The organism is Moorena sp. SIO4A1, assembly GCF_010672065.1.
In the GTDB taxonomy this organism is placed as follows: domain Bacteria; phylum Cyanobacteriota; class Cyanobacteriia; order Cyanobacteriales; family Coleofasciculaceae; genus Moorena.
Genome location: NZ_JAAHHX010000029.1, coordinates 1 through 57,671, shown reverse-complemented (window position 1 = coordinate 57,671; position 57,671 = coordinate 1). Strand labels below are relative to the sequence as shown.

52 protein-coding genes and 1 tRNA gene (1 of these 53 running past the window's edge) are annotated in these 57,671 nt (G+C 43.2%); 22 read left to right on the top strand and 31 right to left on the bottom strand.

The features are described 5' to 3' along the window. A protein-coding gene (locus F6K53_RS19890; RefSeq protein ID WP_293068110.1) for an NAD(P)-dependent oxidoreductase crosses the window boundary here: on the top strand, positions 1-429 show its 3' portion. 567 nt of this gene lie to the left of the window's left edge; the window shows 429 of its 996 coding nt (coding positions 568-996); its start codon lies beyond the left edge, outside the window; its stop codon occupies positions 427-429. A 659-nt stretch (positions 430-1,088) separates the two neighbouring features. Here F6K53_RS19890 and F6K53_RS19885 read toward each other — a convergent pair. Beyond that, entirely contained in the window at positions 1,089-1,352 is a 264-nt protein-coding gene (locus tag F6K53_RS19885; protein ID WP_293068113.1) for a hypothetical protein, read from the bottom strand. A 1,077-nt stretch (positions 1,353-2,429) separates the two neighbouring features. On the opposite strand from F6K53_RS19885, the gene F6K53_RS19880 reads away from it, so the two are divergent. Beyond that, positions 2,430-3,269, top strand: coding sequence for a hypothetical protein (locus F6K53_RS19880; protein ID WP_293046652.1), 840 nt, complete (start codon positions 2,430-2,432; stop codon positions 3,267-3,269). Positions 3,270-3,483: 214 nt separating this feature from the next. Here F6K53_RS19880 and F6K53_RS19875 read toward each other — a convergent pair whose 3' ends face one another. From F6K53_RS19875 to F6K53_RS19865, 3 genes are all read right to left on the bottom strand, one after another. Further along, positions 3,484-3,702, bottom strand: a complete 219-nt coding sequence (locus tag F6K53_RS19875) for a hypothetical protein (RefSeq protein WP_293068116.1) — start codon at positions 3,700-3,702, stop codon at positions 3,484-3,486. A 128-nt stretch (positions 3,703-3,830) separates the two neighbouring features. Next, positions 3,831-4,598, bottom strand: a complete 768-nt coding sequence (locus F6K53_RS19870) for a peptidylprolyl isomerase (protein ID WP_293068119.1) — start codon at positions 4,596-4,598, stop codon at positions 3,831-3,833. A gap of 1,099 nt (positions 4,599-5,697) precedes the next feature. Continuing rightward, positions 5,698-6,003 (bottom strand): hypothetical protein, encoded by a 306-nt coding sequence (locus F6K53_RS19865; protein WP_293068121.1) that lies wholly within the window; start codon positions 6,001-6,003, stop codon positions 5,698-5,700. A 203-nt stretch (positions 6,004-6,206) separates the two neighbouring features. Here F6K53_RS19865 and F6K53_RS19860 point away from each other — a divergent pair, with 203 nt between their 5' ends. Further along, positions 6,207-6,344 carry a hypothetical protein gene (locus tag F6K53_RS19860; RefSeq protein WP_293068124.1) on the top strand — a complete coding sequence of 46 codons (138 nt, stop codon included), beginning with the start codon at positions 6,207-6,209 and terminating at the stop codon, positions 6,342-6,344. Positions 6,345-6,617: 273 nt separating this feature from the next. On the opposite strand, the gene F6K53_RS19855 is transcribed toward F6K53_RS19860, so the two are convergent. The 16 genes from F6K53_RS19855 to F6K53_RS19780 all read right to left on the bottom strand — a co-directional run bounded on the left by F6K53_RS19855 (position 6,618) and on the right by F6K53_RS19780 (position 23,962). Continuing rightward, the gene (locus tag F6K53_RS19855) at positions 6,618-6,914 is read right to left on the bottom strand and encodes a hypothetical protein (RefSeq protein WP_293068127.1); all 297 of its coding nucleotides are present in this window, start codon (positions 6,912-6,914) and stop codon (positions 6,618-6,620) included. Positions 6,915-7,587: 673 nt separating this feature from the next. Further along, on the bottom strand, positions 7,588-7,968 hold the full coding sequence (locus F6K53_RS19850; RefSeq protein ID WP_293035794.1) for a HetP family heterocyst commitment protein: 381 nt from the start codon (positions 7,966-7,968) through the stop codon (positions 7,588-7,590). A gap of 974 nt (positions 7,969-8,942) precedes the next feature. After that, positions 8,943-10,577: an HlyD family efflux transporter periplasmic adaptor subunit gene (locus F6K53_RS19845; protein ID WP_293068133.1), complete on the bottom strand. Its 1,635-nt coding sequence runs from the start codon at positions 10,575-10,577 to the stop codon at positions 8,943-8,945. Between the two features lie 325 nt (positions 10,578-10,902). Continuing rightward, a complete protein-coding gene (locus F6K53_RS19840; protein ID WP_293068136.1) occupies positions 10,903-14,115 on the bottom strand; it encodes a peptidase domain-containing ABC transporter in 3,213 nt (1,070 codons plus the stop codon). A gap of 1,289 nt (positions 14,116-15,404) precedes the next feature. Continuing rightward, positions 15,405-15,749 carry a hypothetical protein gene (locus tag F6K53_RS19835; protein ID WP_293068139.1) on the bottom strand — a complete coding sequence of 115 codons (345 nt, stop codon included), beginning with the start codon at positions 15,747-15,749 and terminating at the stop codon, positions 15,405-15,407. Next, the gene (locus tag F6K53_RS19830; protein WP_293024706.1) at positions 15,750-15,950 is read right to left on the bottom strand and encodes a hypothetical protein; all 201 of its coding nucleotides are present in this window, start codon (positions 15,948-15,950) and stop codon (positions 15,750-15,752) included. After that, positions 15,931-16,122, bottom strand: coding sequence for a hypothetical protein (locus F6K53_RS19825; protein WP_293024708.1), 192 nt, complete (start codon positions 16,120-16,122; stop codon positions 15,931-15,933). The genes F6K53_RS19830 and F6K53_RS19825 overlap by 20 nt, the downstream gene beginning before the upstream one ends. A gap of 161 nt (positions 16,123-16,283) precedes the next feature. Next, the gene (locus F6K53_RS19820) at positions 16,284-17,042 is read right to left on the bottom strand and encodes a peptidylprolyl isomerase (RefSeq protein WP_293068142.1); all 759 of its coding nucleotides are present in this window, start codon (positions 17,040-17,042) and stop codon (positions 16,284-16,286) included. Positions 17,043-17,293: 251 nt separating this feature from the next. Then, positions 17,294-17,590, bottom strand: coding sequence for a hypothetical protein (locus F6K53_RS19815; RefSeq protein WP_293047323.1), 297 nt, complete (start codon positions 17,588-17,590; stop codon positions 17,294-17,296). A 245-nt stretch (positions 17,591-17,835) separates the two neighbouring features. Next, the gene (locus F6K53_RS19810; protein ID WP_293047321.1) at positions 17,836-18,123 is read right to left on the bottom strand and encodes a hypothetical protein; all 288 of its coding nucleotides are present in this window, start codon (positions 18,121-18,123) and stop codon (positions 17,836-17,838) included. A gap of 305 nt (positions 18,124-18,428) precedes the next feature. After that, on the bottom strand, positions 18,429-18,716 hold the full coding sequence (locus tag F6K53_RS19805) for a hypothetical protein (RefSeq protein ID WP_293068146.1): 288 nt from the start codon (positions 18,714-18,716) through the stop codon (positions 18,429-18,431). 284 nt (positions 18,717-19,000) lie between these two features. Then, positions 19,001-19,333: a hypothetical protein gene (locus tag F6K53_RS19800; protein WP_287249001.1), complete on the bottom strand. Its 333-nt coding sequence runs from the start codon at positions 19,331-19,333 to the stop codon at positions 19,001-19,003. Between the two features lie 562 nt (positions 19,334-19,895). Continuing rightward, positions 19,896-20,231 carry a hypothetical protein gene (locus F6K53_RS19795; RefSeq protein ID WP_293038915.1) on the bottom strand — a complete coding sequence of 112 codons (336 nt, stop codon included), beginning with the start codon at positions 20,229-20,231 and terminating at the stop codon, positions 19,896-19,898. 78 nt (positions 20,232-20,309) lie between these two features. Then, entirely contained in the window at positions 20,310-20,642 is a 333-nt protein-coding gene (locus tag F6K53_RS19790) for a hypothetical protein (protein ID WP_293038913.1), read from the bottom strand. 1,111 nt (positions 20,643-21,753) lie between these two features. After that, positions 21,754-22,188 (bottom strand): HetP family heterocyst commitment protein, encoded by a 435-nt coding sequence (locus F6K53_RS19785; RefSeq protein WP_293038909.1) that lies wholly within the window; start codon positions 22,186-22,188, stop codon positions 21,754-21,756. Between the two features lie 169 nt (positions 22,189-22,357). Beyond that, positions 22,358-23,962, bottom strand: a complete 1,605-nt coding sequence (locus F6K53_RS19780) for an HlyD family efflux transporter periplasmic adaptor subunit (RefSeq protein ID WP_293068154.1) — start codon at positions 23,960-23,962, stop codon at positions 22,358-22,360. Positions 23,963-23,997: 35 nt separating this feature from the next. Between F6K53_RS19780 and F6K53_RS19775 the strand changes: the two genes are divergently transcribed. Beyond that, positions 23,998-24,204: a hypothetical protein gene (locus F6K53_RS19775; protein ID WP_293068157.1), complete on the top strand. Its 207-nt coding sequence runs from the start codon at positions 23,998-24,000 to the stop codon at positions 24,202-24,204. Positions 24,205-24,759: 555 nt separating this feature from the next. Here the strand turns inward: F6K53_RS19775 and F6K53_RS19770 are convergent. The 3 genes from F6K53_RS19770 to F6K53_RS19760 all read right to left on the bottom strand — a co-directional run bounded on the left by F6K53_RS19770 (position 24,760) and on the right by F6K53_RS19760 (position 29,488). Continuing rightward, positions 24,760-27,987: a peptide cleavage/export ABC transporter gene (locus tag F6K53_RS19770; protein ID WP_293081781.1), complete on the bottom strand. Its 3,228-nt coding sequence runs from the start codon at positions 27,985-27,987 to the stop codon at positions 24,760-24,762. 446 nt (positions 27,988-28,433) lie between these two features. Then, the gene (locus F6K53_RS19765) at positions 28,434-28,739 is read right to left on the bottom strand and encodes a HetP family heterocyst commitment protein (protein ID WP_293024719.1); all 306 of its coding nucleotides are present in this window, start codon (positions 28,737-28,739) and stop codon (positions 28,434-28,436) included. 293 nt (positions 28,740-29,032) lie between these two features. Next, the gene (locus F6K53_RS19760) at positions 29,033-29,488 is read right to left on the bottom strand and encodes a hypothetical protein (protein ID WP_293068164.1); all 456 of its coding nucleotides are present in this window, start codon (positions 29,486-29,488) and stop codon (positions 29,033-29,035) included. Between the two features lie 1,214 nt (positions 29,489-30,702). On the opposite strand from F6K53_RS19760, the gene F6K53_RS19755 reads away from it, so the two are divergent. Both F6K53_RS19755 and F6K53_RS19750 read left to right on the top strand, forming a co-directional pair. Then, positions 30,703-31,170, top strand: a complete 468-nt coding sequence (locus tag F6K53_RS19755; protein ID WP_293038901.1) for a phosphate-starvation-inducible PsiE family protein — start codon at positions 30,703-30,705, stop codon at positions 31,168-31,170. A gap of 20 nt (positions 31,171-31,190) precedes the next feature. Then, positions 31,191-31,655, top strand: coding sequence for a nitrate reductase associated protein (locus tag F6K53_RS19750; protein WP_293024725.1), 465 nt, complete (start codon positions 31,191-31,193; stop codon positions 31,653-31,655). Between the two features lie 83 nt (positions 31,656-31,738). Here the strand turns inward: F6K53_RS19750 and F6K53_RS19745 are convergent, their stop codons facing one another. Next, positions 31,739-33,121, bottom strand: a complete 1,383-nt coding sequence (locus F6K53_RS19745; RefSeq protein ID WP_293068173.1) for a CBS domain-containing protein — start codon at positions 33,119-33,121, stop codon at positions 31,739-31,741. Positions 33,122-33,703: 582 nt separating this feature from the next. After that, complete coding sequence (locus tag F6K53_RS19740; RefSeq protein ID WP_075895665.1) at positions 33,704-34,069, bottom strand: recombinase family protein; 366 nt, start codon at positions 34,067-34,069, stop codon at positions 33,704-33,706. Between the two features lie 210 nt (positions 34,070-34,279). Between F6K53_RS19740 and trxA the strand changes: the two genes are divergently transcribed. Both trxA and F6K53_RS45935 read left to right on the top strand, forming a co-directional pair. Beyond that, positions 34,280-34,540: a thioredoxin gene (gene trxA, locus F6K53_RS19735; RefSeq protein WP_293068177.1), complete on the top strand. Its 261-nt coding sequence runs from the start codon at positions 34,280-34,282 to the stop codon at positions 34,538-34,540. A 160-nt stretch (positions 34,541-34,700) separates the two neighbouring features. Beyond that, a complete protein-coding gene (locus F6K53_RS45935; RefSeq protein WP_364302668.1) occupies positions 34,701-35,027 on the top strand; it encodes a hypothetical protein in 327 nt (108 codons plus the stop codon). 121 nt (positions 35,028-35,148) lie between these two features. On the opposite strand, the gene F6K53_RS19725 is transcribed toward F6K53_RS45935, so the two are convergent. After that, complete coding sequence (locus tag F6K53_RS19725) at positions 35,149-37,032, bottom strand: protein kinase (RefSeq protein ID WP_293068180.1); 1,884 nt, start codon at positions 37,030-37,032, stop codon at positions 35,149-35,151. A gap of 482 nt (positions 37,033-37,514) precedes the next feature. Between F6K53_RS19725 and F6K53_RS19720 the strand changes: the two genes are divergently transcribed. Continuing rightward, on the top strand, positions 37,515-38,432 hold the full coding sequence (locus F6K53_RS19720; RefSeq protein WP_293068183.1) for a TIGR04168 family protein: 918 nt from the start codon (positions 37,515-37,517) through the stop codon (positions 38,430-38,432). 68 nt (positions 38,433-38,500) lie between these two features. Beyond that, positions 38,501-38,585, top strand: a tRNA-Ser gene (locus F6K53_RS19715). Between the two features lie 216 nt (positions 38,586-38,801). On the opposite strand, the gene F6K53_RS19710 is transcribed toward F6K53_RS19715, so the two are convergent. Continuing rightward, a complete protein-coding gene (locus F6K53_RS19710; protein ID WP_293026416.1) occupies positions 38,802-39,356 on the bottom strand; it encodes a Dps family protein in 555 nt (184 codons plus the stop codon). A 314-nt stretch (positions 39,357-39,670) separates the two neighbouring features. Between F6K53_RS19710 and F6K53_RS19705 the strand changes: the two genes are divergently transcribed. Beyond that, a complete protein-coding gene (locus F6K53_RS19705; protein WP_293068185.1) occupies positions 39,671-40,228 on the top strand; it encodes a (2Fe-2S) ferredoxin domain-containing protein in 558 nt (185 codons plus the stop codon). A gap of 540 nt (positions 40,229-40,768) precedes the next feature. Beyond that, positions 40,769-41,095, top strand: coding sequence for a hypothetical protein (locus tag F6K53_RS19700; protein ID WP_293068188.1), 327 nt, complete (start codon positions 40,769-40,771; stop codon positions 41,093-41,095). A 201-nt stretch (positions 41,096-41,296) separates the two neighbouring features. Here F6K53_RS19700 and F6K53_RS19695 read toward each other — a convergent pair whose 3' ends face one another. Further along, complete coding sequence (locus tag F6K53_RS19695) at positions 41,297-41,686, bottom strand: nuclear transport factor 2 family protein (RefSeq protein ID WP_293068191.1); 390 nt, start codon at positions 41,684-41,686, stop codon at positions 41,297-41,299. Between the two features lie 390 nt (positions 41,687-42,076). On the opposite strand from F6K53_RS19695, the gene F6K53_RS19690 reads away from it, so the two are divergent. The 6 genes from F6K53_RS19690 (at position 42,077) to F6K53_RS19665 (ending at position 49,276) form a co-directional block, all read left to right on the top strand. Further along, a complete protein-coding gene (locus F6K53_RS19690; RefSeq protein WP_293068194.1) occupies positions 42,077-42,940 on the top strand; it encodes a Tab2/Atab2 family RNA-binding protein in 864 nt (287 codons plus the stop codon). Positions 42,941-43,022: 82 nt separating this feature from the next. Continuing rightward, the gene (locus F6K53_RS19685) at positions 43,023-43,151 is read left to right on the top strand and encodes a hypothetical protein (RefSeq protein WP_293026424.1); all 129 of its coding nucleotides are present in this window, start codon (positions 43,023-43,025) and stop codon (positions 43,149-43,151) included. Continuing rightward, positions 43,148-44,482, top strand: a complete 1,335-nt coding sequence (locus F6K53_RS19680) for a TldD/PmbA family protein (RefSeq protein ID WP_293068197.1) — start codon at positions 43,148-43,150, stop codon at positions 44,480-44,482. The genes F6K53_RS19685 and F6K53_RS19680 overlap by 4 nt, the downstream gene beginning before the upstream one ends. Before the next feature lie 87 nt (positions 44,483-44,569). After that, on the top strand, positions 44,570-47,197 hold the full coding sequence (locus F6K53_RS19675; RefSeq protein WP_293068200.1) for a chloride channel protein: 2,628 nt from the start codon (positions 44,570-44,572) through the stop codon (positions 47,195-47,197). A 481-nt stretch (positions 47,198-47,678) separates the two neighbouring features. Further along, positions 47,679-48,086, top strand: coding sequence for a hypothetical protein (locus F6K53_RS19670; protein ID WP_293081776.1), 408 nt, complete (start codon positions 47,679-47,681; stop codon positions 48,084-48,086). A 335-nt stretch (positions 48,087-48,421) separates the two neighbouring features. Beyond that, positions 48,422-49,276: an Rpn family recombination-promoting nuclease/putative transposase gene (locus F6K53_RS19665; RefSeq protein ID WP_293068206.1), complete on the top strand. Its 855-nt coding sequence runs from the start codon at positions 48,422-48,424 to the stop codon at positions 49,274-49,276. A gap of 30 nt (positions 49,277-49,306) precedes the next feature. Here the strand turns inward: F6K53_RS19665 and F6K53_RS19660 are convergent, their stop codons facing one another. Together F6K53_RS19660 and F6K53_RS19655 are read right to left on the bottom strand one after the other, a co-directional pair. Beyond that, entirely contained in the window at positions 49,307-54,049 is a 4,743-nt protein-coding gene (locus tag F6K53_RS19660) for a HEAT repeat domain-containing protein (RefSeq protein WP_293081773.1), read from the bottom strand. Positions 54,050-54,082: 33 nt separating this feature from the next. Further along, the gene (locus F6K53_RS19655; RefSeq protein WP_293074276.1) at positions 54,083-54,238 is read right to left on the bottom strand and encodes a hypothetical protein; all 156 of its coding nucleotides are present in this window, start codon (positions 54,236-54,238) and stop codon (positions 54,083-54,085) included. 159 nt (positions 54,239-54,397) lie between these two features. Between F6K53_RS19655 and F6K53_RS19650 the strand changes: the two genes are divergently transcribed. Continuing rightward, positions 54,398-55,213 carry a Uma2 family endonuclease gene (locus F6K53_RS19650; RefSeq protein WP_293026436.1) on the top strand — a complete coding sequence of 272 codons (816 nt, stop codon included), beginning with the start codon at positions 54,398-54,400 and terminating at the stop codon, positions 55,211-55,213. Continuing rightward, a complete protein-coding gene (locus F6K53_RS19645) occupies positions 55,203-55,334 on the top strand; it encodes a hypothetical protein (RefSeq protein ID WP_293046070.1) in 132 nt (43 codons plus the stop codon). The genes F6K53_RS19650 and F6K53_RS19645 overlap by 11 nt, the downstream gene beginning before the upstream one ends. 25 nt (positions 55,335-55,359) lie before the next feature. Here F6K53_RS19645 and F6K53_RS19640 read toward each other — a convergent pair whose 3' ends face one another. Next, positions 55,360-56,157, bottom strand: a complete 798-nt coding sequence (locus F6K53_RS19640) for a DUF2993 domain-containing protein (RefSeq protein WP_364306075.1) — start codon at positions 56,155-56,157, stop codon at positions 55,360-55,362. Between the two features lie 238 nt (positions 56,158-56,395). Between F6K53_RS19640 and F6K53_RS19635 the strand changes: the two genes are divergently transcribed. Together F6K53_RS19635 and F6K53_RS19630 are read left to right on the top strand one after the other, a co-directional pair. Further along, on the top strand, positions 56,396-56,584 hold the full coding sequence (locus F6K53_RS19635; RefSeq protein WP_293026438.1) for a hypothetical protein: 189 nt from the start codon (positions 56,396-56,398) through the stop codon (positions 56,582-56,584). A gap of 403 nt (positions 56,585-56,987) precedes the next feature. Beyond that, positions 56,988-57,383 carry a hypothetical protein gene (locus F6K53_RS19630; protein ID WP_293026440.1) on the top strand — a complete coding sequence of 132 codons (396 nt, stop codon included), beginning with the start codon at positions 56,988-56,990 and terminating at the stop codon, positions 57,381-57,383. Positions 57,384-57,671 lie beyond the last annotated feature (288 nt).

Genomic DNA, 57,671 nt, shown 5'->3' with positions numbered 1-57,671 from the left:
AAATGGATTAACTTGATTCGTTGGTTTAGAGCTGATGGCAGTTTCCACTTCATCCACGCCCAAGATATTGCTCAGGTCGTGCAATACCTGATTGATCATCCTCCCTCTCAAGGATTGAGTGCAGAAGCAGAGTGGATTTCTAGTGGTAGATTGGTTTTGGGTTGTCAGCCGTTGAGTGTCAACCAAGCCGTAGAAGAAGTTTGTAGGTATCTTGGTAAACAAATTTATTTTCGCCTACCATTGTTTATCTGGCTTGCCAATATCTTTATTGTGCTGTTCCGGATTCAGATGGATCCTTGGAGTCGGTTTTCCTTGAATTACAGACATTTTATTTATCAAAACCCCGTGAATCCAACCACCTTTGGTTTACAGACTTACTGTCCTACACTTACTGACCTTCTCAAAGTTAGTGGCATTAGCAGAGATTAGATTTTTCAAATCGTGACACTTTAAACTAGAAACAGGACTCCTAGTTAAGTTGTCTTTAAGTTTTCCATTGCTGAAATATAAATTATGCTTAATTTTAACATAACACCATCAAATGATCCATAACTCGGCTCAAGTACCCTAGCTTAATTCTTTGATAGTCTTAGGATAAACGACGCGATTAACCGAGGTTGCTCTAACTCACAGGGAGCAGGTCTTGCGTTGCAGAACATTTGTACTATGTACCATTAGAGCAAGCTTAAACCCATGAGGGGGCTATAGATAATGTACAAATATTCTAGACATCTCCAAAAATTAACCTCAAACCCTTGTAATGCCTGGGTCAAAACCGATTTTATGGAGATGTCTTCTGCATAAGGACATGCTCCCCCTATTACCTATTACCCATTACCTATTACCCATTACCTATTACCCATTACCTATTACCCATTACCTATTACCCATTACCCAGATTTAGTACAAATGTTCTGCATAAGTGACATGCTCCCTAACTCACAAATTTATCTGAATAAAATAATACTATCATCTCCGGTTGACTAATTATTAGAATCAGTAATTAGTCTCGGGGGGATACAAGCGCACCAAAATACTTACCAGAGCTAAATTTAGCAGCTCTAACTTTACCAGCTTTAGGTTTAATATCATGTCAGGATAATTACCCTTAATAAAAACCTCCCCCATCTCCCCATCCTCATAAGGGTAGGTTTTTTAGAAAGGGGCGAGTAGGTACTTTGATTACGTATAAATTCCTCAAAATATGTATCAAAATACACAATATTTTCCGGGATAATTCTCCCCATTTCCCGCTTTTCCCGATTCCCGACTCCCGATTCCCGACTCCCGATTCCCGACTCCCGACCCAAATGTAAAAAACCTACCCCTGTGAGATCTCCCCATCTCCCCATCTCCCCATCTCCCCACACTTACCACCCTCCCCACACTTCCCACACTTACTCTAATTATGGGTATTCAACCTGACTTGATATAAGGTCACTATGCTCCACAACTATACCTAGACAATCATGAGCATAGTTTTAATTACTGAGAACTAAATTACTGAGAACTAAATCCCAGATTATTCCCTCCAAGTTGGATAAAAATCAGGTTAATAAATTGCGTAAATGAATTGGCTAAATCCAGAATATATCAGGATTATAGACGACCATTTACCCTTTTATTTAATTGGTAATTATTAATTGGCACTTTGTAGTTAATTTACGATTACCGATTATATTATGTCGGGATAATTACCCTTAATAAAAATCTACCCATCTCCCCATATTTACCTCCTGGGAGGGGTTAGGGGTGGGTCCCACCCTCCCTCTAATTATGGGTATTAAACCTGAATTGATATTAATTATTACCTATTAAACACAAGCTATTAAAAGCTTTTTAATCATCCAATAAAAGCTTTTAAAAAATCCTTTCCCTGCCGTAAATTAATTTTACAAAATCTTTAACTAATCGGTAGGTAGAATTACACTGACTTTATAATCAATAGCGAATTTTTCGCTTATTATTAATCTATAAATGGAAGTATTCAGCCGACAGCTAACGCCATAGGCGCATCTACCATTGCCAGCTATCAGCCATTGCCTGAGCTGAATGCTTACCTATAAATAGGGATTTTTTTCCGGTTAAGTATATTATATGAAGCAAAAAAAACATTCATTATAATGATATTCCGGATTTTTTTAGGCACCAATCAATATCTGTGCTCACTGTTGAATACAACAATTACAACGTAAGCTAATGCGCTACGCGCAGGCTACGCCAACAGCTATCAGCTATCAGCGTGTCGCGTATCAGCTATCAGCGACCACTGACCACTGACTACTGACTACTGACGGCTGAATGCTTACATTACAACACTAGTATCAGAACAATTATTGTGCCTTGAATTTCCCAAATTGAACCGCAAATTTAGGCAGTTCAAAAAAAACTTCGCTGGCTGAAATTTATTCCACAACACCCAGACAATTATGAAAATGAACAAAACCATTGCTAAAAAATTATTACTGTTCGCTACAGTAACCGGTTCCGTTCTCGCTGCTGCACCAAGTTTGGCTGCTACTTTCGCTTTGTCTAAAGGATCCTTTGACTTCAAAAACTTTAGTACTGATCCTCTGGAAGTCGTTACCCTGACTGAAGCCGACACTTTTGTGATTTCAAGTGGGGGTGATGTGATTGCTGAGGCGAACGCGGTGTCAACTTTTAACCCTGATTCACCCGATCCACTAAAACGAGCTGGTAATAAATCTTTGAGTACCGCTGAGGGTGAAGGAAGCAACTACCGTGGTGTGGCGGAAAGTTTTGCTGGACTTATCGGTTACAACTTCTTTGTCGATGCAGGGGAAACCTTTTCTTTCGATTTCAATGGTTTTCTCGATCTAATCACCATGATCGACAATCCACCTGCAGAAAGTGCAAGTGCCGAGGGCACCGTAGTTTTCGAGTTATACGATAGCAATGACTTGAGTACTCCCATCGACTTCTTCGCTCTCTCTGGTAACTTAGAGACTCTAGGATATGATGATTTCCTTGTGTCTGCTCACAGTGACAATGTGTTTGCTTATAACGACTTTACTAAGTTGTTTGGAGGAACAGAGGAATTTGCTCTGGCTGATGTTCAGGGTTATTATGAGCGCACTTTCGAAACAGCAACTTATTTGACCTTAGTCGAAGCTAAAACGAATAAGGCAACCGTTAAAGCTCCTGAATCGTCAAACTTGCTAGGCTTACTTTTCTTCGGTTTACTGAGCATTGGATACCGAGTCAAAACTAAAAGTTTTACCGATAAGTCAAAGTTATTAAGGGATTAATCATAATAATAATTAAGTCCGGTTAATCACTTATTAACTCCTGGATTTTTGGTCATAAGCAATCGGTAATGGGGAATCGTAAACTACCAATTCCTAATCCCCCAATTACCAATTACTAATTCCCCGATCAGGAATATGATAATTATTCAACCGGATTTGATATAATTAGTTATTAGTTGGAAAAAAAAACCGCTAGTGGGAGCATTTTGCTCCCTTATTTTTTTCCTGATGTTGCTCTCTTATCTTTGACCGTAGAAGAAGCAAAGCTAGAGCTGGAACTTCTGCTATAACTCCTGCCTGACTCTCTGGTCACAGTAACCTCTTGACTGGTGTTTGCTTGATCACCAGATGCAAATGCCCTACTTTCGGATTGGACTACTACCTTTCCATCTGGTGAAACTATCCATTTTATGATTATCCGGGAGTGAATCATAATTTAATGCCTCCATGGCTTTTTTGATTGATGTTTACCAACTTTAAAGGGTAAGCATTCAGCATTCAGCTGAATGCTGACTTACCCATTACCCATTACCCTCAATCATGCCACTACTGACCCAACGTCTAGGCAGTTTGACTATCAACATTATCAAGCATAGTGTCACTATGAAGCATATAGTTTAGTTCACGATTGAGCCAATCCTGAAACAGTCTATCCAATATCTCGTCGTACCGTTCCGGTGTTAATTCAGCAGGGATAAACCTTTCTACCATCAAGATATGATAACCCTGAGGAGTTTTGACGGGATTGACCACTTCTCCAATAGGTACACCAAAGACAATCGCTGCTATATCTGGACGTAAATTCCAACGGTAAAGCTTTCCTTCAAAACCGCACTTCTGTCGGCGTTCCTCATCAATGTCGTAGATATGAGCTGCTTGATAAAAGCTAATTTCTTTTTCTTCAATTTGATAGAAGAGTTCTTGGGCAAGTTTATCGTTAGCTACAATAATTTGATAGAGCAAAATTTGGTCAAAATCTAGTCGGTTTTGACCAAAAAACTTTTCCACATCTTTATCAAATAGAGACTTGGCTAACTTTTTAGCTAGCAATTGCTGGCGAATTCCGGCTTCCCAGTCATCGGAAGTAATCATATTATCCGCTAGCCAAGCTAGAGTGTCTGAAGCTTTCTCCAAGCGATTTTCGTGACGGAATTTATCGGCTTCTTCCTGAATTTCTTCGGCGGTGACGGTTAAGTTTCTTTCCGCAGCAGCTAGATTAATGACTTTTTGATACAAAATTTTCTCAGAGACATCTTTGAGCTGGATTTCTCGTTTCAGAAACTCAGTAATTTCCTGTGGTTCAAGGGATGCTCTAGAAAGAATAGTCATGGTTAGCTTTTCCTTGTTCAGATTTTAGCTGATCGGGTAATGGGGCAACATATGGGGCAACGGATGAGTTAACAGATCTAAGGGATGGGGTGATTCCGACTACTTATCAATTTTCTGCTAAAATTGTATCAGATCCTGTGATGAAATCAGCATTAGTTAGGGTGCTTGCACCCTGTCCATCGACGGTTGCTTTGACTACAGCTAGAATATCGTTATTGAATTTCACCAAAGTGGCATCAGCAATGCCATTACCAGTGCTATCAAATACCTCTAGTTAAGCGATCGCTACTGCTTGAACTCCAGCCATTAGTCCATGAACTGCTATTTGTGCTATTTGTTTGTGAGTCGTTAGTTCCTATCCTACTACGATCGTTACCATTGATAGTGAGGCTATTGTTTCTGATGATACTGGAAAAATTGTTGGAAAAATTGTTTGTAGTCGCAGTTGAACTAGCAATTAAACTATGGTTCTGTTCGATGCTGTCTGTGATGGGCTTTGTCAACCTCTGTGTGAGACTCTTTCCGAGACTCTTTCTAATCAGACTCACACGAGGAAGAATTGTCAATGTTCTGCTGAAATCAAACATGGCTATTAATCGGCTATCAGCCTTGTGTTACCGTTGAGCTGCACCTGCTGAATCTGCATTTTGTAGTGTTAACTGTTGAGTGTTGACCGTTAACTGTTCTACTGCTGCACAGACAGGTCTTCCCTCTACCAAGCCTCAACTGTTAACTATCAACAAAAATCGCTCATTTCAAAAACTATGCCAATTAAATGGTGATTAGCCTAAGCCTTTAACCTGTCTCTATAATGCTGCTCCACTCATAGGATAATTGATTGGTAATTGATTGGTAATTGATTGGTAATTGGTAATTAAATATCCATGATTTTAGGGAGTTTAGGCTCAACCTAAAAAAGGAATGAACATCTTTTTACCTTCATTCCTAATTCGATTCCCTCCTGATTATCAAGTTAGGGGCTGGGTGGTAAACTATAGAAACTTTAGTTTCCATCGCCCATCCCCTAGTCTCCCTTACCTATTACCGAAAATTACCGAAACCCCTTATTGATTTATCGCCGGATTTACCAAAATCGGTATTATCTCTTTATACCTAAAAACAAAGACAAACTGTCAGACTGAGCCCGGAAAAGTCCTTGCTTAGTCCTAGCCTCAGCATCAGCACTCGCCTTGGCGATGCTCTTCTTAGAAAACTTGCTATTTATTACTCTTGAATCAGTATCAGTCCCTGCTGAGGTTTGATCGCCAACAGCCAATGCATCAGCCTCAGCTAATGCCACGTCAGCTCTAGCAAGTGTTCTGGTATTTGCCTGAGCAATTCCACCGCCTATAATCCAGTTTTCTTGAACATGTTCCCGAGCAAAATCTAGGTTATTAATAATCATTAATCAACCTCTACCTGTATAGCTGTGCCTCTTAGATTGATGATAAGCATGGATAAGCATCACATTCCTTTTTTAACAAAAAGGGTGTTCTTATCCCAAAATACCTAATTTGAAACTACATTTAAAACTACCTGGGCATCACTAGTTTTTGTTAACTGATAATTTTCAGTCAACTAACGTTACGCAAACCCTTCCTTCTCTTGATGCAGTCGCTCATGGGGGAAACCACGGCAGTTGCTCATGGGGGAGACCCCCAAGACCGCACTGCCTCCCCAAGACCGCGCTGCATCGCTTCTGTTCCAGGTTTTCCGTTCCTTTTTTCCTTGTCTCCACCCAGTTAATTTGAAGTGTTTCCAACGACTTCCTGCTAAGCCATGAGCCTAGACAATCTTCCTTATTTCGTCCTATTTGCCTTAATTAAAGGGGAAGCATTGGTCTCTAAATCTAGAGATGAATTTATCCTAGATAGAAAGGCTTCCCAATTTCATCTTTCTATTTGCCTTAATTAAGGGGGAAGCATTGGTCTCTAAATCTAGAGATGAATTTATCCTAGATAGAAAGGCTTCCCCCCCAGCAATCTAATCAGGTACTACAATTAGTCCCTACTAAGATTATTAGCCGACCGCAGCCACAGACAAAGAAATTGAATCAGAGCTGTATTCAGTAGCTTTAGCGTCACTAAAGGTTTCACTAAGACTATCGTAACCATCGGCACTAGCAGTAGCTTCAGCAGTAGCCAGGTTGCCGCGAAGGTTCACATAAGAGTCAACATACTTGTCAATATCGACATATTCAGTGATATTAATGGTCTTACGATCATAGAAGTTTATACGACGGTATAGGCTTTCACCACCAACGATATTGGTTTCTTCTTTAACAACTTCGATGTGATTTAGGTCAGAAATATTCATGGTTGGTCTGCTCTTTTGTAAGTTTGGTGTTAGTGAACAACTTGGTTGTTGTTAGTTTTATTATACCGCTAATTATTCAATTTGTATCACTTGTCAAGCCAATTTGGCGGAAACTTGAATTAAATTAGTTAGGTAGCTAAAAACAACTTTATTGTTATTTTTATCCTACCTCTCTTAAGTCAATTTGTCTCGCTTGTCACGCCAATTTGGCGGAAACTTTAGCTCGAACCTTGATTAAGTTAGGTAGGTAGCTAACAACAACTTTGATTTTGTTGTTGTTAGTTTTATCCTACCTCTCTTAATTGAATTTGTCTCACTTGTCACGCCAATTTGGCGGAAACTTTAGCTCGACCCTTGATTAAGTTAGGTAGGTAACTAACAACCCCTTGGTTGTTGTTACTTTTATAGTACCGCTCTTAGTTGAATTGGTTTTACTTGTCACGCCAATTTGGCGGGAAAGTTTTAGGGATAGTTTAACGTAACAAATTGTTATGAAAAATGCCCAAGTTATGGAAAACTAACTTGGGAGTATTAATGGAATTTATGCAGTCTCAAAAAATTAAGAAAAACAAAATCAATTCAGTGATTGGGGGACTGTCAGCATTGAGTTATCAGCCCCTCACCTTAATGGTGAGATTACCAGTCCCTAGAAAAACCGTACATTCCTAGTAGTTTAGTAGAATTTTTGCAATTTGTGGTTAAACCACTGTTCTTGAGAGCCCCCTTGCACTAGTTGGCTTCTCCTGTCAAGGGGCTTTGCATAGTCGAGATCTTTAATATTCCTTAAGCACTTAGGAGCATCTTCCCTATCCTGCTTGAGGCTGTCGGTTGTAGCTTGATTGAGTGAGTCCATTTTCTCGTTATCCCGTCGCAATCGGCAGTAGGTTCGCGACGGTATGTATTCTAAGGGGTTAAGACCCAAATAACGCAGCATCAAAACACAAGCCCACGAATACTTGCGATCGCGAATTGCTTCTTCAATCAAACTAATCTTTTCAGGATCTAGGGTTTTGCCCACTGGGCGATTAGAACGACGAAGCATGGAGTAACTCATGATGATTTCTCTGTGATCTGAAGGTCAACGAATTGGATTTGCAGGATTTACGCTTGAACTCTACCTCTAGTTTCAATAGTCAGTGATTCTGGTTGGTCAATTAAGCGAAGAGTTAGAGTACTGATCTAACCATCTGATTTGAGTTGTGAAACCTGCGAAGATGGCGTGATCGGGTGATCGGGTGATTGGGTGATCTCGAATAATCTCACAACCTGTTCTTTTTTACCAATCAATTATGATTGATAGATCAGGATTCTCTTCTTCTAAATCTCCATCAATCATCGCAATTTTGAACAACACCAGATTCTTCCCCCCTTGCCCCTAGTTGACTGACAAACCTCTAAAACTTGAAACACTCTCAGTAAAGACTATTTTGAACAAAGCTTTATGAAAATTTTGATCAGATTTCGTGAAAATTTTGATCAGATTTTGTGAAAAGATTGTGAAATTCTTTATCCACAGGGGATTCACACAGCTTTTCCATGACCATGCTCAATGCTAGCTCTGACCATAAATTTCCATAACTGGGCAAAGCCCACGACTTGTCAGTCAATCCATTTCCCTCCTTTGTACTCCTCTTCCCTGACTGGTTGTGCCACCAGGGTTAATTGACCTGGATTTAGGACCACCCCTATTACCCTACAGGCAGTATGTCGATGGCTAAATTGCGTTAGCTTCATCCGCAGCCTCATCACGAACATGCCCAGCATGAGTGTGAGATGAATTGCGGACAGGATCTTTCATCGTTTATACTAGCTATAGTAGGGAAGACCAAATAAGAGCTAACCGCCACCTACGTGCTTAAAAAATAGAACTTATTGTATTGTTCCGGTGCGGAGGGGCATCCCGTATCGTTAATAAAGCTTACCGAGTATCCGTTCGCGCAGCGTCGGCGAAAGCCGATACCGTTGGGTGGAGTTGGTAAGAAGCCCACACTGTAATCCTCGATTCAGTGTGGGAGTATGTCACTCCTGCTATAGATTGACACCACCTTTTTGCAGCTGTCGGATTGGATCTAACAAGAAATCCACAATCCGACGGCGGCGGATAATGATATCAGCTTTGGCTGTCTGACCAGGTTTAAATCGGATCATTTGATCGTCCTCTGTAACGTAGTCACGGTTTAGGGAAACTTCCACCTCATAAACCGAACCAAGTTGTTGATCAGTTTTGGCATCGGCAGAAAGGGAGGTAACTTTCCCTTTGATGATGCCGTATTCCTGATATGGATAGGCATCAAGCTTGATTTGCACCGGCATTCCTTCTTTGATAAAGCCTGCCTCTTGATTAGGTAAACTGGCTGATAACACCAGGGGCGCATCTTGGGGCGCTACTTCGGCAATAGTTTGACCGGGTTGAAAGACTTCACCAATATTGGCAACGTTGAGGGAGGAAACTACTCCATCCACCGGTGCATAGAGAAACTTTTGTTTGAGCCTAGCTTTTGCACTAGTTAGCAGATTGCGGTTTTCAGCAATTTTGGCATTTAGTTGAGTCAGTTCGATCTCCAACTGCTGAAGTTTCTGCTTGGTCTCGAGCTGAGTCCGATGGACTTCTGCTTGCTTCTGAGTTAAACCTGCTTGAAGTCGTTGGATTTCTGCTAAGGTCTGGTTGAAATCGCTCTGAGTGAGAGTGATCGCGCTGTTGTGATCGCGTATACTCTGCTGGGCTTGATAAATTTGGTCTTGGTTACTGGCTGCTTCTTGCAGTTGGGTTTGGGTAATCACCCGCTGACTCGCTCGTAGGCTATGTTCTGCTTGAAATACTTGTTCTTTTGAGATTGCCCCTGATGCTAACAGGGGTTTGAGATTCTCTAGGCGTTCTTTCAGGGCAAATGCATCATCCTCTCGTTGCTGGAGCAGTGCTTGGGTAGTCGCCTTGAGTCGTTTTAGCCGTTCTAGTCTGTCCTGACTGGCGACTTTTGCCTCCTGATGTTGGAGCAGTTGTTCTTGTAAGGCGGCTACTTTAGTCTGTGCCTGAGCGATAGCGGCCTGTTGTGCGTCAATGTCCGCTTTGGCAATTTGCTGACGGGTTTGGGCTTCTTGGCGGATGTTTTCAATCAGCCCTTGCATCTGAATTAATTTGATTTGGTCAGCATTGATCAGTTGCTCCAAACGCTCTACTTCCGTAGCACCAAGTTTTGTATCCAGTTCCACCAAGACTTGCCCAGCGGTAACCGATTCCCCTTCTTTGACTGCAATCTTGGCCACCTTGCCGGATTCGATCGGGTGAATTTTATACACTTCTCCTTTTGGCACTAACTTGCCTGTGGCTTTACCCACTTCGTCAATTTGCCCAAAGGTTGCCCAAACTCCACAGACCATACAGAAGGCGAATCCGCCCAAAAGCAGTCTCTGGGGCAGTACCGATGGGGGCTGATCCAGTAGATTTTGTAGGGCTGTTGACCAGTTTTGAGTGTTGGTAGCTCCTAGTGATGATGTTGGTGTGACCGGATTTGGGACATGATTAGGTGATGGTCGGACTAGTGGTGCTGATACCGCTGTCCCTCCATAGATCGATCTAATCTCAGCTGAGGTTAGATTAGGGTGAGCGGTTTCTCCCTTAGGGAGTCCCTCTCTAGACGGCATAGATGCTTCTGGTTTGTTCATGGTAGTTCACCGATAATCACTGCTAGTGTTGTGTGTATTGATTTGAACTGAGAAGACTAACCTTGGCGAAAGTTAATCTTGAACACAGTGGGCGATATCAGGGAAAATACAAGAATCAATAAGGAGCCATTATTCTCAACATTATTGATAATAAAATTCAATAGTCCTAATAAGCAAGGCTGAATATGGTCATAATTTTTGCCCCGTATCACATTTTTGCTAAATTTTTCTTGGGCTTACCCTGTGGGCGATATACTGATCAACCCTAATCACCCCAAGAGCTATTTTTTAAGCAAAAAATTGATAAATTTCATAAATGCCAGGGTTAAAGATCCAGCTGCTGCTGGGCTAGGTGGTAGTACAGACCTTTCTCAGCCATGAGTTCCTCGTGGGTACCGCGCTCTGCGATCAGACCTTGGTCGAGGACGAGTATAGAGTCAGCATTGCGCACCGTAGAAAGACGGTGGGCAATGATGAAGGTAGTGCGATCGCGACTAATGCGAGCTAAATTTTGTTGAAAACGTCGCTCGGATTCTGTATCTAGGGAGCTAGTCGCTTCATCGAGAATCATAATCTTGGGGTTACCCAGCAAGGCTCGGGCGATCGCAATCCGTTGCCGTTGTCCCCCAGACAGGTTAGACCCTCTCTCCCCAACCTTGGTGTTGTATCCCAGGGGCAGGTTTTGAATAAACACATGAGCTTCAGCCAATTTGGCAACTTCTACCCCTTGTTCGAGGCTATACTCGGGTTTGTATAAGGTGATGTTCTCTAAGATCGTCCCTGAAAACAAAAAGCATTCTTGGGGTACCACACCTAATTGAGAGCGTAAAGACTGGGGAGAAACATGTCGGATGTCGTGGCTATCAATCAAAATACGGCCTGTAGTTGGCTGATAGAGTCCTTGGAGCAGCTTTACCAAGGTACTTTTGCCCGAGCCACTGCGTCCGACAATGGCTATGGTCTTTCCAGGGGCAACCTCGAAGGAAATGTTTTGAAGGGTGTATTGTTCATCATCCTCACTATAGCGAAAGCTGACATTGTCAAACTGGACATGCCCCGCGATCGCGGGCAATGGCATCAGGGGTTTTTGGGTATTCTCTTCTGGCTGGGTGGTCAAGACATCATCGAGCCGTTCCACCGATACCAAGATTTCTTGGAATTCATCCCAAAGTCCCACCAAAGACAAAATCGGGCTAATCACCCGACCAATGAGCATATTAAATGCCACAAACTGACCAATTGTGAGCTGTTCCTGAATTACCAGACTAGCCCCGAACCACAGTAAAGCCGTGCCGCTGAGGTTATTAATCAAGCCACTGACTGACCCTAAGCCGTTGGCCAAGTTCTGTCCTTTGAATACCATATTCAACTGACCCGTGAGGCGGTCTTCCCAGCGCCAGCGCACCTCTTGTTCAGAGGCTGCTGCTTTGACAGTTGCTACTCCCGACATCATTTCTACTAACAGGGAGTTTTGTGCCGCTGCTTCTTTAAAGATTTCCCTGGACACTTGGCGTAGAAATGGACTGGCAAGTATGGTCAAAATCGCAATCGGTACAATCGTTGCCAGCACCAGCAAGGTTAGGTGCCAGTTGTAGTAGAGCATCAGCCCCACATAGACAAACATCATTACCACATCCAGCCAAGTGGCAATGGCTTGCTGAGTGAGGAACGCCTGAATTTTACCAGTTTCCTGGACTCGGGTTAGGATGTCCCCCACCTGGCGGGATTCAAAAAACTTCAGGGGTAGTGTGAGGGTATGCTTAATAAAGCCACTGACAAAGGTAAGACTGAGTCGATTGGAAAAGTAATCCAGCAGGTAGCGTCTGGTGACACTCAAGCCTATGCTCCAAAGGCCAAAGATGACTAGACCAATGGCAAACACATTGAGGGTAACAACACTTTTGTTAACCACCACCTGATCCAAAATGATTTGGGTAAACAGGGGGGTAATCAGACCAAAAACCTGGAGCAGTAGGGAAGCTAGGATAATTTGCAACAGGACTGTGCGATGGGGCCATAGCAATCCCCAAAAGCGATTCAGAGAAATCTTTTGATTAGGAGTCCCTGCTAGCTGGGGAGTGGGATTCAACAGCAGCGCATATCCTGTCCAACCCTCTAGAAATTGTTGTCGAGAAAGCGATCGCTTTCCTACAGCTGGATCCGCAACAAGTACCTTCTCCCCTTTGACCCAATAGACAACTATATAATGATCACCTTGCCAGTGAGCAATCCAGGGGTTACTCCGATCCGCTAGGCGAGCTAAAGACGCTCTAACTGGAGTAGCTTGAAATCCCAAGGTTTCTGATGCTCTGGCTAACCCTTTCAGGGATGACCCAGAACGCCCCACCCCTGCCAGATTCCGTAGGGAATTCAAGCTAAATCGTTTGCCCCAGTAACGTCCAATCATTGCCAAGCAAGCAGCGCCACAATCTGAAGACGATTGCTGTTCAATGAAGGGATAGCGTTGCCACAACCCCTGAAGAAAAGGTCGCTTCGTCGGTACGGGAAATGGGATCAGTTTAGACTCAGCCTGGGTCGAGTTACTTTGTGTTTCACCATTTCCATTGCTAGGGGGGTTGGATGGAATTAGCGGTACTCTGTGACCCGGCTGATTACGGATTTGGTGAACTATGGCGCTAGTGGCGTCTGATTTCTGGTGTCCATTTTCAGAGCTTTGACCCGTCTGTGGACTCAACCTTGCCAGCACCGGTACCAGGGCTTGGGCAGTGTCCCAATGTTCCTGAGGGAGATAGGTTACCCATAAATCGCTTTGGGCAATCCAATCTTCCGGTACTGGCTGAGGATAGCCCCAACTTTCGCCAATGGCAATGGTTAGTGGGCAATTCTCTTCAACTCCACCCCTTGCAATCTGACCACTACGTAGCCAGTAACGACCGACTTGGCCAGACTCAACTAAGGACTCCCCAGCGGAAATCCGTGTGTCTACCAGGTAGGGCAACAATTGCTGTAGGGTGATGCTGTCAAGCGATCGCAATTCTGTCAAGGTCTTGAAGAAAATCAAGCGTTGCCGGTGCTGAGCTTGTTGCTGTAGGTGTTCGAGCCACTCCGGTAGCTTTTCTAACCAAGATTGCAGTTCCGCTAAGGAGATCCGAGCAATCTTTCCTGAACTCGCTGCGATCGCTTGGTAAGGATAAGATAGGTTGCACAACAGTTCCTCAGCCCCAAAGGTTGCCCCCTCTTCAAGAACCTGTACCGATACGTCCCGCTGTTTTTCCTCATCAAAGCTTAGCAGCCGCACCCGCCCGCCACAGACGACGTAAAAATACTTATTTGGTTCATTTTGAACAGAATCTTGGCTTAACTCCCGTCTAGGATAGGATATAATTTTATCACCTAGATCAAAGTTATGAATTTGGAAGGATTGACTAAATTCTGGTAATAGTGTCTTTGATAGCGTCTTATCCAACCAGTTCGCGATTAGGTGTTCAATAACCTCGGAAGATTTCTGGGTCGGGTATTGGCCAAGGTAATCTGGTGGTTGCCCTGATTTTTCTAAACCGACCGTTTTCTGATGCATTAGGTAGAACCCCTTCTTTAGTTAGTTTTACCTTGTCTTGACTAGCGCCATGGTTAGGTGGAGTCTTCGGCCCCATTTGATTGGCACGATTCTTGATTGTTCAAACAGTACTCTGGGTATTCACATAGACTCTGCTCTCCCTTTTGACCTAGTGATAGTTCCAGTAGTGTTCCCTGGGGTTGACTTAGGAGTTGACTTAGGAGTACTGTGGCATCCAACAAGTGTTTGCCGTTTTATGCCACCTAAGCCATCCCAGCTAATCCAGGTAATAAGTAATAATTTGATGGTCACCCTTGCTCGGGGAGGCTAATCGCCCTTTTTTAGGTAACTTCATAAAAAGCTTGTGAAATCAATTATGAGTTTTTTCCGCTGAAAACTCAATATCTTTACATATTTCTTAAAAATTCAAATCTTTTCTACATATTCCTTACCAGTAAACCCATGGACAATCTCCGGAATAATCCTATGTGAAGTAAATTGGTGCTGTCAAGTTGTTTTCACAATAAATTCACGGTTTTTAAGGGAACTTCAATAAAATTTTAGAAAATCTTATTGAAGTTAAGTCGCCAGATTGAAGTTAACCAGCCAGATAGAGTTGTCAAGTTTTCCTAACATTTTTACTAAACTCATATAATCAGTTTAGTAGTTATCAATAGTTTCACAAGTACTTTACCAACTCTTCATTAAATTTTACTATAAACTTTAAACAAAATTCACAAGTACAGCAATGTCTCAGCTCCTAGAGAAGCTTTGTGATTCGTGATATAGCGGTTTTTAGCCTAATGAGGTACACAGGATTTTTTACCTTTTCTTTCTTCTGACTTTACTGCTCCGAAGTCCCTGCTCCCTGCTCCCTATAAACCCAAAAACTTGTACCTTACTAGCTTAAAAACCGCTATAGTGTGATACGGTTTATCAATTACCCTAGGGGTTATACCCATCAATAATTCGCCAACTTAAATTCGCCAGCTTACAGAGCACCATACTCCCTATCTGGTCGTCATATCATCGACCCTTAATACTAAATCATTAAAACTGATCGGGAGATGGGGAGAAGTAAGGGGAGGGAAGAACGTGGATATTGTTAATCATCACTCATCCTCCGGACTTGCTATAAGTTAATCAATAGTTAAGTAGCTCCACTTAATTAAACATCAAACGTTCAACAGTATAATTTCCCTGTTGACCCCGATTTTCCATCCCCTCAATAATTGCTAAAGCGTTGGTCGTATTCATCCTCAAATACATAACTACCCAATTCTTGACGTTTGAGATGTAGCCCTTGGTCTTCAATACGGTTCATTTGAGGAGAATAAGGAGGAAGAAAAAAGATGCGTGGGTCCTTGTTTTGACCAAATTTGATGACGTTGTTGAACTACCTTGGCACGATGGATTGAAGCGTTATCGTGAATAATCACTGTGGGCTTTCCTGTCTCAAATAATCGCTTCATCGCTTTTTGTGCTTGCCATTCCATCAAACGAAGATAACTGTTGGTGTTGTAAGTTCCCACTTTCAAGGTATATTCAAATCTTTTGTCTTGTTCCCAAACTCCGATGCGGATTGACTCTTCTTCCTTTTCTACTGGTTTGAGAAATAGATTTTTGTTTACCAATGGGACTATAGCCGTAAGCATTCAGCAGTCAGCTGTCAGCCGTTGGCCACAGACCCAAAGCTGATAGCACCTCAAGTAGCGTGGCCATTCCCGTAGCGTGGCCATAGGCCAAAGCCCAAAGCTGATAGCTAAATGCTTACTCAAGACAAGGTCAAAAACGGTAATTATTTTGTATAATTGATTTAGAAATGCTATCGGTAAACTACTTACTAGAAGAAGCATAGCAAGAGGATGAACTTCTGCTATAAATTCTGGCAATAGAGTCTCTTTTGACAGTAACCTCTTGAATAATGGTTGCTTCATCCCCAGAGGCAGTTGCTGTACTTTCGGCTTGGACTACAACCGTACCATCTGGTGAAACTATCCATTTTATGATTGTCTGGGAACGTTTCATGGTTACATCACTCTAGTTAGTAATTTTAGTTATTAGGTAGATTCAATTTTATTACCCCTGCTCCGAAGCTCCGTTCGCGTTCGCGCAGCGTCTGGCTCTGCCAGTAAGCGTGGCCCACGGCCTTAGCTCCCTGCTCTCTAAAACCATTAATAGCATTGGGATTATTCCCCAGTATTGATGGTACTAAGTTCACTATGGATCATATAGTTAACTTCACTATTGAGCCACTCTTGAAACATACTCTGTAAAATTTCTTTAGACTTTTCTTCGGTTAATTCAGCTGGAATAAATTCTTCAACTAAGAAAAGATGATATCCTTGTTCGGTTTGCAGGGGATGAGTCACTTCTCCTGGCTGAACACTAAAGATAACGGCAGCTATCTCAGGCTTAAAACTCCAGCGATGCAACTTTCCTTCATAGCCACACCGTCGCTGCCTTTCTGGGTCTATATCATAGAAATGAGCAGCTTCATAAAAACTGATTTCTCCTTCTTCAATCTGATAGAAAAGCTCCAGAGCAATTTCCTCAGAATCCACCAGAATTTGATAAACCAACACTTGCTCAAAGTCCAGTCGATTTTGAGCAAAGCTTTTTTCGACATCCTTAGAAAATAAGGACTCAGCAAGCTTTTGGGCAAGCAAGCGATCGCTAATTCCCGCTTCCCAATCCTCTGCTGTCACCATCTGATCTGCCAGCCAAGCCAATGTTTCTGCTGCCTTTTCCAAACGATTGGCATAACGGATCTCATCCGCCTGAGCTTGCACGTCTTCTGGTGAGACTGTTATCCCTCTTTCTTGAGCTGCTTTATTGATAACTCGTTGATACAAAACTTTTTGACAGATGCCCTTGAGATGTATCTCCTTTTTCAAGGAGTACATAATTTCCTCTGGAGTCACCGATGCTTTGGAAAGGTCAACCATTACACCCGATTATGAACTATAATTGGAACTACTTACAGTCTTGGTCAGATTCAGCTGAGTCAACCCTCTGACTATTATCATCATACAAAAAGCAATTCCTAACCTCTGCCAAGTTGCCGAATTGAGGGGGGAGTATTTGACAGTCAAACCTAGAGTTTAGACTTATACCTCAATCAAAACACCTCGCCCCTCAATCCCCGTTTTGAAGCCAGCACACAGAAGCTAGATTAGATTTTATTAAGCTTATAGCTTCAGAAGTATCTGCTAAAGAAGTTAAATCTCATGAAAAAAGGTTCCTGAATATCAGGTGCTGAGAAGTTATCAGTACCAGCGCTAGCTTCAACAATACCCGCAGTGTTTGTGGCTTTACTAGCAGATGCTTGCACTGCACTCGTAGCCATGTTTCCATCAGGATCGATGCTCATGGCATTAGTCATAGTACTTGCTGCTTCAGAATTTACTTCCGATACAGATATAATTGTAGAACGACTAGCCTTCATCGTTGTAAATGAGCCAGGTAAAGCCCATAAATCAAAGCTATCAAACATAATCGTTAACCTCCTTTGTTACTAATGGAACGAGTTAAAAACAATTTTAATTAGTGAAAAATTAACTATATTTTTGGCATAATTCGGTAACTTCGTATCGGATAACTTAGGCTCAGCGGACAATAATTGATAAAATAATTATCATAAAAGCGATGCAGCGCTGTTGCCTGTTGCCTGTTGCCTTTTGCCTTAAAATAATAAGCAAAGTACCTCACCCAAATAAGAACTGCTATATATTTGTTGAGTTACCCAATGAAACCATAAATCGCAAAGGCATCGTAGACAGAATGACCCGAGTAAAAACGATCCCTAGCCCTAGCCTCAGCTCTTGCCCTAGCTTCAGAAAAGAACTGGTCTACATCGGTAAAGCCTTTTACCGATGTATCGGTATGCTGACCGAAAGCATCGGCCTTACCATTAGCGGTAGCAATGCCAGGACCAGCTAAGGCTTGAGCATTAGTAAAAACAAAACCACCTAAAATAGGGTGGTCTTTTACCTTTAGCTCGAAATATTCTAATTCAGAAATTTTCATGAATGATTCTCCTGGTCAAATTAGGTAATAGTTAATTGTGATTGGGAGCATTTAAAAGCAACTAAATATAAAAGCAACTAAATATGATAAATTGGGAGCACCGTTTTCTGTAAGTACCGAGCAAGATGCTCCCACTACCAATTACGTCCTTATTTTACTCACCACAAGCAAAATGCTTCCACTACCAATTCACAAAAATGGGATGCTCCCATTGTGATTAATGCTGCGGAAAGATGTTACTGATTTTTGCTTCATCTTTCCGCAGCATTGATAGCCTTAAGTCTCAACGATTACTCTAAGCCGTTTTAGTAATAATGCTTCTTATTCTTAGAAGAACTAACAGATATTGTACTTAGGGTAGATTGAGAACCATGCTCAGTAGTGGTAGTACTGCCAGTGACGTTAGTGAAGGTCTCCTCACCAAAGGCTTGTGCGCGGCCATCAATCGTAGCTACGTTCTCTTCAATGTCAATACCGACGTTGATAAATTTGTTAAATCCGAAAGGTAAGTAAGGTTGGTAGTAGCCAGAGCCACCCACAACTTTGGGGTCTTCAGCAATAGTTTCTAAATGATTTAGATCAGAAATAATCATTATTTATTTATCTCCTTTTTGTTAATCAAAATGCTTAAATTACACTTCAATTAAACTATCCTTTTTCAAAATTATTGTCTCGCTAATTTGGCAATCAACCTATTTAATTACGGTTTGATATAACTACTGATAATTTAGTATATTGAAGTCAAAAAAATGAGTTATTCCCACATAAAAATGATTGTAATAATCTTGATATATAATTGAATTTAATGCATTATATTAGGATATGAAGACACCCAGGGTTACAAATTACTTAATCACAAAAAGTTCCTGATTAAGTACTAACGGCTGATAGCAGAGAAGCCAATACCTACAGACTTGGAACCAGTTACTCCACCTTGCTCAATAGTGATGAAGACGCTTTCTTGCTTAGTAGCAACGTTATTACCTTTATCGCTAGAAGCTTCAGATGTAACACCACCTGAAGCGGTAATACCATTAATGTCTACACGAGAGATAATGCTGGTATTGAAAATTTCGGTTTCGGTGATGTTGCTGGTGGTGTTGAAAACGCTGTTGACATTGTTGTTGAATGTGATTCCAGCAATAGTAGTACCACCTTGAACTTGGCTAGCGTCAACGGATTCTAGATGGTTTAGATCAGAAATAAGCATTGATTTTCTCCTTTTTTATTGTGGCTCTCCTAGAGTGGCTATGATAAATTAGTACAAAATAATCGCCATAGTCCTTGCTTAGTAAGCTCTTGAGTAATTTAAAAATGCAATTTTAATAAAAGCGATGCAGCGCGGTCTTGGGGGTTTCCCCCGGAGACAAAACCTTAGATAGTGGAGCCTTTATAGTTAGCAGGTTATGCAGAAAAGGGTTAACTATTTTTTAATAAGGCGACCCTATCTTACGGTAAATTCAAACCATGAGCGACTGCATCAAGACAATGTATTTTTAGTTTATTGAATCCCTTGCTATTTAAGGGGTTAAGCTCATTTAAACTACTAATTTACTATAATCAGTCTAGGAGAGCCTTTATTGTTAATAATGAATCAAGGCAAACGCATCTAAATTATAGAAACGTTACTCAGAAAAGATTTCAAACTTAATAAGTTAAAATACTTATCATATGAATCTCATATCCAGTAGGCATTTCAAAATAAGATGCGTTTACCCTGAATAATGAATCGAGGTTTACAAATTACTTAATTAGTAACTTGTCCTGATTAATTAATGACGGCTGATTCCAGAGAAGCCAATACCTACGGACTTGGAACCAGTTACTCCACCTTGCTCAATAGTGATGAAGACGCTTTCTTGCTTAGTAGCAACGTTATTACCTGCATCGCTAGAACCTTCAGATGTAGTACCACCTGAAGCGGTAATACCATTAATGTCTACGCTAGAGGTAATGCTGGTATCGAAAACTTCAGTTTCGGTGATGGTGCTGCTGGTGTTGAAAACGCTGGTGACATTGTTGTTGAATGTGATTCCAGCAATAGTAGTACCACCTTGAACTTGGCTAGCGTCAACGGATTCTAGATGGTTTAAGTCAGAAATAAGCATTGATTTTCTCCTTGTTGGTTGTTGATGATGAATCGAGATTTAGAAACTAATTAATCAGAAACTTTTCGTGATTAATTACTAACGGCTGATACCAGAGAAGCCAAGACCTACAGACTTGGAACCAGTTACTCCACCTTGCTCAATAGTGATGAAGACGCTTTCTTGCTTAGTAGCAACGTTATTACCTTGATCGCTAGAACCTTCAGATGTAGTACCACCTGAAGCGGTAATACCATTAATGTCTACGCTAGAAGTAATGCTGGTATTGAAAACTTCAGTTTCGGTGATGGTGCTGGTGGTGTTGAAAACGCTGGTGACATTGTTGTTGAATGTGATTCCAGCAATAGTAGTACCACCTTGAACTTGGCTAGCATCAACGGATTCTAGATGGTTTAGATCAGAAATAAGCATTGATTTTCTCCTTCTTTGTTGTTGATTTTATTTCTGTGGAGCAGCTTTGTTTTAGCTGTTGATATAACTATATCCATATTCCCCTAGGCATGTCTCGCCAATTTGGCTTCAAGCTTTTCTTTTTTGAAAATCACTGGATTTACTAAAAGGATGTAGTCAGCAGTAACCAATTCTGGATTATTTCAAAGATATTGGTAATATTTATGGGGTTTTAGTCAAGTAAATTATTATGAACAAACTTGTCATTATATCTAATATAAAAAAAAATGAACGCCACTTTGACTTGAGATTGATGCTTGACTCCTCCCACAACTAAAGAGTGACTAGTAACCGATTCTGAATTAGTTCAAAGAGATGGGTAATGTTGATGAGGTTTTATTGAAGTAAATTATTAGTAATGAGCGGGTTATTATATCTAATCTAATTAAAAAAATGAACGCCACTTTGGCTTGATATTGATGGTTGAATCATCCCACAACTAAAGTAGGTGCTAAAGTCCGTGGGATGTTGAGTCATTAGTTAATAGCAAAGGGAACAGCGGAGCAGGGAACAGGGAGCAGGGAGCAGGGAGCAGGGAGTGTGGGAAGTGTGAGGAGAGGGGGCGTGTGGGGCGTGTGGGAAGTGTGGGGAGATGGGGAGATGGGGAGATTAAATTAATAATGTGTAGCCCTGTGAGGGCTAAGAATTGGTATAACCTGAGTTCGATATAAGCGATCGCTTGACGAAAGAGTAAGAAATACAAGGGTTGGGCAACTAGGGTAGATTAAGGCTTTCAGGGTTACGTCGAACTTAGGTTAACTAGGGATTAGCCACGCTTAAACCCCTTAGATTAGGCCCGCTTAACCATTAACCGTGCCACCTAGCCCTAACCCTCAAAACTAAATTGACAAAGTACTAGGGCTGTTTTTACTAGGGCTATTTTTACTAGGGCTATCTTTCCTAGGGCTGTTTCATACCGGTCTGTGATCAGATCAAAAAACGCCTCGTCCATCAACACGGACAAGGCAGTTCTTAATGAATTAGTTTGACCACAGGCTTAGTCTGATCCGGTGTAGTGCTAAGCAGTAGTGGTAATGACAAGGAGCATGGGTAGGAAAATGATTACACCTGCTCACCACAGGGAAACCAAACAGTCTCGCCGTAAATAATCCGCTAATTTCTTGAGCATGGATTCCTCTTCTTCCAGTTCAGCGATCAACTGCTGTTCTTGATCCCCACCGTGGACCTGTGAGGTTTTCTTGCCAAGCTTCTCTACATAAGCCAGATCTTTGATCTGGCTCAAACGCTTCCGTGCATTCAAGGCTTTAGTGCCATTGTTCATCATACTAGCTTGCTTCTGTAAGATCATATCCCGGTTTTGTTTGAGCAAGCGGCTGTAGGTTCTAGAAGGCATGTAGTCTAGGGGGTTATGGCCCGCAAAGCGTAGCATCAACACACAAGCCCAAGAATACTTGCCATCAAGGATGGCTTCCTCGATCTCGCTAAACTTATCGGTATCCATCACTTTGTCGAGCTTGGTATTGGCAGAAGGAATACGATAGGTCATGGTTATTTCTGATCCTGTAAGTCTAAAGGTCAATAGTTTATAAGGTCGGGTGCAGTTAACTTGCAGATTTCAAGGAATTACTAGCAAGTTGACTACTAAGAATTAACGGTCAACTGTTAACCGTCAACGGAAAACGATCAGTCAGTGATGAAAATGAGACAACAGAGCACTATAGATCGATGCCACTTTTTTGCAGCTGTCGCATCGGATCCAATAAGAAATCGATAATCCGACGGCGGCGGATGATGATGTCAGCATTGGCGGTCTGACCAGCCTTAAACCGGATGATTTCATCATCTTCAATCACATAGTCACGGTCAAGGGACACTTTCACCTTATAGACTGAACCCATTACTTGATCAGCTTTAGCATCGGAAGAAATGGAAATCACCGTGCCTTTGATGATGCCGTAATCCTGATAGGGATAGGCATCAAATTTCACTTGCACCGGCATTCCTTCGTTAATAAACCCTGCCTCGCGAGTAGGCAAACTTGCCGATAGCACTAGGGGGGCACCTTGAGGAGCGATTTCGGCGATGCTATGTCCCGGTTGCACGACTTGACCAGTATTAGAAATGTTGAGGGAAGATATTATCCCATCCACTGGCGCTTTAAGAAACTTCTGTTTGAGCCTGGTTTTAGCAGTATTGACCAGGGTTTCATTTTCAGAAATTCTAGCTTTGATTTGGGTCAGTTCCACTTCCAACTGTTGAATTTTCTGCTGTGCTTCTAGGCGAGTGGTGCGTCCCGTCGCTTGCCGATGCTCTAATTCTGCCTCTAGTCGTTTGATCTCTGCTAAAGTTTGTTGTAGCTCACCTTGGCTTTGACTAGTCGCCGCTTCGCGATCGCGTATACTTTGCTGAGCTTGAAAGATTTGTTCGCGAGTACTCAAACCCTCTTGCAGTTTGCTTTCGGTAACAGCACTTTGGCTAGCACGAAAGCTTTGTTCTGCTTGAAATACCTGTTCTTTGGAGATTGCTCCTTCTGCCAACAGAGGCTTAAGATTATCGAGTCGTTCTTTAAGAGCCACTACATTAGCCCGCCGTTGCTGGAGCAGTTCTTGGGCTGTCGCCTGCACCAGCTTCATCCGTTGTAATCGTTCGCGATTAGCGGCTTTAGCTAACTGATGTTGAATGATTTGTTGTCTAATTGCCGATGCACTAGCTTGTGCTCGTGCGATCGCAGCTTGTTGTGCTTGAACTTCTGCTTGGGTAATCTGCTCACGAGTTTCTGCTTCCAGACGGGTTCTTTCAAGCAGTCCTTGCATCTGAACTAACTTAATCCGGTCGGCATTAAGCACTTTCTCTAAACGCTCTACTTCCTGAGTAGCAAGCTCTGTATCCAGTTCCACCAAGACTTCCCCAGCTTTAACCGCTTGCCCTTCTTTGACCTTAATACTAGCAATCTTCCCTGGCTCAATCGGGTCAACTTTATAAACGTCCCCTTTTGGCACTAAGCTTCCATGAGCTTTACCGACTTCATCAATCTGCCCAAACGTTGCCCAAGCCACAAATATCGTACAGAAGCTTAACCCACCCAACATCAGCAGCCGGGGAAGGTTCGCCGGAGGCTGGTCAAGGGTAGTTTGTATGGAGGTTGACCATTTGGACGTACTAGGAGCATTGGCAGTATTGGTTCCTACCTCTGTGCTGGGTGAGGCTACAGGCTCTTGGTCATAATCAGGTCTCAGGCGACCTGATGGCATTAAAACGACGTTACCCTGACGACTCGTAGCCGCCTCAGGTGGGGAGTTGATTGGTTTTGCTTGTGTCATGGTGGTAGATCACGCTAAATTAACATTTTAGGGAAATGACCAATGTTTTGGGAAAGTCAGCGGCCAATTCTCTTGCTGCCCTTAGCTTCGCGGGGCGAGTTTGGCATTGTTGGGCAGACCGAAATCCTTGGCATTACCTGACTCTACTTGGCCCTTTTTCAGATAGCTTCAATGCACCCCAAGATCAGAACTTAAACCCTTCCCCTTTAAGTAGCCGTCGGTCGGTCAAACCGCTTGGCTGAGCACGCTGTGAGGTGTGGACTTGAGCAACCTAACCCCTAGGGTTAGGCTCTCCAAGTTACCTCCGTCTCACCTTTGGTGGGGTAAATGGGAATCAATTAAACAAAGGAATGGAATTAAACAATCCTGTGAGTGTGCGTCATGGGGGATTCTCAGGGGATTCTAAACGGTTGCGCTTGAGATGGGTGTGGAGCCATATCTAAACACGTTTTTCTCCCCTTCTGTTCACACAGGGGTTTTCCACTTTTCTGATAAAAGATCAATTTCATCTGAGTATGTTGCTAAATTGGCAGATTTTTGTTTTTTTTTTACAAAGCTTGACATAGCGATAGCTAGCTTCAAATTTCATTTGTCCTTAGTCATTATTCCTTTTCACATCACTGTGTTGCCAAATTGGCAAATTTTTACATAGTTTGATATAGTCATAAGTAGCTTCAAATTTTATTAGTCATTAGTCCTTTGTGACTAACCAGGGTCTGTTGGTATTTACAAATGACTAATGACTAAATAACTAATAACTAATAACTCATGACTAATGAGCACTTGTTAACGATATATTAAAGATCTAGCTGCTGCTGCGCTAGATGATAGTAAAGACCTTGACGATCCATGAGTTCCTCATGGTTGCCTTTCTCGACCAGAACACCTCGGTCTAGGACAAGGATGCAGTCAGCATTGCGCACTGTAGAGAGGCGGTGGGCGATGATGAAGGTAGTGCGATCGCGACTAATGCGAGCTAAGTTTTGTTGAAAGCGGCGCTCGGATTCTGTATCTAGGGAGCTAGTCGCTTCATCCAGAATCAGAATCTTGGGGTTGCCCAATAGGGCTCGGGCTATGGCAATCCTTTGTCGCTGTCCACCAGAAAGGGTAGATCCTCGCTCTCCGACTTTAGTATTATATCCCAAAGTCATACCTTGAATAAAGGCATGGGCTTCTGCTAGTTTAGCTACCTCTACGGCTTGATCCAGGCTGAAATCTGGTCGGTAGAGAGTGATATTTTCGACAATTGTCCCCGAGAACAAGAAACATTCTTGGGGTACCACACCCATTTGAGAGCGCAAGGATTGGGGAGAAATATGGCGGATATCGTGTCCATCTATCAAAATACGACCATTAGTCGGATGATAGAGACCTTGGAGTAGCTTCACCAAGGTACTCTTGCCCGAGCCACTGCGCCCCACTAGAGCTATGGTTTCTCCAGCCTTAACGTGTAGGGAAATATTCTGTAGGATATTGCGATCCTCATCCTCCGAGTATCGGAAGGTAACATCTTCCAATATTACATCACCCTTAATCTCAGGTAGAACCAGCATCGGTTCTTGAGGATTCTCCTCTGGCTTAGCAGATAAGACATCATTCAGCCGTTCTACAGACACCAAGATTTCTTGAAACTCATCCCAAAGATTCACTAGAGCCAAAATTGGACCAGTCACTCGGCCAATGAGCATATTAAACGCGACATACTGACCGATAGTGAGCTGCTCACTAATTACTAAGCTAGCGCCAAACCAAAGTAAAGCGGTGCTGCTGAGAGTATTAATTAGAGAACTAATTGACCCCAACCCGTTCGCTAGGTTTCTACCTTTAAATTGTACATTCAACTGATTGGTGAGGCGATCTTCCCAGCGCCAGCGCACTTCTTGTTCCGAAGCCGCCGTTTTTACAGTAGCAACTCCTGACATCATTTCCACTAACATAGAATTTTGTTGGGCTGCTTCTTTAAAGATTTCCCTGGACACCTGACGTAGAAAGGGACTGGCGATCACAGTCAAGATGGCGATGGGTAAAATCGTTGCCAGCACCAGGACAGTTAGACGCCAATTGTAGTAGAGCATCAGTCCAATATAGACAAACACCATCACCACATCTAGCCAAGTAGCAATCGCTTGCTGAGTTATAAAACCCTGAATTTTTCCAGTTTCCTGAATTCGGGTCAGGATATCCCCCACCTGGCGGGATTCAAAAAACTTCAGAGGTAAGGTCAGGGTATGGTTTATGAACCCACTGACGAAGGTGAGACTAAGCCGATTAGAAAAGTAGTCGAGTAAGTAGCGTCTGGTTATACTAACCCCAATCGTCCAAATGCCAAAGATGATTAGACCAATGGAGAAGACATTGAGAGTGACCAGGCTTCTGTTGACAATCACCCGGTCAAGAATGATCTGGGTAAATAGGGGACTAATCAGACCAAAAACCTGAAGGATGAGGGTAGCGAGGATAATTTGCAGCAGAACTGAGCGATGGGGCCATAGCAACCCCCAAAACGGCCCTAGAGAGCGTTTGTCGCTGGGAGTAACTGCTAGTTGGGGAGTTGGATCCAATAGCATGGCATACCCAGTCCAACCTTGGAGAAAGTCTTTGCGAGGAAGCGATCGCTTCCCCACTGCTGGATCTGCAACAAGTACCTTATTACCCTTTACTTGGTAGACAACAATATAGTGATCTCCTTCCCAGTGAGCAATCCAAGGATTACTCCGATCGGCTAAGCGACCTAAAGAAGCCCTGACTGGACTAGCTTGAAAGCCTAAACTTTCTGCTGCTTTAGATAAACCTTTGAGGGATGAACCAGAACGGCCCACTCCTGCCAGTTCCCGCAGGGAGTTGAGAGCAAACCGTTTACCCCAATACTGCCCAATCATGGCTAAGCAGGCAGCACCACAATCCGAGGAAGCTTGCTGCTCAATAAAAGGATAGCGCTGCCAAAACCTTAGGAATTTCCAACCCTGCTTTGCTGGTTTAGGAAAATCAAAGCTTTCTGACTGACTGGGTTCAAGGGGCGTTTGTTGCTTAGGAGGTTCTAAAACTCGCCGAGTCGGTCGTGCTCTAGTCTGGTTTGGATGTGGTGACGGAGTATGGGTCTTGTTAACTAGGCGTTGATGGGATGGAGATTTACCGTCACCATTTTTAGCAGTTTGCCTGTTCTCCTGATCTGGTGAGTCCGTGGAGTTAGCCAAAACTGGTGCGATCGCGCAAGCCGCTTGCCAATGCTCTTGAGGCAGCTGGTAAAGCAATACATCAGTTTGGGCAATCCAATCTGTTGGTACTGGCATCGGATATCCCCAACTTTCTCCGATGCTAGGAAATGGAGCAGAGGAATTTGCCTCTGTTCCTTCTGGCGTTCCGATTTGACCACTACGTAGCCAGCAATGCCCAGCTTGGGAAGAGGACACCAGAGACTCCCCAGCCTCAATGCGTGTTTCTACGATGTAGGGCAACAGTTGATTTAGGGTAACAGCGTTAAGGGTACGCAATTTGGTCAAAGTCTTGAAGAAAATTAGGCATTGCCGGTGCTGGGCTTGTTTCCCCAGGATTTCCGACCACTTTGGCAACCTTTCCAACCAAGGCAAGAGTTGATTTAGCGAAATACGAGCAACTTGTCCTGAACTCGCTGCGATCGCTCTGTAAGGATAGGATAGACTACCTAAGAGATCATAGGCACCAAAGGTTTCCCCTTCTTCGAGTACCTGTATGGAAACCTCCCGCTGTTTTTCAGCATCAAAGCCTAGTAGTCGTACCCGCCCCTGACAAACTAGGTAAAGATATTGGTGATCTTGTTCAATCTCAACAGAATCTTGGGATAGCTCTGGTTTAGTATAGGCAATGATTTTATCCCCTAGCTGGAAGTGATCAAGGTCAAATGATTGACTAAATTCATAGTTGAGCTTTGGATCAACTGAGTCTAGGGTCAAGCTTTGAAGCACTACTGATAAATTGCTAGCAGGGTCTGGGTTGATGGCAGACGGTGGTAACCCATGCTCTGCCGAATCCCTGATTATATTCTTCATATGTTAAACATTGAAAATTGATTTTTAACAATTAACCATTTACAATTAACCATTTACAATTAACTACATTTAGTTAGCTAATAACTTAGGGTTTGTCAAGTCATTAACCGGCTCTTTACCAATAATTCACAAAAAATTCACCAAAACTTTAAGTAAACTTCATTTAAACTTTAAATTACCCCTATAGCATCTGGTGTAAAGTAAACCAAGACGGGTAGGGGGTAGGGAGATAGGAGGTCAAGTCTGAGTCAGATCATCAAGCCAATAGATGTCAGCTAGATGCAAGCAGATAGGGCGGTTGATGCGAGTGCAGTTCAACAGATTAAAAGGGAAGACGTTGACAAGTAGGCTCTGCATCAATCATCCATCAATAATCCATCCAACTGACCTAGGCAGGTGGGTTTTGTTCAGACTTGATGAATCTCCCAACTTTCCCGCTTAGCTGACTAGACCTTACTAACAACCTGTGATTGTGAGACAGGGGTTTTGCCAACTGGATGCTTACCAGCTTGACTATTTTCTTTGATTAACCGATTGTAGGTTCGGTAAGGGATGTAATGGAGGGGGTTGTAGCCAGAAAAACGCAGAACTAACACACAAGCCCAAGAATACTTGCCTGCGATGATAGCTTCTACGACCTGGTTAAGCTGCTCATTAGTCATGACTTGTTCAGAGCTCGTAGAGGTTGATGTTGGTTGAGATGTTCTACTAGTTGATGGTCTACTAGTTATTGAAAGCAATTTTTTGGCCATGGTAATCACCCAGAATTAACGACATCTTGTAATGGTCTATACCCAACTGGCAAAGGGAAGTTGCCAGTTCACCGGGGTAATAATTAAGCCTTGGAACAGGTTAAAGATTATTGCAATTGCGACCCATCTCTTACTATGGGGTTTTAGCTCATAGTTCTTGGTCTAAACATTGTATAAACACGCTTTGCATAAACACGCTTTGCATAAACACGCTTTGCTGCTACAAACTACCGTGGGGGACAATAACAAACTCTCAATCCAAGGATTAATCGGTGGCACATGTTGAGGCTCATTTACTCAACATATGCCACCGTGAACATTGGCCACAATGGATTCAACAACTGCTGGAGTAGAACAGAATTGAGTTTGAGATCAATTACCAACTTAAATACTTGCCAGTGGGGTGGGATTTTTCCAATCAGCCCCATATCAGTCCCTTGTAATGCGGGCAGAGCAGTGATTGCAGTTATGTCACAGAAGACTTTCAGGAGATTGAACATCCCTTGCAGTAAGCTGATTTCCCCCTTTTTGGCTCCCACCGATACTGATACGTTTGACGATAGCACATCATTCCGGAAATAGCTGCTATCCTGTTCAATGGCTTCAGTGCCAACACCCGTGTCGGAGGTGTCAGATGTAAGAGCCCTCAGCAATCTGTTCGAGATAGTTAACCCACAGCACTGCCAGCCATGGCTAGGGTCGTCAGTGGGATTTAAACCTACTGCTTTCAGGTTCAATTTGCTAAGCACCCCTGAAAAGCTCTTATTAAAAAGCTGGATTAGAGAACGCGGCGATGGCTTCCGCTTTCCTAATGGTATGTTCATGAGTATGTCGGATAATTTTTTCAAAGTTGATGCTGTTGTGACACCTAATGTTACACCTAATTTTTCACAATACCAGAGGCTTCCCTAAATAGACTAAGCGCAGATGTAGTGAAACATTGATCCTATTTCAGGCCCGTTACAACAACAAATACAAACCCTTATTAAATTCCTCTGTCTTTAGACAGAACACTTTTCTGTTGTCTGGAGTAAATCCCCAAACACCTAGACACCGAAACAGATGAGCACCTGAATTTACAAATCTTCTAGAGTTTTTATCTAGAGTTTCTGTGTGGCTAACTGCTGAGCTGAGCGCTTTAAGTATATCTACTCAGCCTTAGCTCCATAAAGGCGATAGCGTCTAGCCTGAAGTAGTTACAAGTTCTATTAAAAAAGCTGGCCGAGTGAGCTGAAACAATAAAATCACGCTTCTTGAGCATAGTTACCCTCTTTGATTATTTCAAAAAAGACAAATCCAAAATTGGATTAGTTTGGCTGTAAGGTTGATGAAGTTATATTTCACGCCGATGCTCTTGAACGTGAAACTTTGTTCATCTACAAAAGGAAATCTAGTAAATTCGAGGGGTGGTTGTCAAGCGAAAACTCACATTTATTTTAGACATTCACATTTTATTCATATTTTCTTCACAAAATGACCAAGATTACGCAAATTTCACAGAATCTTCACGTAATCTTGAGTAAACTGACAAGGAAATCTAGGAGCTAGATGTCACCCTACTCAACTTAAAGGGAAATTTCATGAAATCTTTACTATATCTTTACTAAAACTTGCTCCAGCCCCAATGTAAATTTTTGTGACAAATATCATGGTCAATCTGCCCCCTCTGTCCCCTCTTACGGTCTATTCTCCCTCTGGGGCTAGTGAACTAAGGGACTTCGTCAAGTGTAGTCGGCTCAGTGACCAATTACCATTTACCAATTACCGTCAATCATTGCATGAATCAGCAACGCCCTCCCTATTGCCGATCCTCTTGGCTTTATGACGTCATAGAGATTGCGATAGTTGAACATCGGAGGTGGCATCAGGGAAAGCCAACCACAACATTGACTCATCTGTTACGTTAATACCCCGTCGAAGTGTTAAAATCAACCATCATCTGTCTTTTTACTAACCTATTCCTATGAGGCGGTTAAGACAACTCTTCCAAAAACTTAGAGATGCAGGCAAAGATGAGAATTTCTTATACGGGCTAAATCTGTTCGAGGGTTTTGTTTCCAAAGTTCTCTCTTTGGTGATGGTGGTGGTAATATTGGTGGCACTTAGTAGCCTAGTTATTTCACTAGTTAAAGAAATAACCAATCCAGAAGCAATAGTTTTGAGCAAAACACTTTTCAAAATATTTGGACTGTTTCTAAATATTCTCATTGCACTAGAAATTTTAGAGAATATCACCGCTTATCTGCGAAAACATGTTATTCAACTTGAGTTAGTTGTTGTTACGTCTTTAATTGCCGTTGCCCGTAAAATCATTATTCTTGACCTGAAAACAACTTCTGGAAGCCAGGTAATTGGATTAGCAATTGCAATTATATCTCTATCAATTAGTTACTGGATTATACGGAGTACTAGCACAAGAAAACATTATTAATGAATAATTTTGAGAATATTATGACTAATTTTTTCCAATTTGAAGCGGATTTTGTGGATTCTTTACGCTGTATTCCTATGCAAGTGCGAATGAAATTAGACACTTGCGGCATCAAACTTAAACTGAGCCACTGGCATCAGTTTAATCAACAAGAGCGTCAGCAACTGGTAGAGTTACCCTGCACTACGACCGAGTCAATCCAAAAGTATGGAGACTATGTTCAACAGCTAGTTATAAACTATACAGGAAAACCGGCTTCTAATTTACCGGTTGATCCCCAAGCTCCCTGGATGAATTCTCAGGTAATTCCAGCTACCGTGGCGGAAAAAGCTATGGAATTTGGAGTCGTAGTAACTACTCAACAGTGGGCAGCACTAACTCCGATCCAACGTTTTGCCCTGATTAAACTGACGCGCCCTAGTCATGAAAACAAAAACTTTTTACCAGCACTCAAGGAATTCCAATTAGTTGTTGTTGACAGTTAACCTACCCGATAAGGGAAGCATCAGGGGAACACCCTTTAAAAAACTCAGAGCAAGTCAAATATGCCGATTAAATCTCGATTAGCTTAACTGCTAGAAGTACCTACCTGATCTACCATGACCTGATCCCGACAAGACTGGTTTTGGGCTTTCTGTATTAGCTCTCGCATTTGATCAACATTATCTAAGGCTGAATTAAGCTGGCTTTGACGTAATTCTGATGATAGGTTAGACTGGTTAAGTAGGTTTTCTAGAATAGCTTGAATAGTGTTGAGCAGGATACACAGTTGATAATCTTGACTGGTACCCAAGTTACTTTTGGGATATTTGAAAGCCTCACACTGTTGGGAATGATTTAATCCTTGACCCTCTATCGGTTGTGACAAAATCACTGTTAGTTCTCTGTTTTGGTCTCTGTTGGGTGGCTCTGATTGATGATTAAAACTATCTCCTGATAAAGCGATCGCATTTTCTGGAACCTCCCCAGACTGCTCACCAGGGGTAATCGCTTTGTGGGATTTGTTAACAGATTCTTTTGCTGGGTCTAATTGCTCAACGGTTTGCTGCAATGTCTCCACAATGCCATACATTTCCATTGGGTCAAACACTCGCAGCAGGGTGGTTTGGGTGACAATACCGATTCCTTGACCCCAATTCCAAGACACCACCAATCGCCGCACACGACGCTTTTGCATTTCCTGATGAGCTGTCCATAGAGAATCTTCAGGACTCAGCAGAAATAGAGGTGTACTCATGACATCCTGAGCCTGGACTTTAGACAAATTCAGCTTGAGAGACTGAAATTGGACAATATCCCGCTCTGTGACAATCCCCACTGGCATACAGCTATCCTCTCCATGGTCGGAGGTAATCACCACACAACTAACTCGGTGCTTATTCATGAGTCGGGCTAAACTCAATACTGAGACAGTTGGAAGGGCATTAACCACCTGGGGGGTCATCACTTCTGATACCCGCCGTAACTTGAGCAGATTAGCTGGTCGCAATACCTGGCGAATTCGCTCTGGTGAAACAACACCCACGAGCTGACCGTGATCATCGACAATTGGTAAGTGGCGAATCCGATACCGACGAAATATGAATAAGGCGGCAAAGATATCCCGACAAGCAGTTTGAGGAAACGTAATCACAGGCTGTGCCATGACCTCAGCTACTGTTACCTCTTCAAAGTTAATTCCATTAGCTGTTAGCCGGACAATATCCCGCTCAGTAAAGATTCCCAGCAACTGGTCTGAGTGCATTATCAAAACGCAGCTAGACCGTGGCTCACGAATGCTGAGCTGGTCTGACGGTGAGTGGAAATTCGGCAATGAACAACTTTTGCCTCCCTCCTGACTCATCAAAGCAATTATGTCTATTAGGAGAGTATCAGGAGCAACGATCAAAGGCTGATGGTCAATTGCCTCTTCTAGGGTTGGGGCGCAGATAAGTCGGTCGTTGAGTTGCATAATTGATTTGATGGGTGAACTTCCTTGACCTACGACCGCCGCCAACCGCTACAAACTATGGCGCTGGTGTCATGGCGCTGGTGTCTTTACTGAGACTGCTCAGTCAAGGATTTTTATTTTGTCTTGCCAGCGGTTGCGCGATGAAGCGAACGCGCCCCGCGTGGCCTACGGCCTCAGCTTCCGCGCTTGAGCGAACGCATATCCATGAACTGCTTAACCATCAAGACAAAACCCATAAAGATACTGGTAACCTTGGGTTTTGTAGAGGGATGTTACGGACAAATCCCACAAATCCAGAAATAATATGCACATAACTTGTATAAAGGTATATAATAAATAGATGTTACAGCAAAATCATCTTTAATCCTTATATGACATAGCTTTTGGCTTTCAGAGGTGGCCAGGGATACTGGGACTTTAACCATTTGGGCTTAGGGGCAAATAATTAGGCATTGCTGACCTAGCTTGGCAATTGTCCGATGGGATTGTCCGATGGGATTGTCCGATCAGGTACCCTGGCTTATCTAACGTTCTGTTTAAGGTATTCTAACTACTTTACCAGCTTGGAGCTTACTGATTTACTTACTGATTTAAGTTCCCTTGACTGGGTTTTTGAGGCAAAGTAGACACCCTAGGGGTTCTACCGTATAGCCGGTCTAAAACCCGCTTAACCGAGATCCGTTTCCACTGCTGACCACGCTTGGTTGTATAGCCATGCTGATTGAGCCAGTTAGCGATTTGTTGTAATGACTTGCCCGATTTATGGTGACGGCGAATTAACTCAATTACATGCTGTTCTTGGGGATCATCCACCAACTCACCATTTAGGGCCCGTTGACCGAAGGCCGGTGAACCATAACCTGCATAGCCACCCATAGTTGCCTTCGCTTGTCTACCTTGGTTTAGCCTTTCGATCAGGCTATCCCATTCCAATTTCTCAGCAGCCATAACTTAATGCATCAAGCAACTTCATAACAACCATGGTAAACCAAACTATAGCCTTAGCCATCCTGGTTATTACAGCTATTACAACCGATTAACCGCCCTTCTTTATTAAAGGAAGATAAAAGGGGTAACCATGTTGAGTGTTATTGACTTTTTACCCTTTACCGTTGACTATTAGTTTGTGGTAGTTTTTCAAAATTTAAGGAATATATCATGAGTACAGTTGCTTACATCAAAGACAGTGAATTTAAGTCAGTTTTAACCTCTGAAGTTCCAGTCGTCGTTGATTTTACAGCCCCTTGGTGTGGGCCATGTCGTAAAATTGCTCCTTTAATGGATAAACTGGCTGAAGACTACAAAGATCGGGTTAAGGTCGTAAAAATCGATATTGATGCCGACAAAGCTACTGCCAAAAATTACAGTATTCGTAGTATTCCTGCTGTGCTGATTTTTAAGGGCGGTGAGGTGGTATAAACTATTGTAGGAATTGCTCCCTATGATAAATTTACTGCCGCACTTGAACAGCAACTTTAGGTTTAATTAAAAACATAAAAATAAAAAAAATTTATGAATTATGAGTTTAATTATGACTTATTTCCTTCAAGCAATGACATCTAAATGAGGAGAATCGGCAATGGAGACAACTCAATCAGTCCGATGTCCCAACTGTGGTAATATGGCTCAACGTTACTACTTAATCGGTTCTCAAGCATCACATTATGCTTGTGCTGGAGACCAGGTCACCAAAACTGAATGCCCAGGTTGTGACTATTTAATGGTAATCTGTTCTGTGAGCGGTAATGTGATTGAAGCTTACGCACCAGGTAGACAAGTTATGGCTAATTCGGACAAATTTCCCGAAGTAGTGCAGGGAGAAAGTCCTGCTCTTATAGAAGTAGGGATTAATCGCCGCAACAGGTTAGTGGCTAGTAGAAAATATCAATTAACTACTGTAGGGTAAAACAGGTAAGCTATCAGCTAATAGCTGATAGCTTATGGCAAAAGGGGACTGGGCTCTATATTTTTTATATGATTTCAATAATAGACAGTTGAAAGGCACAACAGCTGAAAGGCACAACAGCTTATCGAGTATACTGCTGAATTTTGGCTTGAGCTCTGGGATAGGCGGAGGTACCTTCAGGAATCTGTCTCAAATAATCCAAAGCCTTAGTGTAGTTGTTCAAAACAGCTTGATTATCAGCCATCTTTAATAGATAGTTAGCCCGAATTTCTTGCTTAGCGGTATAGTCAACAATTTTTTCCTGAGCCTTCGGATAGGCATCGGTATGTTTAGGAATTTTTTTCAAATATACCAATGCACCGGTAAAGTCTTGCTGAGCGGCTCGATTGTAAGCCTGCTGAAGAAGAAAGTTCGCTTTGATGTTTCGCTTTTGAGTGTACTCCGGAATTTTTTGTTGAATTGTAGCGTAGGCTTTTGTTCCTTTTGGGATTTGTTTAAATGTGTTGAGTGCACCAGTAAAGTCTCTATCGATAGCCTGGTTGTAAGCTTGCTCTAGTAACTGGTAAGCTTCCTGCTCAAGATTGGCTTGAGCTTGGCTGACCATAGGTTGTATTTGCTGTTGCCAGAAGACAATATTAGGAATCTGACTAGCCTGCTCAACTACTTCTAGCCATTTCTGTTGCTCAAAGGCGGTTTTGATCTGGGGGAATAGGGCTTTGGCATCTTGCCAATCTTTTTTCCACTGAGCGATCGCACTTTGAGCATCTTGATAGTTTTCACTATCTTCGGGTATCGATTTTACCAGCTTCAGCGCTGCGTCTAAATCCCCTTCCTGGTACTTTTGCTCAGCCTGTGCTAGCTTAGTTTCTGCCTGGTTGCCACCCGATGAGAACAAGTAGCCTCCAGCTACTACTAACAAGGCTACAGATGCGGAAACTCCCATGGCGGTGAGATTAAGTCCACTAGACCTTCTGGTAGGAATAGTAGGCACAGAGGGATAATAAATGTCTTCTGTTTCCTCTGCTTCCTCTGTTTCCTCTGTTTCCTGTGTTGGAAGAGTCTCTGGTTCAATTGGCTCACGCAGAGTATCGTCAGTTTTTAGTTTGTAGGGGTTTGGGGATGTTGGTGGTGCTGAAGACATTGGTAAGTTTATAGATGGTTTAGAACTAGTTAAGGAATCGAGTGCCTCCAAAATCTGATCAGCAGACTGGTAACGGTCTTTGAAGTAATAGCGCACCATCTGCTGAATAATGGCAGCGAAATCTTTAGTGACTGTGGCGTAGTCCTGCCAAAGGGCTTCTCCGGTTAATGGGTCTTCTTCTAGCTGTATGGGTTTGAGTCCTGTGAGTGCCTCAATGCCAATCATCCCTACAGCATATAGGTCACTACAGGGACGAGGTTTACCCAGAACCTGCTCTGTTGGTATATACCCGAATGCGCCCAAGGCCGCTATGGCACTAAATTGAACACCAACTAATGGTGTGCGCACCTGCTTAATACCGCTAAAGTCAGTTAAAACTAATTTGCTATCCTCTGATCGTCTGATTAGATTGTCTGGCTTGATATCACCATGAATCACCCCTTGGCGATGGACAAATGCCAAAATCTCTAAAACCTCTTGTAGCAGATTGATTACTCTGCTTTCACTCCAGGGTTGATTGAGTTCCTCACTCAGGGGTCGTCCAGGGATGAAATCTTGAACTATGTAGAAGCTATGGTCAATTTCTAGACAATCTAAAATTTTGGCAACTTGGTCATGCTGACAGATAATCTCCAAAATTTTAGTTTCACGATGAAATATATCTTTTGCAGCTTGCCAGGAGTCAGGGTCATCAGTAACAGGACGGAATTGTCTAACAATACATTCGGGATTTCTGGGTCGGTAAGTGTCTAGCGCAATACAAGTTTGACCCCAGCTCACACGGTTAAGGATTTCAATAACTTGATAACGTCCATTGATTAACTGTTCTGGTCCTGCTCCTGGGCTAAACGCTAATCTAGACATACGCTTCTTACTAACCGCTTACGTTGATGTTTGCTGTGAAAGTGTTGATGGTGCTTCCATCGCAAGGAGAGCAATAGGCCGAAGGTGCCGAAGAATGGAAGAATGGAAGAATAAAGTATTTCTGATCTCCGTGATCTGAGCTATCTCCCGTATCTGGCCGTCAGACTAGATACTATTGAGCAGATTAAACAGGCCTTAGGGGGGGACAGATAGTAGAGACGGTAGAATTTGCCAAGAGTTTCAGATCAGCCATCACGAATGCCTCAGATCCGTTAGAGACTCCTCAATAAAAGTCACACTTAATGTATTCTTCAGCCATCAGCTACTCGATCCGGATGGTCAGAAACAAGCTCTGTGCAAAGGGCTGATGGGATAATGGTATGATGGGATAATTGGGTGATATGTAGTATTCTTTGTTCGATGTTATATTGCTGTTTGCCCTTTTGCCTTTATGCTGGAGAAGGGGCGATAGTAACACAAGCATGACCATTCATCAAAAACAATCAATCCAAATTGCCGTTGTTGGAGACATTCATCAACTGTGGGAACCGGAAGATGCTATAGCTCTTGAGCAGTTGGGTGTGGATCTAGTCTTATTTGTCGGGGATTTCGGCAATGAGGCGGTGGATATAGTCCAGATGATTGCTGCTATTGACCTACCCAAGGCAGTGATTATGGGAAACCATGATGCTTGGTATACTGCCTCGGAATGGGGAAGGAAAAAGTCTCCTTATGACCATGAAGTAGAAGATAGGGTACAGCAACAGTTGGACTTACTGGGGTCAACCCATGTGGGTTATGGTTACCTTGACTTCCCAGATTTGAATCTCTCTGTAGTTGGTGCTCGCCCTTACAGTTGGGGTGGGCAAACTTGGCGCAATAAGAAGTTTTACAGGGAACAGTATGGAATTAATAGCTTTTCTGAATCAGTTGAGCGCATTCTAGCAGCAGTCCGTAGTGCGGCTTACGAAACGGTAATCTTAATCGGTCATAATGGTCCGACGGGACTAGGTGATCAAGCAGAAGCTCCCTGTGGTAAAGACTGGTATCCTGCTGGTGGTGATCATGGGGACCCGGATTTGGAAGATGCGATCGCAAAAACCTATTCCTTGGGTAAAAACATTCCCTTAGTCACCTTTGGTCATATGCACCACATCCTAAAGCACACCAAAGACCGACTACGAACCATGATTGTTACTAGTCCGGAAGGGACTGTATATTTAAATGCAGCCAGTGTCCCTCGAATTATCGAAACCGATACAGACCGATTGCGGAATTTTTCGATAGTGTCTCTCAAAGGCGGTATAGTGGATCAAGTCTCCCTGGTCTGGGTGGGTAAGGATTACTCAGTGGTATCTGAAGAATTGCTTTACCAGGCTTCTGAAGCGTTGCTGGTATAAAACAAAGTTTTTAACTGGCTAGAAATAGTCGCCATCCGAGCCCACGGATTGTTAATATAGATTTGCCTGGAGAGGTGGCAGAGTGGTCGATTGCACTCGACTTGAAATCGAGCGAGCCGAAAGGCTCCGGGAGTTCGAATCTCCCCCTCTCCGTTTTATATTTTATATTTGTTAACAGTTGAGACTTGAGGGTTGACGGTCAACCCTCAAATTTTTTTTCTTGATGCAAAGGGCGAGTCAGAAAGTAGGTTTAAGTTCATGTAGGGTGGGCAGTGCATCAGACAGATAATGAAGCTTGCAAAGCACGTTGGTAGGCACTGCCCACCCTACGATTCATGACAATGGTGCAAGATCTCAGTTCACGTAGGTTTAGTTTGCTCCATTGCCCATAAATCCCATTACTAGGCTGTCCGGAGCCAGGAAATGACTCAAATGATAAGCTCGCTCTTCAGTCTTGAGCAAGATTTTCTCATAGAGATAGCGGGTGGCTCGATCACCTAGGCTTTCTGCTTGAGCGGCTTGACTGCGTACTAACTGAATGATTGACTGCTCAGCTGCTAAGTCATGCTCTACCATCTGGCGAGAGTTGTAAACTCCATCAGATTCAGGAGTGAAGCAGCACAATTCAGCTAATTTGGCAAAACTAGTAGCTGGAATTCCTCCTAGTCCATTCAAACGCTCTCCTAAGTCATGGACATGATCTTGAGCATCGTCGTAGCTTTCTTCAAAGAACTTATGCAAGGAGTAAAACTCTGCTCCTTCCACAACAAAGTGGTGTTTTTGATATTGCAGGTACAACCCTTGGAAGCTGGCTAAAGCAATGTTTAATCCTTCACAAACTGGGGTGGTAACGTTTTTTTCCAGCAAAATTGGATTGTCAGCAATTTCACCAAAGGAGCGTAGTAGACCCTGAGTTGTAGACATAATAGTGTTCTCCTATCGTTTTCATTAAGTGTAGCTTATTGCCAGGCTTTTATGTAGGCTAACACATATCATTTTATTTAACCTAGACTCTCAAAGGTCCCTAATAACACAATTTTTAACTTCTTCAGAACCTCTGTTGACGATAATTTGTGATAGATTAGTTGAGAGATATTTTCTATTAGTCACGACTCCGTGAACGGGATTTGTCTTGGTTAAATCGGATTAAACCCAGCACATTGCCAAGATTCAGTCCACAAAAATGGCCATTTTTAAGGTTGATTAAAGAAAAACAGTTTTCCTAGAGGTAAATAACTATGTCTAAGTTGAAAGAGCCAGTCTCAGAGTTTAGTGTAGTAGGACAGTTATTAGACTTTGTCATTAAGGATGGCTATAAAATCAAGTACTTAAGAATTACTGTTTCAGATATCGAATATTGGATTAAGTTATCTAAACCTCTCAGAGAGAACTTAGATCCAGCCATTATCCCTGGGGCGTGGATTGAGGTGAGTGGCACCAGTAAACTAAAGCTCAAAACTGGAAAACTTAAACTGAAAGCCTATGAGGTGAACCTTGCTGCTCCCCCCCACCAGCAGCCAACAACTGTTTTGGTTCCCAAAACTCCCACCCGCAAAGCGAGCATTTTAGTTTGTCAGAAATCCAGTTGTCGGAAACGGGGGGGTCAAGCGGTCTGTAATGCGATCGCATCGAGTTTAAAGGACCATGGTTTAGAAGACCAAGTCAAGATTAAAGAAACTGGCTGCCTCAAACAGTGCAAACATGGCCCTAACCTAGTGATGATGCCAGACAAAGCTCGCTACAACCAAGTGGCTCCCCAGCAAATTCCCACCCTGATCGAACGACACTTTGTCTAAAACATTGCTCTAGTATTAATCATGGGGAGATGGGCAGGATGGTTTGATTCTCCTAAGCACGCCCTCAGGCTAAAGCCTGGGGTGACATGAGTCTAGTCCACCTAGGTGACGAAATTTTTCTTTTATACTCGACACGGGCATCAACTCTGCTTTCTATCTTTTCTCCCCTCTGATTAATACCAAGTTGCCTTCATACCTAGCACTTTCTTCCCATCACCCCATCACCCCATCACCCCATCACCCGATCTCCCTATCGATTTCCCTAGCATTGAGGTGATTCGCCAACAGGAGCATAACTTGCTATGGAGGGTTTTCAAGTTTTTCAAAAAATAATTGATAATTTTTTTTGTTTATGTGATAATCTACTCTGTAAAGACGATACTCTATATCTCTAGTGGCAAACGCCATAACATTGGTAATTGGGGGTTAAAAGGAATAAACTCTTCCCCAGTTACCTGTTCCTGAACCCTATAGGGGATTCGGTTTTCCTGGAAATCTATTACTAAAAATTATTAATAAGCAAACGTTGAGTTATCGATCATGGACGATAAAAACAATCCGGATAGCCAACAGAACCCTTCCCAAAAGTCGGGAAATTGGAAATTTACGTTTTTAGGGGGAATGTCCCAAACTGGGCCTTCAGACGATAACCAGGCAAAACTGCCCCAGACGTTTGCTAATCAAGAATCATTTCCGTTAGCCCTGTCTCAGGTTGGCGATCGCGTCCAGATTCTTGGCTTCAAAACCCAAAAGATGGTCAATCAATTCCACACCAGAGGGTTGACCCCAGGAGCAGAACTTCAGGTGATCAGCCGTACTTCTAGTGGTTCAGTGATGTTGCTGTGCAAGATTATTACATTGGCTTAGGGTCAGCTATGGCTAACCAAATCCTAGTGACTGACTCAGAGCATTGAAGATTACTGCTGTCGGACTTACAGCAAAAACCCGCTTTCTTCAAGTAATTACACCGATTTCAGCTTTTGATTTATAGCGATGCAGCAAGGGAACAGGGGGTCCCCTCCATGAGCGACTGCATCAAGACAACCAGAAACCAGGTTTTATCTGAAGTCACCCCATCAGTGGACTGCCGTGATGATGGACCAAATACCAAGAGCCAGCCATAAGCTCAAACATATTGGTTGCTATGGATTCTGCCTCAATCCTTCTACCCTTGCTCACTTGCAACACTTTTTCTAGCACAACAACGTAGGCAATAGTTTCCCTGACTTCAGTAGCAATAATCTCTGGTTCAATTTCCAGGTATTGGGTATTCTTGAATATCATTTCCCAAGATGAGCTAATCTCCCGCCAACCTTTGATTACATCACGTCCGGGGTGAATACAAAGACTACCAGTGCCTTGAGACCAGACCTTACTCATGGCTTCAATGTCCTTTTTCTCAAAAGCTCGATAAAACGCTGTGTTGGCGGCTAATACGTCTGTGCGATCGCTACTCATAGTTTTTTGTTGACTTTCACAATTGTGAATAGCTTTAATTATATATAGTTAAATCGAATTAATCACATCTAAGCAGTCAGTGGTCAGCCGTCAGCCGTCAGCCGTCAGCCGTCAGCCGTCAGCCGTCAGCCGTCAGCCGTCAGCCGTCAGCCGTTGGCACCTCAAGTATCGTGGCACAGGCTTCGACGCTGTGACCTAACCCATAGCGCATAAGCTGTTCAAGTACCGTGCGCTATGGGCATAAACTCATAGCTAATAGCTGACCGCTGATAGCTGATAGCTGATAGCTGATAGCTGATAGCTGAAAGCTGATAGCTGATAGCTGATTGCTTACGGATTGCGCTCTTGGAGCCGTATCATAAATATGGGTGAGATTATGTTAATGGTGGCATGGAAACAATTTGGGAACTCGATTTTTACTCCCGCCCAATTTTGGACGACAATCAGAAAAAACTTTGGGAAGTCTTAATATGCGAGAGTCCTTTGGACATCAATCTCTCACCTGAGACACTGTTTCAATACGCCAGTTGGTGTCCCAACCAGCAGGTGAATTCAATTTGGTTGGGGCAGGCTTTGGCAGATGCGATCGCAAAAGCTCAACAGCCACCAACCAAGATTCGCTTCTTTCGGCGTCAGATGAACAATATGATTACCAAAGCCTGTAATGAGCTGAATATTCCAGCTCAACCCAGCCGTCGCACCTATGCTTTGGAGCGATGGTTAAAACAAAGGATAGAGGACTTTTATCCCAATCAACCGGGCTATGACCCCGCAGCCGCTGCTTCCTCATTTGTCCGTTATCAATCCCCCATCCCGAAACCATTACCCGATGCCTTGCAGGGACAGAAGTGGGCAGTTGTAAGTCTACAAGCCGCTGCCTTTGAGGAAATGAATGAGTGGGAGATTGACTTTGGTGAAGCTTTCCCGGTCTCGATCATGGACATTGCCCCAGAAACGCCCATTCCCGGTCTGATTATATTTTCCCAACGAGCTAAACCCCTAGCGGCATGGATGTCAGGTTTGGAGCTATCCTTTGTCAGACTTGACACTAGCGATGATACGCCAAAGTTCTTACTGGAAACTGGTGCCAATGATAGCTGGATTATCGCTAACCTGACCAAACCCCAAATTCTGGCAGAGGCAAAAAGCTTTGAAGAAGCAAAGCAGAAAGCTAATCTTGTCCATTTTCTGGCCGTACAATCGAGTCCAACCTCAGAACGGTTTGCCGGATTTTGGCTATGCCGGGAGTTATAAGACAAGGCAAAAGGCAACAGGCAAAAGGCAAAAGGCAAAAGGCAGAAGGCAGAAGGCAGAAGGCAGAAGCTAAAAATAAATTGTGAGTAATTTTTCTTACCTACTCCCTACTCCCTACTCCCTACTCCCTACTCCCTACTCCCTACTCCCTACTCCCTACTCCCTACTCCCTACTCCCTACTCCCTACTCCCTATTCCCTTTGCTATATGAGTGCTGAAACTATACCCCAAGAGCTGCAAGCTGAACAACTGTTAGACTTAGCAGCTAAATCAGGAGCGACTAGTGCAGAGGTTTATCAGTCGCGGACGCTTTCTCGTCCTGTGTTTTTTGAAGCTAATCGGCTCAAACAAATCGAAAGTAGTCAATCGGAAGGGACAGCGCTACGGTTATGGCGAGACGGACGTCCGGGACTAGCAGTGGGCTATGGAGCAGTGGCAGCCCAAGATTTAGTAGACCGGGCAATGGCCATGACTGCACTCAATGAACCGGAATCCATAGAACTGGCTGATGGTCCTAGCGCTAACTATTCCGACTCACCAGAAACTATACCGATAGAAGAACTAGTAGCAATCGGCTCGGATGCGATCGCATTAATTCGCGATGCCTACCCAGAAGTATTGTGTACCGCTGAGTGGGAATGGGAGTCAGAAACCACTAGCCTAATTAACTCCGAAGGATTACATTGCTCTTACACTGACACAATCCTCAGTTATTTCCTGGGGGTTGAATGGGTTAGGGGTGAAGACTTTTTAAGTGTCGGTGATGGTACAGAAATTCGATTAAGCCCATCTGAGCCCAAGGAAACCCTAAACACTAACAAAGTCCTAGAGCAAATTTTACAACGCCTCAACTGGGCAACGGAAAATGTCTCTACTCCGAGTGGTCGTGTGCCAATTTTGTTGACGTCTAAAGCAGCGGATTTGCTATGGGGCACTGTGGAAGCAGCCTTAAATGGAAAACGGGTACTTGAAAAAGCGACCCCCTGGAGTGATAGTCTAGGTCAGGTGGTTACCTCAAAAAACCTGACCCTGTTTCAACAACCCAATCCTGAATTTCCCTACAGTTGCCCCTTTGATGATGAAGGCACCCCTACCCAATCCCTAGTATTTATCAGTGAAGGGCAATTGCAACAGTTTTTTTGCGATCGCACTACCGGTCGCTTACTGGGAACTGGCACAACAGGCAATGGATTTCGCCCTAGCCTAGGCAGCTACCCAACCCCTGATCTAGTCAACTTACTGATTAAACCAGGCCAAGGGTCACTCAATGACTTAATTGGGCAATTAGACCAAGGATTAGTCATAGACCAGATTCTCGGCGGTAGTGCTGGCATCTCCGGTGACTTTTCCGTCAATGTTGAGTTAGGGTATCGAGTCCAACAAGGCAATATTATTGGTAGAGTCAAAGACACCATGGTAGCTGGGAATGTCTACAATACCCTTAAACAGTTAGTAGTACTAGGTGATGATGCTGACTGGCAGGATAGCATCTATACACCCTCTCTAATTGTGGAAGGACTATCGGTAACCTCTAGTCATTAGTGGGTTAGTTGTAACTAGAGAAATTATCCTGGTATTTAGAAAGTACCTAGGAATAATCACTAATGAAAATTAACCAATGATCAATCAATGATCAATCCCATTACCCAATGGCTGATCCCCAAAAGAAGTCTTGCCCTTGCCGAAGCCTGTCTGATTGGATTGGTCTCAGGACTCTCAGCAGTATTACTCAAACACAGTATTGGCTGGTTAGGGAGTTGGCGGCTTCAAGCATCTGTGATCCTACCCCCTAGCTTTGCCCTACCTGCTTTTGGACTCTGCTTAGGATTACTGTGCGGATTCCTGATTGAGTTTCTAGCATCAGAGGCAACAGGTAGTGGCGTACCTCAGATTAAAGGTGCCCTTGCTCGGTTTCCTATCGCGATGAATTTACGGGTGGCTGCGGTCAAGTTGGTCAGTACGATCCTATCTCTGGCGGCGGGAATGACCATGGGACGGCAAGGCCCAACGGTTCATATTGGAGCAGCTTTGGCAGCTCAATTGACTCGTTGGGTACCCACCTCTCCTGATCACCGACGTCAAATGATTGCTGCTGGGGCTGGGGCTGGATTAGCCGCTGGGTTTAATGCTCCCCTGGCTAGTGTAGCCTTTATCTTTGAGGAACTGTTACCAGATTTATCTAGTATAACTCTGGGTAGTGCTATTATAGCATCCTTTATTGGTGCGGTGGTTTCCCGGCTCTTGGGTGGAGGTACCCTAGAGCTGAATCTGAAACTAAGCAACTTTTCCAGCACCTTTGACGCTCGTGAGATTCCCTTCTATTTATTGTTGGGGGTGTTGGCTGGATTGCTAGCAGCTTTGTTTAATCAGGGAATTCTGGCCAGTCTGAATTTTTACGACCGCCTTAAGCTCAGATTACCATTGCGGATTGGTATAGCTGGGATGCTTGGTGGGTGTATTGTAGCACTGCTACCGGAGCAGTTCCATAACAACAGTGGTTTGCGGGAGTTGTTGCTCAGTGGTAATGTCGGCTGGAAATTTACCAGTCTCGCTTTTGTAGTCTACTTCTTACTAACCATAATTGCCTATGGTTCTGGAGCACCAGGGGGGTTGTTTCATCCGTCCCTAGTTTTGGGTTCCGCATTAGGCTATTTAGTCGGTATCGGTGAGTATCATGTGCTCGAATTAGGTTATCCGATTACCTACGCCTTGGCAGGGATGGGAGCATTTTTTAGTGCGGTTTCCAAGGTACCGATCACAGCGATTGTGATCGTGTTTGAGATGACAACGGACTTTAATTTAGTCCTACCGTTAATGATCACCTGTGTGGTTTCCTACCTAGTTGCCGATCAATTAGCCAAAGGGTCTCTCTATCAACGTTTGTTGGAGAGGAAAGGCTACAGCTTGCCTCAAGTAAAGGTGGATAAAAGAACCTTAGCTGGTTTGAAAGCATCTGACATTATGCAGCGCCGGGTAGAAACCCTAGGGAGTCAGATGACCTTAGAGCAAGCCATTCAGACCTTTAGTAACTCTAGTCATCGCGGCTTTCCAGTAGTTGCTCAGGGTAAATTGGTCGGGATAATTACTCAAGAAGATATTGCCAAAAATCGAGACCAACTGCCTGGAAACACCCCTATAAAAGAGGTGATGACTCCACAACCGATAACAGTTAGACACAATGATACCTTAAGCCACGTTCTCTACATTCTTAATCGTTATAAACTCAATCGGTTACCTGTTCTAGAAAACAGGAAGTTAGTTGGAATCATTACCTTTAGTGATATTATTCGTGCCGAAGCTAACCAACTTAGTGGGGAAAAAGAGCAACTAGGACCAAGTCCTGATCCGTCCTATGGCGTCTATTATACTCGGGCTCCAGCTACCGGCAGTGGACGGATGTTGGTTCCCTTAGCTAATCCCCAATCAGCACCAGTATTGTTGGAAATAGCTGCTGCTATTGGCCGCGATCGCGACTATGAAATCGAGTGTTTGCAGGTAATACCCATCTCTCGCAGCAGTAGTCCTGCTCAGACAGCAGTTGATACTACCAAAAGTCGCCGATTGCTACGGAAAGCTGAAAGGCTAGGGCGACGCTTGGAAATGCCAGTTCACACCCAAATCCGGATATCCCACGATACCGCTCAAGCAATTCTAGAAACGATTAAACAACGACATATTAATCTGATTTTGATGGGATGGAAAGGAGCACCATCTAATAGTCCTAATCAGATTTTTGGTAATATTATCGATACCTTGATTCGACAAGCTCCCTGTGATTTAGTCTTGCTGAAATTACCCCAAGGCAAGGAAGTAGTAGAAGATGTTAAATCTACTAAGTACGGTTCACTAGCTAAGACCTGGAAGCATTGGTTAATCCCCATTGCTGGTGGACCCAATTCCAGGCGTGCCCTACAATTAATTCCGATACTAGCAACCCTTGCTAAAGCAGAGAAAATCGTAGTAACTCAGGTTTTTAACCCTCAAGCTGGGGAACCTGTAATGACTAGCTTGGAAAAAGCTACCTATTTCCTCAAACAGCAACTCAAAGGTATTAGTAATGTGGCATCAATTCCAATCCGTTCCTATTCTGTTTCTGATGCTTTAATTCGTTTAGCCAAGGCTCACAAGTATGATGTAGTCGTGATCGGAGCTAGTCGAGAGGGATTATTGGAGCAGGCGATCCATGGCAATATTCCAGAAGCGATCGCACGGGGTGTTGACAGTACTGTGATTTTAGTTAGGGAAGCGCTTCATTAATTAGGGAATCGGGAGTCGGGAGTCGGGAGTCGGGAGTCGGGAGTCGGGAGTCGCGTAGGGTGCGTTAGGGGCGGGCTGGCACTAATTTTCCGTCTCTTCGCGCCTTGTTGGAACAGCCCGCCCCGTAACGCACCACTGGGTCAAACTATCAGCTATCAGCTTATGCGCTACGCGCACGCTACGCGAACAACTAAAGGCTGATTGCTGACCGCTGACCGCTGACCACTAACCGCTAAAAACTGACATTTTATAATTCTATGTTCCAATTTCAGCTATCAATTAAACCAGTAACCATGCTAACCCTTGAATTGTAAATAATTATTACAAAATTTACAAATTGCCTTGACTTTTTTTTGTTTTAGGTTGATAATAAAGTTACCCAATGGTTATACTATAATCATGAAAAAAAAGCCGCGCTTTCTGCCGAGCAAGCGCCAAGCGCGGCTTTCTACCCAATTACAATTGAGGTAATTCTATAATAATGCGAAAAAAACGATTTGTTTATCTTCCCATCGATTACCACGAAGCGATAGAGCGTCTTGAGCAGCTTGCACAGCTTGAACAGAGGGAGTCTCAGGAGGAAAATTCCTATCCCTATCCCATCACCGAGCGCGAGCAAATCCTAATCCGACTGTACAGTTACTGCCAATTCGGTATGACACCGCAACAGTTCTACCAGAAGTGGGACTTGACGAGGGAAGATATGGCCTTGATCTGCTCCTGTTCCGTTCAAACCGTTAACGGCTGGTTTAGCACCAGTCGTCGCTGTTACCCTCCGACTGCTGGTCACTTGCGCCATCTGGCCATCATGGATTTCTTGCTTGAAGATTTTGAAACAATTCCTAAACCGTTATTGGAGCGATTGTGCTCGAAGGAGGTCAGAATTTAGAATTTAGAATGAAGAATTTAGAATTAAAAATGAAGAATGCAGAATGGTGAATGAAGAATGAAGAATTAAGAATGAAGAAAACATAATTATACATTATACGTTCCCAATTCTAAATTTTCAATTCCCAATTCCCAATTCTAAATTTCCAATTCTAAATTCTACATTCTATAGCAATTCTGTTTCCCATGAGGTACCAATGGATCCCCCTAAATCCCCCTTAAAAAGGGGGACTTTGAGGTTGCTCACTGTACCTCATACATGCAATAAACGCTATAAATTATACATTCCCAATTCTAACTTCTAACTTCTAACTTCTAACTTCTAACTTCTAAAATATGCTTTTCCCCTTGCCAGATAAATACATTGACCTGCTCACGGATTTCGGCTTTAAGCGCGTCTTTGGCACTGAGCCCAACAAGGCACTGTTGATCGATTTCTTGAATACGCTGTTGCCTCCCCACCATCAGATTCAGGATGTTACCATTAAGAATCCCGAGTTTTTGGGTAATACTTTAGTGGATAGAAGAGCGATTTTTGATATTTATTGTCAGAGCACAACCGGTGAACGCTTCATTGTGGAAATGCAAAAGGCAAAACAAAATTTCTTCAAAGACCGCAGTGTTTACTATTCCACTTTCCCCATCCAAGAACAGGCGCAACAGGGAGATTGGAATTATCAGCTAACCGCAGTCTACACCGTTGGTATTCTGGATTTTATTTTTAATGACCATAAGCAGGATTCAGAATTGTTGCATGTGGTAGAGCTAAAAAACCAGCGGTGTGAAGTGTTCTACGATAAGTTGAAATTCATCTATGTGGAGCTACCAAAATTTACTAAATCTGTTGATCAACTAGAAACCCATTTTGACAAGTGGTTATTTTTATTCAGGCATCTTGCCCAATGTAATGCTCCCCCTGAACCCTTGCAAGAGGATGTGTTTGCCCAGCTGTTTGAAGTAGCCGAGATTGCCAACTTTTCTTCTGAAGAGCAAGCCCTGTATCAGGATAGCCTCAAGGTCTATCGGGATATGTATAGTGTTACTCAAACCTTGATTCAAGAAAGTCTCGAACAAGGTAGACAACAAGGTATAGAACAGGTTGCTAAACAGATGAAGGCAGCAGGATTACCCCTGAAGGATATTGCTCAATATACGGGGTTGAGTGTGGATGAGATTAATCAGTTGTCGTAAGAATGCACCCCCCGTAACGAACCACTGTATCTATTCTTTTCTTAATTTTTCTAATTGGTCCTTAGCAAACTTCCGCAGTTTAGGATCAGGGTCATGCTCTGCTCTATCTTGCAATAAGGATCGGGTTTGGGAATGGTTAGGATAATATTTCAGGATGGCCTCAAGAGCTATTTTTCGAGGATTGTATGTCCTTTGTCCCTTATGCTCAAAGGGGTCATGGAGAGTGCGATCGCATAAAAATTCCCATAACCAAGGCTGGTCTTGCCCACCTTCAGCTAACTGTTCAAATGAATAGTTATAACAGCGAGCCCATTCTTCAAGTAGGGGTAAGATATATGGGTGGTCTTTCCAACCTTGAGCTAACTGTTTAATTGTTGTAGCTCGCACCCTCGAATCAGGATCAGAGCAAGCCCATTCTTCAAGTAGCACTAAGGTATCGCGATGGTCTTGCCAACCTTGAATTAACTGTTTAATTAAGGTATGGTGATGGTCTGGCCAACCTTGAATTAACTGTTTAATTACTTTATCTCGCATCTTCCAATCAGTATCAGAGCGAGCCCATTCTTGAAGTAGGGTTATGGTATCGCGATGGTCTTGCCAACCTTGAGTTAACTGTTCTAGTACTTTAAGTCGCACCCTCGAATTGAGATCACAACGAGCAGATTGTTGAAGTAGGCGTAAGGCATATCGATGGTATTGCCAAGCTTGAGCTAACTGTTCAATTGCTTCACCTCGCACCGACGAATCAGTATCAGAGCGAGCCGATTGCTGAAGTAGGCATAAAGTATCGCGATGGTCTTTGTAACCTCGAGCTAACTGTTCAATTGCTGTACCTCGCACCAACGAATCAGTATCAGAGCGAGCCCATTCTTGAAGTAGGGGTAAAGTATCTGGGTGGTCTTTGTAACCTTGAGCTAACTGTACAATTGCTTTAACTCGCACCCTCGAATCAGTATCAGAGCGAGCCGATTCTTGAAGTAGGGCTAAGGTATCGCGATGGTCTTTGTAACCTTGAGCTAACTGTTCAATTGCTCTACGTCGCACATCCGAATCAAGCTCAAAGTGAGCCGATTTTTGAAGTAGGGGTAAGGTATCTGGGTGGTTAGGATAGTATTTGAGGATGGCATTAAGGGCTACTTCTCGAGGATTGGTCTCCCAGTCTTCCTTACGCTCAAAAGGATCATTGACAGTGCGATCGCATAAAAATTCCCATAACCAAGGCTGATCGTGCCAACCTTGAGCTAACTGTTCAATTGCTGTACCTCGCACCCTCGAATCAGTATCAGAGCGAGCCGATTCTTGAAGTATAGGTAAAGTATCTCGGTGGTCTTGCCAACCTTGAGCTAACTGTTCAATTGCTGTACCTCGCACCTTCGAATCAGTATCAAAGCTAGCCGATTGTTGAAGTAGGGGTAAGGTATCTCGGTGGTCTTGCCAACCTTGAGCTAACTGTTCAATTGCTGTACCTCGCACCTTCGAATCAGTATCAAAGCTAGCCCATTTTTGAAGTATAGCTAAGGTATCTGGGTGGTCTTTGTAACCTTGAGCTAACTGTTTAATTGCTATAGCTCGCACATCCGAATCAGTATCAGAGCGAGCCGATTTTTGAAGTATAGCTAAGGTATCTGGGTGGTCTTTGTAACCTTGAGCTAACTGTTCAATTGCTGTAACTCGCACATCTAAATAAGTATTAGAGCGAGCCCATTCTTGAAGTAGCGCTAAGGTATCTGGCTGGTCTTTGTAACCTTGAGCTAACTGTTCAATTGCTTTACGTCGCACCCTCGAATCAGTATCAGAGCGAGCCGATGCTTGAAGTAGAGCTAAGGTATCTGGGTGCTTAGGATAATATTTGAGGGTGGCATTAAGGGCTATTTGTCGAGGATTTTCTATCCAGCTTTGCTTACGCTCAAAAGGATCATTGACAGTGCGATCGCATAAAAATTTCAATAACCAAGGCTGATCGTGCCAACGTTCAGCTAACTGCTCAATTGCTGTACCTCGCACCCTCGAATCAGTATCAGAGCGAGCCCATTTTTGAAGTAGGCGTAAAGCATCTGGGTGGTCTGGCCAACCTTGAGCTAAGTTTACAATTGCTGTACTTCGCACCTGCCAATCAGTATCACAACGAGCCGATTCTTGAAGTAGAGCTAAGGTATCTCGGTCGTCTTTGTAACCTTGAGCTAACTGTTCAATTGCTTTACGTCGCACCTCCCAATCAGTATCAGAGCGAGCCGATTCTTGAAGTAGGGCTAAGGTATCTCGGTCGTCTTTATAACCTTGAGCTAACTGTTCAATTGCTTTACGTCGCACATCCGAATCAAGCTCAAAGTGAGCCGATTCTTGAAGTAGGGCTAAGGTATCTCGGTGGTCTTTGTAACCTTGAGCTAACTGTTCAATTGCTATACATCGCACCCTCGAATCAGTATCAGAGCGAGCCCATTTTTGAAGTAGGGCTAAGGTATCTCGAGGGTCTTGCCAATGGGTGGCTATTGCTACAACAGCTTTGCTGCGAATATCATCGCATGATAATTCATGGAGAAAGACTTTAGTGCGAATATCCTTGACCAAGATTCCCCTAACTCCATCCCGGTAATAAGAATACTTTCGAGCATTATCAATTAAGTCTTTGAAGCAATTCAGTAATCGAGTATCCGTTGATTTAATCTCATAGCGATTCCTAACTTCAGACAAACAATCCCCTGCCAAAAATAAATTACCAAACTTATCCTCTTCTCCATCTTGTGCCATCAAATACTCAATAATCTCTCCCGCTTTCTTAGAATCAACCATGCCCACAATCAACCTCAGCACTTCATGCCAAGATTCATCCCGCCAGTGTTTACCAAATACTTCGGTTTGTAAGTGTTCTAGGGAAATCTCCTGTTTTTTCTCAAATTTCCTGACAAATTCCCAAGCACAGAAATATTCCAAAAATGTCCGATGCACAAAGGCGTAGTAATCTTCTCCCATGAAACACAAAATAAAATTGCGGGTGCGCAACTGATTAATCATTACCTTAGCAACGGCTCTGGGATTAGTAACGTCTCGTAATTTCAGCTCCTCTTTGATAATCCGTTCTAAATCTTCGCCACTAATCAGATTTCCCGCTAACCCCGCTTGATTACCCTGCATGAAATATGCCACTTTTCCTAGCATCTGTTGCTTATCTTGATAATCAATAGTCTTGGGGTCAAGACGATTATCTTCTAGTAATGCTCGTTCCACATCCCATTGATGGAGCAGTAATCGAGACGATTGGTTATAGAGTTCAGAGCGGTCACGAGGCAATTCTTGATTGCGATTCAGGATTGCCATCATCGTTAGTAATAGGGGATTTCCCGCCAGTTGTCGAATCGGGGAGGATGTCTCAATTGCTTTTTGTAAGCGCTCCCGTTTCCTAACTTTATCCCCTTGATCAGTAAAGGTTAATTCATGCCACTGGTAGATAAACGTTTCAATTTGTTCCGACTCCAAGTCTTGGAGCATAACATGACTAAATTCAGCATCCCTTAGCCGTTGGGGTTTATAACCAATTACCCGAGATGTAACAATTACTCTTACTTTAGGATACTGATTCGTAAAGCGATGAATATCCGTAATAACATCCTCTCGTTTCCCTGGCTCAAACACTTCATCCAAGCCATCAAACATCACTAACACCTTACCATCTTTTAACTGCTGATCAAGGTCATGTTGATTCAGATGACATATCGCTCCACTACTTTGATGGCAGAATTCCAAAAAGTTATTACATTGTCCACTATCGCGATTCCGGATATAAGTGCGTAATTCAATCAGTAAGGGAATTAGTAGAAAACTCTCAGTAGTTAGATCGGTTCTTGCCCACTCCAATGCTAAATATTGCAGCAAGGTAGATTTACCAGAGCCTGGGTCTCCTAAAACCACCAAATAGCGATAGCCTTGAGAGTCTTTAATCACATCCAATACGGATTTTATCGGCTGTTGATAATAACGCTTTTTAGCTCGTTGCAACTCCTCTTGGTCAATTTCCTTGTCTAGTTGACCACTCTCTAGCAGTTTTTGATAATAATCCTTAGGCAGTTCATGAATCGCCTCCGGCATCAGGTCATGAACCTCTCGCACATTTTGTGGGATAAATATCCTCCAGAGTTTTAGTTGATTATATGCACAGCCACTAGTATCTAAACTATCCAATTTGACATTACCGTAGCTCTCTAGGAGTGCTTCCTGATATTCCCTTAAGTCAAAATCTGGGGTAATTCCTGCTTTCGTATTTTCTGCGATCGCTTCCAAGGTTTGGGAATCCCGGATAGGCCGTAAATCATCGGATTCCCGAATAATCGTTTTTACTTCCTTGAGATACCGTTTACCAATATAGTGCCAATCAAATCCTTCCGGTAATGGGAATAAGTCAAGCTCAATCCAAGTCTTATCTAATTTTTCGGTATCTATTCGTTTACAGCCATACTTAAACGCACTGCCCAGGATAGCTTTAATGGATTTATGTTTAATATACTGCTTGAGGGGTTTAGTATACTGTTTTACGTCTTGCTTAGATAAATCAGCATCTTCTAATTCTTCTTCCACTAAAGCCATAAATTCTTTTAAAGCTTTACCGAAGAGTTTTTTCTGGGTATTTTGATCGGATAGTCCGGTATACTCTTTGATAGACTCTTTGAAAAACTCTTTAGTGTAGTCTTCTAGAGCCTCTTTGGCCAAGGGACCAATTACTTCCTTGGCGAGATAGCCACCGGCACTATAAATTCCCCAAATTGCTAACCAATCCAGCATCTTATTGGTAGTTGTTTTTTGGTTTATTTATCATTATAGAGCAAAGGGAGTAGGGAGTAGGGAGTAGGGAGTAGGGAACAGCGGATCTGGGAACAGGGAATCGGGAGTCGGGAGTCGGGAATCGGGAGTCGGGAGTCGGGAGTCGGGAATCGGGAGTCGGGAATCGGGAGTCGGAACAGCGTTTTTCATAAGTATGAGGTACACAGGATTTTTTTCCTGTTCCCTGATCCGAAGTTCCCTGATCCGAAGTTCCCTGATCCGAAGTTCCCTACTCCCTACTCCCTGTTCCCTACTCCCTACTCCCTTGCTAAAATCAAAGTCATCAGTCGGAAAAATTGAGGTAATTTCATGTCACTTGCCAAACCCTCATTTAAAAAAGTTATTCTCCCTCATCCGGCCAAAGAAACCCTGCCCACCATGTATGATTTACCCAGTGAAGATCCGGAGGAGCCGGGTTTGCCTGACGAATTTCATATTTGGCAGCCACAACTGTGTAGTGAGACCTTTCGTCCTCCCAATTATCAGAGCGAAAGGGTGTTTGTGGCCAGTGACTTAAACTTATATTATGACCCCAACCATACCGCTTGGTACAAACGACCGGATTGGTTTGCGGTAGTAGGGATTTCCCGACTCTACCAAGGACGAGAGCTTAGAATGAGTTATGTGATCTGGCAAGAAGAGGTCAGACCAATTGTGGCGATAGAGTTGCTCTCTGCCAGCACCAGAGATCAAGACCTTGGTTACAGTGAACGAACGGGAAAACCACCCACCAAATGGGAAGTGTACGAGCAGATTTTAGCTATTCCCTACTATGTCACCTTCGACCGAGTCAGCAATGAATTGCGAATTTTTAAGTTAGATGGCAGGAGCTATCAGCTCCAAACCATAGACAATGCCCAATTTTGGATCCCTGAGTTGCAATTGGGTATAGGGCTATGGCTTGGTCAATATCGAGGCTTGAATCGGTTGTGGCTACGTTGGTATGATCAAGATGGGAATTGGATTCCCACTGAGGCTGAACGAACCGAACTTCAACGGCAACGAGCCGAACTTGAACGGCAACGAGCTGAACATGAACGCCAACAGAAGGAACTGGCTCAACAACGAGCTGAACAACTCGCAGAACGGTTACGACAGATGGGTATTAATCCCGATGAAATTTAACCCCTGTCTGAGTTTTTCTGAAAGCTATCAGCGAACAGCGATTAGCGCTACGCGCACGCTACGCGAACAGCGAACAGCGATTAGCGCTACGCGCACGCTACACCGAACAGCTAAAGGCTGACCGCTGACCGCTGACCGCTGACCGCTCAAGGATTATTGGGGATGTGATCGATTTGGGCGTAGCCACTGAAAACTAGCTTTTTCCCTTGGGTCTCTAGACGATTGATGCGCATAGTAACACCATCCAGGTTGAAGCGGTCTAGATCCACCATATTGTTCAAGATCTCATCCAGGGCTACTGTCAAAGTTCTAGATATCTCTTGTAACGACTCTGGTATTTCATTAGGTTGAAACTGGGAGTCTTTAAACAAAATCCGCCGTCGTCGCTCTACTCCGATGGTAGATGTCATACTAATCGGTACTATGCCGTAATTAGGTAGGTCAGCCTTAGCAAATAACCGTAGACCATTGTTCGGTTGCAGCTGCACTTGCACCTCAGTAAAGGAAACCGGAGCACCACCAGATAGTGCGGTTAACCCTGGTGTAGAAAGGTTTTCCAGCCGCTTTCTAACTAGTTGTGCTTTAAAGGATTGGTTGATGTCAGCTTCAGTAAGAATAACTTGAGCGATCGCTTGAGTAGGTTGTTTCAGAGAAATCTTACCCTGAAGCACTGAGCTGAAATCCAGAGAGACAGCATCGGTTTCAAAGGACATCTCCTCTGTCCGGAATTCCCGACGAATCACTAAACCACGGCCACTCATTTTGAAACTATCGATGCTACCTTGTAGCAATTTGCTAGAGGGAAAGCAGCGCACAGAAACATCTACCGATTCGCTTGTGGTAAACAGGTGGCGAATGGTCTTGCTGGCGACAGTATTCAGCAGCTGTTCACCCCAGTCGGTGCCAGAATTATTTGTACCGGTGAAGCCACCTAACATAACCATCTTGCATCCTGCGAGAGTTACTTCTATATTTGTAACAAAATGTGAAGAACTCAGCAATCGATCCTAGGGATGAAGGTTATTTGGTTATTCCCCATTGACATCCAGTCTCAGATAGGTTAGGGGGTTATTCACCTTTGGCATCCACTTTAGGGTAGGTTATTTGCTTGCTTATCAGTTAATCATTAATCAGCTGTAGTATCTCAAACCTGTTAGCTCCAGAGGTCTCGGTTGTGGGGCTTTGGTTGTAGGGCTAAAGGGGTCAGAACCCAGTCTCAACCTTTATAGCATTTGTCATAGTTATCAGATCCATTCAATTTTCTTATCCCGTCTTGATGCAGTCGCTAAATACAACAAACCTACCCCTGTCAACTGCTCCCTACTCCCTACTCCCTGCTCCCTGTTCCCATTAACCCACCGGCGTAAGTAGCTGACCCAATTAAGAACTGCTTTATAATCCTTGACCTAATTGTTTACTTTCGTAAAATGTAACTTAGTATAGTTAAGGCTTTATAATACTTGTAAAGGTTAGTCAAGAGCAAAAATTAAGCTAACGTTGCGGTCTGTAACGTAATTAATGGGATTTTTCGCATGAGTATCACCAATTCTCATTTACCGATTACCCCTTACTAAACTCAGTTACAGCAAAGACTCCAGGTCAATACAGCAACCAGAGCTTTTTTTGTTCTCCTACTTTGTCAGCACCCCGCTCGCCCATAGACGAGGCCATAACACCAATAGTTAATCCCACACCTCCGAAAGCGGGTAGGACCTAGGGCTAATCTTGCCCGAATAGCTAAAAAACTCCGTTAAAAACTTCTAGGTATACGATTATGAGCGATAGCACTGCAATCAATGAAAACGTTACCGCAGTTCAGCTAGCAGAAGCTCCAGAACAGGAAACCTCTGCCTTGGATGCAATTGCCCCTTTACCTGGAAACCGTCCCATTGCTCCTAGTGACCTTAATATTAGTGAAACACAAAGCATAATGGGACATCGACCAATTGATGCCAGTAATCTCCAGGTATTAGAAACTATATCTGTAATGGGAGACCGCCCCATCACCTCTAGCAACATTGAGGTACTCGGTATCATGAAGGTGTCTGGGGAGCGACCAATTGCTGCTAGTAATCTTCATCTTGATGAAATAGAGTACATCATGGGCAAGCGTCCCATCGCCCCAAATGATATTGATGCTGATCCACAGCTGATGGGTTATTTAGATTAAATTCAATCACCCGTCGATAAGCGCGATCGCGTAGCGTAGCCCTTCGGGCTAATCGCTCTGAGCAATTGTTTGTTCCAAAATTCCCCTGTTTTGAAACAGGGGAATTTTGGGTGTTTAGTAATAATGGAATGATTTGAATAGTTTTGTGGAACGCAATTTTTGAATTAAGAATTAAGAATTAAGAATTAAGAATTAAGAATTAAGAATTAAGAATTAAGAATTAAGAATTAAGAATTAAGAATTAAGAATTAAGAATTAAGAATTAAGAATTAAGAATTAAGAATTAAG

What these genes read in the sequence shown, in the direction of transcription:
- F6K53_RS19845 (WP_293068133.1), bottom strand. Translation starts at nt 10,577, where the DNA reads ATGAACAAACCAGAAGCATCTATGCCGTCTAGAGAGGGACTCCCTAAG.
- F6K53_RS19790 (WP_293038913.1), bottom strand. Translation starts at nt 20,642, where the DNA reads ATGCTTATTTCTGATCTAAACCATCTAGAATCCGTTGATGCTAGCCAA.
- F6K53_RS19840 (WP_293068136.1), bottom strand. Translation starts at nt 14,115, where the DNA reads ATGCATCAGAAAACGGTCGGTTTAGAAAAATCAGGGCAACCACCAGAT.
- F6K53_RS19750 (WP_293024725.1), top strand. Translation starts at nt 31,191, where the DNA reads ATGACTAATTTTTTCCAATTTGAAGCGGATTTTGTGGATTCTTTACGC.
- F6K53_RS19645 (WP_293046070.1), top strand. Translation starts at nt 55,203, where the DNA reads ATGAAATTTAACCCCTGTCTGAGTTTTTCTGAAAGCTATCAGCGAACA.
- F6K53_RS19805 (WP_293068146.1), bottom strand. Translation starts at nt 18,716, where the DNA reads ATGATTATTTCTGATCTAAATCATTTAGAAACTATTGCTGAAGACCCC.
- F6K53_RS19720 (WP_293068183.1), top strand. Translation starts at nt 37,515, where the DNA reads ATGACCATTCATCAAAAACAATCAATCCAAATTGCCGTTGTTGGAGAC.
- F6K53_RS19850 (WP_293035794.1), bottom strand. Translation starts at nt 7,968, where the DNA reads ATGAGTTACTCCATGCTTCGTCGTTCTAATCGCCCAGTGGGCAAAACC.
- F6K53_RS19710 (WP_293026416.1), bottom strand. Translation starts at nt 39,356, where the DNA reads ATGTCTACAACTCAGGGTCTACTACGCTCCTTTGGTGAAATTGCTGAC.
- F6K53_RS19630 (WP_293026440.1), top strand. Translation starts at nt 56,988, where the DNA reads ATGAGCGATAGCACTGCAATCAATGAAAACGTTACCGCAGTTCAGCTA.
- F6K53_RS19705 (WP_293068185.1), top strand. Translation starts at nt 39,671, where the DNA reads ATGTCTAAGTTGAAAGAGCCAGTCTCAGAGTTTAGTGTAGTAGGACAG.
- F6K53_RS19700 (WP_293068188.1), top strand. Translation starts at nt 40,769, where the DNA reads ATGGACGATAAAAACAATCCGGATAGCCAACAGAACCCTTCCCAAAAG.
- F6K53_RS19880 (WP_293046652.1), top strand. Translation starts at nt 2,430, where the DNA reads ATGAAAATGAACAAAACCATTGCTAAAAAATTATTACTGTTCGCTACA.
- F6K53_RS19725 (WP_293068180.1), bottom strand. Translation starts at nt 37,032, where the DNA reads ATGTCTAGATTAGCGTTTAGCCCAGGAGCAGGACCAGAACAGTTAATC.
- F6K53_RS19795 (WP_293038915.1), bottom strand. Translation starts at nt 20,231, where the DNA reads ATGCTTATTTCTGACTTAAACCATCTAGAATCCGTTGACGCTAGCCAA.
- F6K53_RS19860 (WP_293068124.1), top strand. Translation starts at nt 6,207, where the DNA reads ATGCAGTCGCTCATGGGGGAAACCACGGCAGTTGCTCATGGGGGAGAC.
- F6K53_RS19740 (WP_075895665.1), bottom strand. Translation starts at nt 34,069, where the DNA reads ATGGCTGCTGAGAAATTGGAATGGGATAGCCTGATCGAAAGGCTAAAC.
- F6K53_RS19815 (WP_293047323.1), bottom strand. Translation starts at nt 17,590, where the DNA reads ATGTTTGATAGCTTTGATTTATGGGCTTTACCTGGCTCATTTACAACG.
- F6K53_RS19765 (WP_293024719.1), bottom strand. Translation starts at nt 28,739, where the DNA reads ATGGCCAAAAAATTGCTTTCAATAACTAGTAGACCATCAACTAGTAGA.
- F6K53_RS19885 (WP_293068113.1), bottom strand. Translation starts at nt 1,352, where the DNA reads ATGGGGAGATGGGGAGATCTCACAGGGGTAGGTTTTTTACATTTGGGT.
- F6K53_RS19870 (WP_293068119.1), bottom strand. Translation starts at nt 4,598, where the DNA reads ATGACTATTCTTTCTAGAGCATCCCTTGAACCACAGGAAATTACTGAG.
- F6K53_RS19675 (WP_293068200.1), top strand. Translation starts at nt 44,570, where the DNA reads ATGATCAATCCCATTACCCAATGGCTGATCCCCAAAAGAAGTCTTGCC.
- F6K53_RS19755 (WP_293038901.1), top strand. Translation starts at nt 30,703, where the DNA reads ATGAGGCGGTTAAGACAACTCTTCCAAAAACTTAGAGATGCAGGCAAA.
- F6K53_RS19785 (WP_293038909.1), bottom strand. Translation starts at nt 22,188, where the DNA reads ATGACCTATCGTATTCCTTCTGCCAATACCAAGCTCGACAAAGTGATG.
- F6K53_RS19690 (WP_293068194.1), top strand. Translation starts at nt 42,077, where the DNA reads ATGGAAACAATTTGGGAACTCGATTTTTACTCCCGCCCAATTTTGGAC.
- F6K53_RS19640 (WP_364306075.1), bottom strand. Translation starts at nt 56,157, where the DNA reads ATGGTTATGTTAGGTGGCTTCACCGGTACAAATAATTCTGGCACCGAC.
- F6K53_RS19780 (WP_293068154.1), bottom strand. Translation starts at nt 23,962, where the DNA reads ATGACACAAGCAAAACCAATCAACTCCCCACCTGAGGCGGCTACGAGT.
- F6K53_RS19855 (WP_293068127.1), bottom strand. Translation starts at nt 6,914, where the DNA reads ATGAATATTTCTGACCTAAATCACATCGAAGTTGTTAAAGAAGAAACC.
- F6K53_RS19800 (WP_287249001.1), bottom strand. Translation starts at nt 19,333, where the DNA reads ATGCTTATTTCTGATCTAAACCATCTAGAATCCGTTGACGCTAGCCAA.
- F6K53_RS19775 (WP_293068157.1), top strand. Translation starts at nt 23,998, where the DNA reads ATGACCAATGTTTTGGGAAAGTCAGCGGCCAATTCTCTTGCTGCCCTT.
- F6K53_RS19650 (WP_293026436.1), top strand. Translation starts at nt 54,398, where the DNA reads ATGTCACTTGCCAAACCCTCATTTAAAAAAGTTATTCTCCCTCATCCG.
- F6K53_RS19745 (WP_293068173.1), bottom strand. Translation starts at nt 33,121, where the DNA reads ATGCAACTCAACGACCGACTTATCTGCGCCCCAACCCTAGAAGAGGCA.
- F6K53_RS19865 (WP_293068121.1), bottom strand. Translation starts at nt 6,003, where the DNA reads ATGATTATTAATAACCTAGATTTTGCTCGGGAACATGTTCAAGAAAAC.
- F6K53_RS45935 (WP_364302668.1), top strand. Translation starts at nt 34,701, where the DNA reads ATGGAGACAACTCAATCAGTCCGATGTCCCAACTGTGGTAATATGGCT.
- F6K53_RS19695 (WP_293068191.1), bottom strand. Translation starts at nt 41,686, where the DNA reads ATGAGTAGCGATCGCACAGACGTATTAGCCGCCAACACAGCGTTTTAT.
- F6K53_RS19875 (WP_293068116.1), bottom strand. Translation starts at nt 3,702, where the DNA reads ATGATTCACTCCCGGATAATCATAAAATGGATAGTTTCACCAGATGGA.
- F6K53_RS19825 (WP_293024708.1), bottom strand. Translation starts at nt 16,122, where the DNA reads ATGAAACGTTCCCAGACAATCATAAAATGGATAGTTTCACCAGATGGT.
- trxA (WP_293068177.1), top strand. Translation starts at nt 34,280, where the DNA reads ATGAGTACAGTTGCTTACATCAAAGACAGTGAATTTAAGTCAGTTTTA.
- F6K53_RS19835 (WP_293068139.1), bottom strand. Translation starts at nt 15,749, where the DNA reads ATGCTTACGGCTATAGTCCCATTGGTAAACAAAAATCTATTTCTCAAA.
- F6K53_RS19680 (WP_293068197.1), top strand. Translation starts at nt 43,148, where the DNA reads ATGAGTGCTGAAACTATACCCCAAGAGCTGCAAGCTGAACAACTGTTA.
- F6K53_RS19830 (WP_293024706.1), bottom strand. Translation starts at nt 15,950, where the DNA reads ATGCTTCTTCTAGTAAGTAGTTTACCGATAGCATTTCTAAATCAATTA.
- F6K53_RS19665 (WP_293068206.1), top strand. Translation starts at nt 48,422, where the DNA reads ATGCTTTTCCCCTTGCCAGATAAATACATTGACCTGCTCACGGATTTC.
- F6K53_RS19820 (WP_293068142.1), bottom strand. Translation starts at nt 17,042, where the DNA reads ATGGTTGACCTTTCCAAAGCATCGGTGACTCCAGAGGAAATTATGTAC.
- F6K53_RS19655 (WP_293074276.1), bottom strand. Translation starts at nt 54,238, where the DNA reads ATGAAAAACGCTGTTCCGACTCCCGATTCCCGACTCCCGATTCCCGAC.
- F6K53_RS19770 (WP_293081781.1), bottom strand. Translation starts at nt 27,987, where the DNA reads ATGAAGAATATAATCAGGGATTCGGCAGAGCATGGGTTACCACCGTCT.
- F6K53_RS19670 (WP_293081776.1), top strand. Translation starts at nt 47,679, where the DNA reads ATGCGAAAAAAACGATTTGTTTATCTTCCCATCGATTACCACGAAGCG.
- F6K53_RS19810 (WP_293047321.1), bottom strand. Translation starts at nt 18,123, where the DNA reads ATGAAAATTTCTGAATTAGAATATTTCGAGCTAAAGGTAAAAGACCAC.
- F6K53_RS19660 (WP_293081773.1), bottom strand. Translation starts at nt 54,049, where the DNA reads ATGCTGGATTGGTTAGCAATTTGGGGAATTTATAGTGCCGGTGGCTAT.